Below are 57671 nucleotides of genomic sequence, written 5' to 3'. Positions count from 1 at the left end.
TCATCCCGATCCGTTCTCCGCCATGGATTATCACCGAGCCGGGTTCGCTACCCGTGAACAGTTCATCCAGGCGCTTCATCAGCTCGCCCCGGCCGAAAAAGCGCTCGCTGCTGGTCTGCGGAGCGTTTGGATTGAACGGGTTGGGGGTTACGGGGCGGAAATGGCGGTGACGGATTGCGCGGATCCACCAGCGGATTCGTCTGCGCTGCCAGGTTCCCGCCCCGCCGAACAGGATCAACACAGCAGCGGCCCACACCCGCCAGTCACTGAGCAGAGTCGGGATATCCACGTAGAAATAATAGGCCGCCGGAGTGGAATCGCTGCGCAGATTGGGACCTCGTGCGCGGACATACAGCACGTGCTCCCCGCGGGTGAGATCGAATACGGAAATATTTCCGCCTGTCGAGTGCTTGCTCCAAACTCCGCCGTCGAGCTGCCACTGGAAGCTGAAATCGGATTGCGGAGTATTCCACCAGGGCGACCTGCCGGATACTCCGATAGTCACCCTGCCGGAGCGGACAGTGTCGACCGGGAGGACCGATTCAGCCAGGCTGTACCAGGCGTTGCCGTAGCGGGTTCGGCCATTGTTGACCGAATCGGCAGGCGAGAGCGAAACCGGCCGGCCATCGCTGCCGGTGGCGCTGAGCATTCCGCCGGGCGTGTGAATATACGTTTCGGGATGAGCGAGGCGGTCCAGATCCAGTTTAAGCGCACCGTTCCCGTCACCGGCCAGCCACAGGGCATTATCCGCATCGACAAACACGGTTTTGACCGCGCCTGGATTAAGGCCGTCGTAGCCGGTCAGGTTACGCCAGCGGGAACCGTCGAATATGCTAAGTCCCAGCTTCGTGCCGAACAGCATCCGTCCGTCGGGGTGCCCCGCCACCGCAAAGACCTCGCTGGAACCCAGGCCGTCCTCGGCGCCCAGTCTGTCCCAACCGCCGTCGGGACTCCTGCGCCAGAGCCCGTCACCGGCGCTGGCGGCCCAGACAACTCCCGCGTCATCCAGGAACAGCGCCGTGAAATGCGCGGCAGGCGGAATCAACCCGGGAGAGTCCTCAGCCGGGATCACGGCAACGGCAGAGTTCCCGGCGATCATCCCCAGGCCCCGTTTGGTCGCGACCCAGACTGTATCTCCATTCGCGGGCAGGGCGGCCTGGACCTGGTTTGCCGGCAGACCGTCGTCGGTTGTGAACGTACGCAGAGAATCGCCGCCGGCGCGTACCAGCCCGCCGCCCTCGGTGCTGACCCACAGGTTTCCGCTGTTATCGAGCGCGAGGTGGTTTATCGTATTGCTGAGCAGGCCGTGCTCCCGGTCGAGATACTGCCAGCCGCCGCCGGCGAGTATTCCGGCACCGCGATGGGTGGCGAAGGAGAGCGAGTCGCCGGGGCCGATCAGAGAATAGGTAACCAGGTTGTCCGGCAGTCCGGCGCGCATGTCCAGCCGGCTCCACCGCCGGCCGTCGAATACGCCCACACCCGCGAAGGTGGAAAACCACATGCGCCCGTCAGCCGACTGGGTGATATGGTAAACCAACTCCGACGGCAGCCCGGAGCTCCGGTCGAGCCGGACGACCAGTCCCAGGTCGTGGAAATAAACCCCCGAACCGCTGGGAGCCAGCCACAGGCGCCCCTCGTGCTCACGGGCGGCCACTATCGGCGCGAGTGCTATTTCCTCTGGCAGGGGCAGTTTGTCCCAGCGGTTTTCCCGACGGAGATAAAACCAGGCCCCGTCGGTGGTGCCCAGAAACATGTCTCCGCCATCGAGCTCGGCGATACTGATCACTCCCGAACCGTCCTGGATTGGCACGGGAGCTTTCTGCCAGCCGAACCCGTCCCAGAACCCCGCTCCGGCGGCCACGGTGCCGATCCAGACCAGCGCGTCGGAATCCGTGGTCACGGTGTAGACCTCGCGGCTGCCCTCGCCCAGGGGGGCCGGGAAGCGCTCAATCCCTGCATCGGTAACCCGCCAGACACCCTCGCCGGCTGTGGCCGCCCAGACTCCACCCGATGGCGCGGAGGCGAGGGCGTTGATATCGCCGGGGCCTAAAGCTGTATCGGTTGACGTATACGAGTTCCAGCCGCCGCTCCCGAGTTTCCATAACCCGGCTCCCTGGGTACCGACCCAGAGCACTGAATCACCATCGGACAGCAGGCAGCTGATCGTTCCCCCGGCCAGAGCGGACGGAACGCCGTCCACCGGGCCGAATTCCCCGCTGCTATCGGTGGAAACCAGCCCCGAGGCGGTCCCGGCCCATAATCCGCCCTCATGACAGGCAACTGATGTGACAAAATCGTCCGGGAGAAGGGAATTGCGAGTGTCGTACACCTCGAACCGGGTCCCGTCAAACAGGACCAGACCCTGGTTGTCGGTTGCGAACGCGAGCCGGTTGTCGCCGGCGGACGCGATCTGCATCACGGTGCCGGTGCGCAGCAGCAGGCCCTCAGGAAACCGTCCCCAGCGGAACGATTCGCGGCGGGCCTGGAGGTGTTCCAGCTGTTTGCGCAACAGGCGGTTTTCACCGGCAAGGGAATCGGCCGCTCCGGGGCTGGTTTGCGCCGCCATCGGCAGTAAATCCACTGATGCCAGTAACATGGAGGTAAAAAGAAACAGGCGGGTCGGAAATCTCACAATTAATCTCCCAAGGGAGCTATTTTTCGGTGCGTGAACCTGAGTATCAGGCGAGTACAAGTGTACATCAACTCATAGTTGCGAGTCAAGCTCAAATAATAAGCCGGATACCGCGCAACGCGGATTTGCGCCGCTTAAAACTTGACATCACTGGCTTTGAAGGCTTAATATTATACAACCCCGCCACAAACGCTCAATTTCAACTCACCGGGAATTCACGCATGGACCCGCAAACTTTTCTGATCCTGTTCGCTATTTTTCTGCTGATAGTGTATCTCCTGCTGCGCAGCAGGCGCAGAAAACCGCCTCCCCAGGTCCGGAGAGTGATCCGTCAGCCGCACAGGCCCACGCAGGCGGCTGCGGTGGGAACAACTGAACGACCGCCTGTAAAAGGACAGGGACCGTCCGCGAAGGACCAGCCGGCTGCCGCGGAGACAGACAACGTCGGGACGCTTATTCCCCCTCCGGTGGAGGGCTGGAAACCGCTGGAGCGTGGTGAACTCGAGATTGAGACTCTCTGGCGGCTGGAGCATACGATCAGGGACATGGAGGAAATCGGCAAAAACCAGATGATGCGGGTCGATTTCAACATGGAGCCGAAAGAGCTGGCCACGGTGCTGGCGTCCAACCCGTTCTATGCGGCCCGGATCCTGAAAACGGTCAATTCCGCGGCCGTCGGCCTGCGCACGCGGATCGATTCGCTCCAGCGGGCGATCACCTTCCTGGGCTACAACCAGGTCAAGAATATCGTCTTCCAGCACATGCTGGACAAAGGCATGGCCGAGCAGCAGTCGCAGCTCAGCGGCAAGTTCGAGCTGCTCAAATTCTGGATGCACTCACACGCGGTCAGTATCTGCGCAGATTACCTGCTGCGCGATGTGATCAAGCAGCCGCAGCACATCGGGGTTGTTACCACCGCCGCGCTGCTGCACGATGTCGGCTGGGTGGTGTTCGACCGGTATGACAACCGTCTGGCCGAAAAGCTCTACGAGCAGCTGGGCAGCGATGAAGTGGTCGATGAGCCGATGCAGATCGAGGAGGAACTGTTCGGGTTCAACCACATGGTGACCGGTATGATGCTCGCCGAGCAGTGGGAAATCCCCCGCTCAGTCTGCGAGATGATCGGACAGCACCACTGCGGAGCGTTCGGGCTGGATGGCTCGCTGGGCAGGGACCAGGCCCTGGGCGCATGCGTAATCGCCAAGGCGGAGCAGTTGAGCGACCGCCTGGGCTATGGCAACCCGCAGTCCGAGCCCTCCGGAGTGATGGCCGACCTGTCGCCGCTGCTGGGAGCGAATGCCGCCGGGATGGACAACGCGCCGGTGAAACTCAGGGAGGACGTGGAGCGGACGATGAACTTTATCCAGGAGTTCAACCGAGCTTAGGAGGGATTTTTGCTGCCGCTTGCCCGCCGCAGACGGCTGATGCCTGGAAGAGAGTGCGTGTTGCCGACGGCACCGTCCGCACATTCCGGGCGGGCTTTTTTCTTTTGCCTCAGCGCGAGTGCCTGACCCCCAGCCGCGGACAGAGATGTCCGACCGGGCAGCGTGAGCAGAATGGAGATACCGGCTTACAGAGGTTCTGGCCGAAAGTCACCAGCAGGTCATTGTAAATGATCCAGTACTGCCGGGGAAGTTTGTCGCGAAGAGCGAACTCGGTCTTGTCCGGAGTTTTGGTGTCCACGTAGCCCAGGCGGTTGGAAATCCGGTGCACGTGGGTGTCCACGCAGATGCCGGGTTTGCCGTAGCCGAGAGTTACGACGAGGTTGGCGGTTTTCCGTCCGACCCCGGGAAGTTCCAGCAGCAGGTCGAGATCGTCGGGCACCGCGCCGTCGTGCCTGTCCAACAGGATCCGGCAGATCTTGAGGATGCTTTCGGCTTTGGTGCGGTAAAAACCGACAGGGTAAATCAGTTCGGCGATCCGCCGGCTGCTTAGTTTCAGCATCTCCCGCGGGGCCTCGGCTACGCCGTAGAGGCGGTCGCTGGCCTCGCTGGTGGTCTCGTCCTTGGTGCGGAGGCTGAGCACGGTGGTGATCAGCACCTTGAACGGGTTACGCGTACGGCGGGTCATCTCGGTGACTATCGGCACGTTCCACTCGTGCGCGGCGATCGTGAGCTTTTCGATAACTTCGTGGATTTGAGAGTCTTTCATCGGCCGGTTTATCCATCGTAATTTGAATGGTTCGGGCGCCAGTTGAAAACCAAACTAAAAGCGGGCGCTGGAACTGGCAAGTATTTGAGTCAGGAGAAAGCGGGTACTTATCCGGCTTGATGTGGTATATATTATAGAGCAAGCGAACAAATCTCGAAATTAAAAGGACAGCAGCCAAAGATGGTGGATTTTGAACGAAAACTGGTGCTGGCCCCGCTGGCCGGGGTTACAGATTCGATCTACCGGCTGATCTGCAGGCGGCATGGCGCGGATATCACCTGGAGCGAGATGGTCAGCGCCGAGGGGCTTGTGTACAGCTGGGAGAAGAACAGGTTCCTGCTGGATTTCAACGAGGAAGAGCGCCCGCTGGGCATCCAGCTCTTCGGCTCGGACCCGGGCGTGATGGCCCGGGCGGCCGCATCGGTTGCCCGACTGCGCCCCGACTTTATCGATCTCAATTTCGCCTGCCCGGTCAAGAAAGTGGTCCGCAAAAACGGCGGCGCCTCGTTGATGCGCGACCCGGCGCTGATCGGCAGAATAACCTCGGCTGCGGTGGCCGCCGCGGCTGATATACCGGTTACGGCCAAGATCCGCAGCGGCTGGAACGAGGTCGGGATCAACTACCTTGAAGTGGGCCGGATTCTGGTGGAATCGGGCGCGGCCGCGGTGTGTATTCATCCACGCACCAGAGTGCAGGGCTTTTCCGGCCACAGCAACTGGGACCACCTGGCCAGGCTGGTGGCCGACCTGCCGGTGCCCGTGATCGGCAGCGGAGATGTTTTCGAGCCGGAAGACGCCGGGAGGATGTTCGCGCAAACCGGCTGCACGGCGGTGATGATCGGCAGGGGAGTGCTGGGCAATCCGTGGCTTTTCAGCCGGACACGCGCGGTGCTCGACGGCCGTCCCGATCCCGGCGGACCCCATCCGCGGGAAAAGCTGGAGCTGGCCCTGGAACATGCGAGGATGACAGTGGCTCAGCGTGGTGAGCCGCACGGAGTGGTGGTGATGCGCAAACATTTCGCCAGTTACACGCGTGGGCTGCAGGGGGGAGCGGAGTTGCGCCGCAGATTGTTCGCGGCGGTTTCATTGCATGAGGTCGAACAGTTGTTCGAGAGTTATCTTGAGGAACTGGGCTGCGTGCGGTGTTGATCTTTGGAAGTGCTGGAACGGATAAAAAGCGGCAACCTGCCGCTGGAAGACGCCGTGGGGCGTCCGGAAACCGTGCGCAGGCGACAGAGACAGGTGTAAGAAATAACGTAGATGCCAGCCCGTGGAAAGGCAGGGCTGGGCTAGGTATAAATCAGCAATAAACCTTGTTACGGGTGAATCGACCAGGCAGCCGGACAGTATGGACAAGCCGACATTTACAAAAGCCAAAATACGCGACCTGATTAAAATCGCCCGCTATAACCGTCTGCTGGAGCAGGGCGAGCAGGTTACATATTTCTCCAGGATAATCGAGGCAATAAAAGCAAGCAACTACAGCAGCCTGCTCACTATCTCCTACGAATTCGGACTCAGCCTGGCCGCGGTCAACAAGGCCCTGGACCGCATGGCCCGGAAAGTCTACCGGTTCGACAGCATGCCGCTGGCCTGCGAGCTCGAAACTCTGCATATCCTGGTGGGTCCCAATGCGAAGGAACTTGAACTGGTCGAGCTGGGAGGTAAAAAGGAACCGAATGACAAGCAACGGAGGAAGTTGTACTTCATGATCACCGGTTCCTCGAACCCCGGCGAAACCATGAAGTTTATCCGCTCTCTGCGACTGGACATGATGTATGGAAAGGTCTGGGAGTGGGGACTGCGCAAATATCTCGACACGCGTTACCTGGTGCTCAAGGGTCCGCTGGATGAAGAAAAAAGCCGTCTGGATATTATCCGCGAACTGGGACTGCCGGCTTTATTCGACGAGGCCATGCTGATCCAGCGCTTCACAATTCAGGCCGGGAAACCGGAAAGCGGGGGCAAGGATCTCCGCGACCAGCTGGCCAGCGAAAACACGCTCAAGGCCGAGGCGCTCTCCAAGCTTAACGAGGTTTACAATCTGCTCCAGGAGAGTGAACTGAATTTCGGGAAGCTTGAGCGGGCGATGGCAGACGCCGGGATGGACCTCGAAATCAGCAATATCGAAAAAGCGGGAATCGATGAGGTTCGCAACTACATCCGCAAATATTCGGTTACCGGCGCGCGCGAAGTGGCCAACCGTTATGAACTGGTCTGTCCCAGCGTTTCCAATTTGGATCTGATTGAGGCCGGACGAGCTATCGCCAGGAGCTATTTCAGTCAGGCGCAGGGCACGAAAAAGGGCCGGCTTTTCATTCGCTCGGAGGTGTTGAACAACCTGAAGCCATTTGTGTCCTCCGGGGACTGCCACCGTCTTCCGGGCGGATACATGCTGGCGCTGATCCGCACGATTGACGGAGAGGAGCACTACCTGATCTGCAGGCTGACCGCAAAGGCCGAACAGGACGCATTCAACATGCGGATGCTGGCATATTTCTTTTACTACGAGGCGCCGCAAAAGGCAGTCTTTCGTCTGATCAAATACTATCTGGACACTCAGGCCGGCGGTATCAGGACCATGCGGGCCATCCGCAAGATGCTGATCGCTGCTCCGATCGTGGTAAGCCTGGCTGTGCTGGTGTCGGCACTGTATTACATCGTGCTCGGTGTCGGCGGGGAATCCTTCCTCGTTGGTGCGGGTATTACGTTTATCGGTATGCTTATCGCCGCCAAAAACGGATACGAAGAGAAGATAAAACCGGCGGACCACCAGAAAATTCCATCCTACCTATCGCGCAAGGACGGGAAAGTTACCGCAACAACTTCTTCACTGAATTTCAGCGACATGTCTTCCGAAAACGGCGACTTTCCAGCTGACGATGCCGACGGATCCCACCGGCCTGATCCATCCGAAAGCGATTCTGCCAAACAGTCCTGACTGAGAATCCAGCTGGGAGAAAGTGTTATTATGCGTGTAGATCTGACTGGACGGGAGAGTATCCGGATACTGCCGGCCGGGCGGTGTGGCGCGAACCCTGAAGAGCTTAAGCGGTTATTTTCACCAGCCGCAGTATTCCATCTTTATCCTCCACTTTCATCGCAAATGCGAACAGATCACGCTGCAGGCACCAGGTCACGTCGTCCACCGGAAAATGGTCCTTGTCGCCCCGCAGGAACTTGCGCGCGCTCTCGTGCCGCATGATCTCCTGCAGCGCCGCCGCATGGTCGTAGCCTGCTGATTGATCCAGCAGCGAGTACAGGCATGCCGCGCAGTGTTCGTCCTCCGGACTCCTGCCGCGACCGCTCCAGCCCATCGCCACAATTGTCACCTCGGCCGGACTGGACTTTGTCAGGGCCTTTGCCAGTGCGGAGACCGTGGTGTAAGATCCCGCCCAGATACCTGTTGCCTGTTCTCGTGCGGCGAACACGCCTCGTACTCCGGCCGACGTGCGCAGGACCACGCGCCGGTCTGCGAAAGACTCCTTTCCCGCCCCGGCGATCCGGCTCGGCGAGTTGCCCATGTCGAACCCCTGCACCGTAACGCCCTCGAGCTCTCCGACGGCCAGGAAACCGTCGTCCCGTTTGAGTCTGAGGCAGGTCTCCGGGTCCTCTTCCAGCCGCAGTTCCGCCGGAACGAACGACAGGATAATGCTGGCGCAGGTACAGGCCCGGAACACATCGACAATCACTACGCAGCCCCTGGCCCCGACCGCGCCGGAGAGCAGGCTTGTCCGCTGGATAAGCATGCCGGGCAAGCTACTGCATAACCTCGCCCGGTGTCAAGAACGGCGGGGTTTGCAGGGTATTTATTTTTGACTTGAAATAACAATCAGATTATATTCTGAATTCTCCATTTTTCAGCCAGCAATTTGCTGGTTTCTGCAAGTTCAAGTCCGTATCCTGCCGGGTTTGTCAGTACGGAAGTACGGTGATTAAAGAGGGAGTTATTATCGATGAGTTTTTACAACGTCAAGATCGACAATATCGGTAAAATTGACATTTTGTATTCTGACGAGCACAACGCGAGCGTGATGATCAACCGTCACGGCTGCGAGGTTATCGGCTACCGTATCACCGACAGTCGCGGCAAAAAGGAACGCGAGCTGGGCCTGATGTACCGCGACTCCGAGACCGCCCCCCCGGAGAGCGGCTGGAAAAACCGCGCCACGATCCTGTTCCCGAACGTGGGCGGGCTTAAAAATAACGAGAGCAAACTCGGCGAAGTGATAATCAAATCACCGGGCAACCACGGCGTGGCCCGCCACAGCGATTTCGAGCTTGTAGAGACCAGCCACGACGGCAGCGCCCGGATCAAGTACCGTCTCGCAGCCAACAGCTATACCCGTGAGTATTATCCGTTCGATTTCCAGCTTGACATTACCTACGAACTGGTCGGCAGCACGTTGTCGGTCCTGTTCGAGGTCTCGAATCCAGGGCGGGAGACCCTGCACGCCTGCTGGGGATGGCATCCGGGTTTCCGCACGCCGCTGATCCCGGGCGTGGGCAGCAAGCAGGACTGCAAGCTGCTGTTCCCGGCCGGGAAAATCACCAGATACCACAATAACGAGCATTGCCGTCTGACCGGAGAAACGAGCGAGCTGGAGATCGACGGGCCGCTGGAGCGCACCGAGGAAGAATTGGAAGCCACGCTGATGTTCGGGGTGGATGACCCCGGGATGCGCCGGATTTCGCTCGAAGACCCCATCGCCGAGGTCGCGATCAGGGTCGATTTCCCCGACATGCCGTATCTCGGGCTCTGGTCCGAGCCGGGGTTTGAGTTCATTTGTATCGAGCCCTGGCAGGGGATGGACGACCACGAAGAACAGGAGACGTTCGACAACAAACCGGGAGTGGTGGCAATTGCGCCCGGCGAGAGAAAAACCAGCAAGATTACGGTCACGCCGGAGTTGCTGTAATTTTCACCGGCGGATTTTAATGTGTTGATACGATTCAAACAGTCGCGACATCGGATTTAAAGTGGAGGTTTTCGCTAACATGGCGGCATCAGGTATCGAGCTTTCAGCCCCGGCGGAGCAGATGGCGGACAAGTTGTCGCTGGACAGGGACAAACTGAAACAATTGATTGCGGATATCCTGGCGGCGGGCGAGCAGCACGGCCGCGACCTGGCCGGCCAGATCGTCTGCGGGCTGGATGTCAACGGGCCGATAGTCGATTGCGACGACAGCGAACTCACGCCTTACCCCGGCGCGGCCGAGGCGATCACATACCTGATCGGCCAGCCGGATATCGAGGTCACTCTCTGCACCGGCTGGGACCTGAACTCGATGGAGTTTTTCAAGGAGCACAGGCTCGGGGTGGACAGACTGGGTACGGTGGGAGAATACGGGATGGTTTTCGAGCGCGGCGGCAAGTTCAACTACCTCTATCCCTATAGTGAGGACGAGGCGTTCACGTTCGTGCGCGATGTGCTGGCCGCGGCGGCCGAAACCGGCGTCAAAGTGGCCCTGCAGGGTAATTTCAGCACCGGTGCGGGGGCGACCTATATCGAGGGCGACCACAACGGAAACGTGCTTGAACACCCGCTGGTCAAGGGACGGCGCCCGAGCATGGAGCAGCTCTGCAAATCGATTACCGCCAACGGCAGCGAGGCGGAGCTTGCCGGCGGCAGGATAACTTTCGCAAGCAGTGTACCGAACATGAAGGGTGTTTACCAGGCGCTGGTCAAGGAGCACCCGCTGATCAGCGTGCGGGTGGAAAACGCCGGCGGCAGGTTTGCAATCTGGATCGATGACCGCGATGCGCCGGGTTTCGATTTCGAAAAACTCAAAGCGGTGGTGCCTGTATTCGAGAAACGCTCCGGGCGCAAGGCGCTGGTCTACGAGGATTTCGGCGTGGACCTGATCGCCCCCGCCGTGGAGGAGGGCAACTACAGCAAGGACGCCGGCCTTCGCGCCTTCGGCCTCGACGCGTTCGGCAACGACGATTTCTTGTCGATCATTATCGGCGACAAGCGCAGCGATATCCCCAAAACGCTGGACAAAACCCTGATGGCCGCCCAGAAAGACACCCAGGCCGAGCAGATCGCCAACGACGAGGGGATACCGTCGTTCAACCCGATCGACGTGCGCGATTTCGCGGTCGCCCTGGCCGAGGCGCACCGGATTGCCCGCGGTAATTGACGAGGTTGTGAGCAATAATACATTCGTTCTGAAATCAGTTTTTTACCTGGCCTGAACACAATGGAGGAAGTCAACATGTCGGATGCGCTGCTTGAGTTGATCCAAGCCTCCGATGAGGAGAAGAAGCGGAAAGGTACCGAATACACCCCGGCCGAGATTTACCAGCAGCCGGAAATGTGGCGGCAGACCCTCGAAATCCTGGAATCGCAAAAAGCTGAAATTGCAAAATTCCTGGGCGGAGAAACCGACCGCAAATTCCTGCTGACCGGCGCCGGCACCAGCGCGTTTATCGGCCTGTGCCTGGAGAACCTGTTCAACAAGAACAGCGGCTACGAGGCCCGCGCGGTCGGCACCACCGAGATTATCACCGACCCGGACGCGGTCTTCCTGGCGGGCAGGAAGTACTTCCTGGTCCATTTCGCCCGCTCGGGCAACAGCCCGGAGAGTGTGGGCACGTTCGTGGTGGGTGAGCAGAGCAGGGCCGATGTGAAGCATATCGTCATCACCTGCAACAAGGACGGCAAGCTGGCGGTGATGGGCCGCGAGCAACAGGACCGCAGCCTGATTATCCTGCTGCCCGAGAAGACCAACGACCAGTCGCTGGCGATGACCAGCTCGTTCAGCAGCATGGTGGTGGCCGGCCAGTATCTGGCCTCGCTGAAAGACACCGTGAACTTCGCCGGTATCGTCGACCGGATGGCGAAGGCCGGCGAGGTCATCATGAGCGAGTACTCCGGTGCGCTGGCCGAGGTCTGCCAGGCCGATTTCGGCCGGGCGGTGTTCCTGGGCAGCAACACGCTCTTTGGCTGCGCAAAGGAGTGCCACCTCAAGCTCCAGGAAGAGACCGACGGTAAGGTGGTGGGCAAGTTCGACACTTTCCTGGGCCTGCGTCACGGTCCCGAGGCGGTTGTCCGCGACGAGACGCTGGTGGTCTACCTGATGAGCGAGGACCCGCTGGTCCATCGCTACGAGCTGGACCTGATCAACGGCGTCAAGAAAAAAGGCATCGGCCTGACGAAAGTGGCTCTCTGCGGGCAGGCCGATCAGGCGACCAAGGCCGCCGCCGATCTGGTGATCGAACACGGCTGCGACATCCCCGACGACTACCAGAGCCCGGCCTACGTGATCCTGGGCCAGACCCTGGGCGTGTTCAAGTCGATGTACTACGGCCTCAAGCCCGACAGTCCCTCCGCGGCCGGCGTGATCACCCGCGTGGTCCAGGGCGTGCAGATCTACGACCACCCGGCGTTCCGCGCCGACGGCACCCTTAATGTGATCGCCGGCTGACGGTCGAAGAATTAAGCAGCATGTAGGGGCGACGCATGCGTCGCCCGCTGATTCGAATTATTCGACAGTACCACATAGATTCATACGGAGTTCAACGATGCAAAAAGGAAACGCAGTAGTCGGACAATCCGGCGGACCGACCTCGGTGATCAACGCCAGCCTGGCCGGTGTGATCGAGGGTGCGATCCGCACCGGGGCGATCTCCGGCGTGTACGGTATGCGCTGGGGGATCGAGGGATTCATGCAGGGGATGCTGGTGGACCTCAAGGCCGAGCATCCCCGGCAGATCCAGCTGCTTAAAAATACACCCTCGAGCGCTCTTGGCTCCAGCCGTCACAAGCTGCGGGACGAGGATTTCCCCCTGATTCTCCAAGTGCTCAGGAAGTACGATATCCGCTACTTCTTCATGATCGGCGGCAACGATTCGATGGATACGATCAACCGCGTGGCGGCCTACTGCCGTAAGGAAGGCTACGAGCTGAACGGGATCGGCGTGCCCAAGACTGTCGACAACGACCTGTTCGGCACCGATCACACGCCGGGTTATCCCAGCGCGGCCCGCTACGTGGCGCTCTCGGTCCAGCAGGGCGGCCGTCTGGCCCGCGACATGCAGAAGGTCGACCAGTACTCGGTCTACCAGGCCGTGGGCCGCGACGCCGGCTGGCTGGCCGCCTCGGCGGTGGCCGCCAAACGCGACGAGGCCGATCCGCCGCACATCCTGCTGATCCCCGAGCGGGTGTTCGATAAGGAAAAGTTCCTGGACAAAGTCGGCGAGGTCAAGGAGAAGTACGGTTTCTGCTCGATCTCAGTCGGCGAGGGAGTGAGCTACGCCGACGGCACCCCGATCTCGGCCAGCCAGACCGAGGACAAGTTCGGCAACGTCGAGTTCGGCGCGATGGGGGGAACGAGCGCGGCGATGATGGTCCACAAGATGATTTCCGAGCGTTTCGAGGGCTGGCGGGGCGAGTTCCAGGTGGTGGAGAGCCTGCAGATGTGCGCCTCCGACCGCGTCAGCGGCCTCGATATTGCCGAGGCCCACGCCTGCGGTCTCAGGGCCGTGGAACTGGCCGCCGAGGGCAAGGACGGCCTGATGGTCTCTATCGTCCGCGGCAGCGACGAGCACGGCCACTACCGCACCGAGTTGGGAACCGCCAGGCTGGAGGACGTGGCCGAGCGGGCCAAGCCCATGCCCGCTGAGTATATCGACAGCAGCGGGATGTGGGTTACTGAAGAGTTTATTAATTATCTCCGCCCGCTGGTGGGCAAACTGCCGGAGTTCGCCGAGCTTGAGTTCAAGCCGGTGAAGTAGTTTTGCCGATAAAACCGAGAATAAAAAGGGCCGCTCCTGGGTGGGGCGGCCCCTTTTTTTACCGATTTCCGCAGCAAATGTTTACCCGTGCGGTAAAAAATCCTCGCGCACGGGCGTGAATACGTCCAATATGGCCCCGGCTTGGAGGCATTTCACTCCGTGCACCACGTTGGGAGCCACGTAGTAGCTGTCGCCGGGCAAGGCGGTTTTTTTATCTTGCCCGATTGTTACTTCAAATTTTCCCCGTAAAAAGACGCCCACCTGTTCGTGGGGGTGGCTATGGGGTTTGCCCTCGGCTCCCGCCTCGAAACTGAACTCCACGGCCATCAGCCCTCCGCCGTGAATCAGCAGGCGGCGGGTGACTCCATCGCCGAGAGCGGTAAGATCGGTTTGGTCTTTCGGGTTCAGCACGATGACAACTCTTCGCACGGTTTTGTTAATAAAAAAAACGGTCCGCTAGAACCGCCCTGAGATCAATCTTGATAACAGGAAATCTCCGATCAGAATTCCTCGCTCAACCACTTTTCTACGTCCTTGTAGTTGGTCGGATCGTGGTGGTTGGCCATCAACCGGTTGATATCCCAGATCATGCCCTCGCGGGTGTAGGAGCAGATATCCAGCCGGCCGCTGTCCATCCGGATCGCGTCCTCGGGGCAGGCCTCCACGCAGAACCCGCAGTAGACACACTTGCCCATGTCGATCGTGAACTTGACCGCCTGTTTTTCGATATTGGGGTCGGGGTGCTCGGTGGGGACGATATAGATACACTTGGCCGGGCAGATCGTCTCGCACATCATGCAGCCCACGCAGCGCGGGCCGCCATCGTTTTCACGATGGGTCAGGTAGTGGGCCGTGCGCAGGCGGTGGTGGTAGCCGCGGTGCACCTCGGGGTACTGGATCGTTACCGCGCCCGGCTTGGTTTTGATTCCGAACAGGTTGAGGATATGGCGGGTGATATTGACCACGAAGTGGCGGTTGGTGATCCACAGGCCCTTAAGGATTTCCCACAGGTAGGTGCGCTCCAGGAAGTTCATCCTGGGTGTGGTATCGATCTTTTTAACCGTAATTGCCACTTGATGGCCCCGCTGAAGATTGACTTAATTCGCTACAGATTTAACACCATAAGTACCGCCGCTGTTACGATGATATTCAGAAACGCCAGCGGCAGCAGGAACTTCCAGCCGAAATTCATCAACTGATCGTAGCGGAAACGCGGCAGGGTCCAGCGCACCAGCATCAGCACGTAGATCAGGATACAGACTTTCAGACCGAACGAGGCCGCGCGCAGCAGCCAGACCGCCACCGGTCCCAGGCCCAGAGCCAGTTCGCCGCCCATGCGGAAACCGTCATCGGCCAGCCAGGGTACCTGCCAGCCGCCGAGAAAGATGGAGGTGGTCAGGCAGGCGACCAGGATCTTCTCGATAAAGTCCGTGAACATGAACGCGCCGAAACGCATGCTGCTGTACTCGAGGTTGAAACCGATAATCTCGCTCTCGCCCTCGGGAAGGTCGAACGGGATGCGCTTGGTTTCGGCGGCCCCGGCGATCAGGAACAGCAGGAAAGCCAGCGGCTGGACCACGATACCCCACAGCGGCAGCCAGCCGTTCCAGAGCCGGCCCTGCCAGATTACAATATCCTGCATGTTCAGCGTACCGTAAATCAGCAGCGGGCCGACCGCGGATGCGGCCAGGGCCACCTCGTAGCTGATCAACTGCGCAGTCGCCCTCATCGAGCCGAGCAGGGCGTAATTATTGTTGGAGGCCCAACCGCCCAGCACCACGCCGTAGATCGCCATCCCCATCATCGCGAACGCAACCAGCACCCCGATCTCGGGGTTGGCCACCTGGATCGTGATCGAGTAGCCGCCGATAGTCAGTTCCGGGGTGAACGGGATGATCGCGAAGGCGAGCAGGGAGAAAAACCAGGCCAGGAACGGGGAGAGGATGAATATCACCCGGTGCTCGGTCCGGGGGATAAACTCCTCCTTGGTGAACATCTTGATCCCGTCGGTCATGATATGGAACAGGCCCAGCAGGCGGAAACCCAGGATCGAGGCGCGGTTGGCGCCGATCCGATCCTGCATTAACGCGCTCTGCTTGCGCTCGACCCAGGTCAGCAGCCCGCCGAACGACAGCACTCCGATAAGCACTGCGCCGGCAATCAGCAATTTTGTCAGTAACTCAATCCACATTGCTCTTTCCGCCTCCAGCGGTAAGCAATAGACAACCCCCGCCTGCCTGCGGCAGGCACCCCCCTTTGCTAAGGGGGAATAAAGGGGGGTTGTAAGCTGTACGGCAAGACAACTGAACCTATTACCCTACAATTTTCACGCCTGCATCGTCGATCTTTTCGTAACTGAGACCTGCGAATTTATCCTCGTTGGCGGCCAGCTCGTCGAAAACCTCTTCGGCCGAACCGTAGTTGTATTCGCCGCCCAGCGCATTGCCAAGTTTGAATATCGCCTGCCAGTCGGGAAGCGACTCGGCGAGCGGCTCGAATGCGCGGTGCTGAAGCTGGACGCGCCCGGCGAAATTGGTAACCGTGGCCTCGCGCTCGGCGAATACCGCCAGGGGCAGGACCACGTCGGCTTGATCGCTGGTCGCGCAGGAATTGGTCCCCAGGTAAACCTTGAACGGCACCTTGTCCAGCGCCGCGCCCCATCCCCGGCCGTAGACCGGCTGGAGCCCGGCCGGGTCGTGGGATACGACGACCAGGGCGGTGAGGTTGCCGCCGGCTGCCGTTTCCAGCAAAGCTCCGATATCTTTCACCTCCGGATTAGCGCTGGTCAGGCCCAAAAACTCCGCGCCGGTTGTATTCGGGTTTTTATCCGCCTTGCGCAGGATATCGTCTTCGGTGGATTCGTGCTCGTTGAGATTGCTGAACGAGATCATCGTGCCTGGCAGCTGCTCGGCCAGGACCTTTTTCAGGAGGTAGAGCGCTTCGTTGGACAGCCCGGGACTGACCAGCACGGCGACCTCGCCCGGCTCGCTGGCGGCCTGTCTGAGCCTGAGAGCGGCGGTTTCCAGCGCCGTATCCCAGTCGGATTCCGTCCTGGCGCCGTCTTTGACCACCACCGGCAGGTCGATCCTGTTTTCCGCATCGACAAAATCGGACCCGAACCGTCCTTCGTCGCACATCCACCAGTCGTTGACATCGCAGTTGTAGCGGGGGCGTAGACGGCTCAGGCGGCGGCCCTCGTTCTTCCAGGGCAGCTTGAGGTTGTAGTCGATAAAAATGTTGCAGCCCCGCGAGCAGCGCGTGCAGACCGAATTGACTGTTTCCAGGTACCAGACCCGGGTCTTGAAGAGAAAATCCTTGCTCAACAGCGCGCCAACCGGGCAGATGTCGATTACGTTGGCCGAGTAGGGGTTATTGAGCTCACGGTCCGGGAAAATATCGATGATCTCGCGGTCTCCGCGGTTGAACATGCCGAGTTCGCTGGTCTTGGGGATTTCGTTGCAGAAGCGGACACAGCGGCTGCACAGGATACAGCGCTCCTGGTCCAGCATTACGTGCGGGCCGATCTGCACGGCCTTTTTGCTTTTCTTGACCTTGTTCTCGCGTACGCGGGAGATATACAGCCCGTGCTGCATGTAATAGATCTGCAGTCCGCACTCTCCGGCCTGGTCGCAGACCGGGCAGTCGAGCGGGTGGTTGACCAGGTGGAATTCGAGCATGGCCTTGCGCGCCCGCTTGACCCGCTCGTTGTCCGTGAAGACGACCATGTCCTCACCGACAGTCATGTAGCAGGCGATCTGCAGCTTGGGCATTTTTTCTATTTCCACCAGGCACATCCGGCACGCTCCGGCGAGCGACAGGCCGGGGTGGTAGCAGTAGTGGGGGATCTCGATCCCGACACCCCCGGCCGCTTCCAGGATAGTCGTTCCGGCGGCGAACTCGTACCGGTTCCCGTCGATAGTGGCCTTCACCATGTTCGTCCCGTCGCTCAACTATCCTCCGCTTCGGCTTCTGTAACCACGGCTCCGGCATGGACCCTGCGCGGTTTCACCTGCGCCTCGAAATCAGCGCGGAACTTGGTCAGGAAACTTACCACCGGCAGAGCCGCGGCATCGCCCAGCGGGCAGATCGTATGGCCCATGATCATGTTCGCCACGTCCAGCAGGTCGTCGATATCCTGGCTCGTGCCCTCGCCGCCGGCTATCCGCTCCATGATCCGGGTCATCCAGCCGGTACCCTCGCGGCAGGGCGTGCACTGGCCGCAGGATTCGAACGAGTAGAAGCGGCAGATACGCCACAGGATCTGCACCAGGTCGGTGGTCTCGTCCATCACGATCAGCCCGCCGCTGCCGAGCATGCTGCCGATCCCGGCCAGGCTGTCGAAATCGAGGTTGACACTCCCGGCTTCCTCGGGCGTGAGCACCGGGCAACTGCTGCCTCCGGGGATCACGGCCTTGAGCTTGCGGTCCTTGCGGATACCGCCGCAGTGCTCGTAGATCAACTCTTTCATCGGGGTACCCAGCGGGAGCTCGTAGATACCGGTCCGTTTGACATGGCCGCTGACACCGAAGAGACGCGTGCCGCCGTTGCGCTCGATACCGAGTCCGGCGAAATACTCCGCGCCCCTGTCGAGAATAATCGGGACATAGGACAGGGTTTCCACGTTGTTGACGATGGTGGGTTTGCCGAACAGGCCCTTGAGTGCGGGGAACGGCGGTTTGAGCTTGGGCCAGCCCTTGTCGCCCTCGAGGCTGGAGAGCAGGGCGGTTTCCTCGCCGCAGATATAGGCGCCGGCTCCGCGGTGAAGGTGGACGTGGATATCCCGTCCCGAACCTAAAATATTCTCGCCGATATAGCCCGCCTCGGCCGCTTCCTCGATCGCCTCTTCCATGATCCGCGCCTGCTCGAAATATTCGCCGCGGATATAGATATAGATGTCCCTGGCCTCGATACTGAGCGCGGCGATCAGGGCTCCCTCGATCAGCAGGTGGGGTGCGCCGGTCATGATATGACGGTCCTTGAACGTGCCCGGCTCACTCTCGTCGGCGTTGACCACCAGGTACTTGGGCCCCTCGTAGTCCTTGGGCACGAATCCCCATTTCATGCCGGTGGGGAACCCGGCGCCGCCGAGGCCGCGAAGGTTGCTGGCCTTGAGAACGCCCATCACCTTCTCGGCGTCCCAGCTCCCGTCCAGCACTTTCTTCAGCGAGACATAACCGCCGTTGGCCTCGTAAACCTCGCGCCTGTGGCAGTTCTCGATATCGATAAAGCTTTTTATCAGCTTGACTTCCGGCATCAGCTGGTCACTCCACCGCGTCGATTGCTTCGTCAAGTTTCTCAGGGGTCATCCGGCCGAACAGTTTCTCGCCGATCAGCAAGCAGGGGGCAAGTTCACAGGCGCCGAGGCATTCGACAGTCCAGAAGGTGAACTTGTTGTCTTCGGTTGTCTCGCCGGGAGCGATCCCCAGTTTGTTCCGGACATGCTCCACCAGTCCGGCGGCTCCGCAGAGCGTGCAGCTCACGTTGTCGCAGAGCATGATCAGGTTTTCGCCGACCGGCTGCTGGAGATACATGTTGTAGAAGGTGACGACCTGATGGACATAAGTCACCGGCAGGTCGAGCATGCCGGCCACATAGAATTCCACCTCGGGTCCCAGGTGACCGAAATGCTGCTGGGCGATATAGAGGACATCGCCGATCGCGGCTCGCTTCTCGGGATAATGGCCGATTAGCTCGGCGACTCTCTTTTCTTCTTTCTCCGGAAGGGAGACAGACATGGTTATTCTCTCGGATTAACGGTCCAGCTCGCCGGCGATCATATTGATCGAACCGAAAGAGGGGACGATATCGGCGATCATGTCCCCGATCAGCATCTCGTGAAGCGCGGCCATCGGGAAGAAACACGCGCCGCGGCAGCGGGCCCGCATCGGACGGCCCTCGCCGTTGGACACCAGGTAGAATCCCAGCTCGCCGTTGGCGCCCTCGACCGCCTGGTAGGCCTCGCCCACCGGCGGTTTGACACCCCAGTTATCCATAATTTGCATGAAATGAGCCATCAGGCCCTCGATATTGCCGTAGGTCTCTTCCTTGGAGGGCAGCCGCAGCGTGCGGTTGTCGGCAAGGTTGACATTGCCGGCCGTGGCCGCGTCGGTGCCGTCCAGGGTCAGGTCCACCCCGGCCTTGGCGTTGATATAATCCTTGACCTTGCCGCGTTTGGCCAGCTCCACCATCTCCGCGCCGCTGAGCTCGTTGCCGTAGCGGTCGACAGCGATTGCGCCGGGCGGGATCTGGTCGAGGGCCTGCTCGATAATCCGCACGCTCTGGCGCATTTCCTCCATGCGCACCAGGTAGCGGGCGTAGGCGTCGCAGGTATCGGCGATGGGGACCTCGAAATCGAACCGGTCGTAGACCAGGTAGGGCATGTCCTTGCGCACGTCGTAAGGCTCGCCGGCGGCCCGCAGCAGTGGGCCGGTGATCCCGTAGGAGATCGAACGCTCGCGGCTCAGGGTGCCGATACCGCTGGTCCGGTCGATAAAGATCCGGTTACGGGTCAGCAGCTTGTCGACCTCGGCGATAATCTTGTTGATTTCCTTGAGCGTCCCGCGCAGTTTCCTGTCGAAGCCTTTCGGCAGGTCGGCTTTCACTCCGCCGACACGCACGTAGCTGATCGTGATCCTGCTGCCGGTGAGATACTCGATAATATCGTAGAGGTACTCGCGGCCTTTCATGAAGTAGAGGAACACGGTCAACGCGCCGATTTCCATCGCCGCCGCGCCGATAGAGGTCAGGTGATCCACAATCCTGCTCATCTCCGAGACAATCACCCGGATATACTGGCAGCGCTCCGGCACCTCGGCCCCGAACAGTTTCTCGACAGCCATCGCCCAGCCGACATTGTTGAGCAGCGGGCTGACGTAGTTCAGGCGGTCGGTGTAGGGGAACGCCTGGTTGTAGCCGAGCTGCTCGCAGTCCTTCTCGAAACAGCGGTGCAGGTAGCCGATCTCGATTTCGGCCCCGAGCACTTTTTCGCCTTCGAGTTCGGTGATTATCCGGACGACGCCGTGCATGGCCGGATGCGACGGGCCTATGTTGAGGAAGGAGCCCTCGGTGCGGCTGCTGCTCTGCTGTCTGGTTGTCTGGCTCATCTGGCTTTACCGTTTTCCCCTTCGTAGCTAAGCTGGTCAGTTCCGGGGCCCTATCAGCGGCTGGCGCTTGTTGATCGGATAGTCGCGCCGCAGGGGATGGCCCTCGAACGGCTCGTACATCAGCAGCCGCTTGAGATCGGGATGGCCGCTGAAGACGATCCCGAACATGTCCCACGTCTCCCGTTCCAGCCAGTCGGCCACGGGGTAAAGGTCGGTGATCGTGGCCACTTCCGGGCTTTTCCCCTCGAGCTGCACTCGCAGCCTGATCCGCTCGTTACGGGTCATGGCGTGAAGCTGGTAGACCACCTCGAACCGCGGACGGCGCGGGAGGTAATCAACGCCGCACAGATCAACCAGCATGGCGAACGAGTGCTCCTCGCGCAGCCAGGCGATAACATCGTGGATCGCCCCGGGGTCGATAACCGCGACGGCGTCGCCCCGGTCCACTCCGTGCTCGATAACCGAATCGCCGAACTTGGCGGCCAGGGCCTGAAGAGTCTTGTGGTCGTTTGCGGGTTCCATTCTCACAACATCCAAACAAAGGGATTCATCGAATTCAACAGCTAAGCTTGCCGAAGAGGATCACCATTCCTGCTTGCCGTTGGCAATTTTATCCTGGAGCATCATTACGCCCTGGATCACTGTTTCCGGCCGCGGAGGGCAGCCGGGGATATAAACGTCCACGGGAATGATCGTGTCGATACCCTGGACCGTGGCGTAGTTGTCGTAGAACCCGCCTGTGCAGGTGCAGACTCCGAAAGCGATCACCCATTTCGGCTCGGTCATCTGGTCGTAGACCCGCTTGAGCAGAGGAGCGATCTTGTGGCTGATCGTGCCGACCACGAACAGCATGTCCGCCTGACGGGGAGTGAAGCGGGGGAACGCGGCGCCGAAACGGTCGAGGTCGTAATGGCTGCTGGCCAGCGACATGTACTCCATGCCGCAGCAGGCGGTGACAAACGGGTAGGGGAAGATCGAGAACTTGCGCGCCCAGCCGATTACCTTGTCCAGGCGGGTGGTGACGAAATTATCTCCGCCGAGAACGGGCCTCAATGCCATTCCAGACCTCCCCGCAGCCACTCGTAAACCAGGCCGAACGAGAGCACCAGCACGAAAGTCATCGCACCGATAAAGCCGTAGAGCCCGACCTCATCGAACGAGGCGATCCAGGGGTAGAGGAAGATCACCTCGATATCGAACACGATAAACAGAATCGCCACCACGTAGTAATGGACCGGAAACCGCCGGCCCGGCTCCTCGAACGGCACCAGGCCGCACTCGAACGGGCGTTCTTTTTCCTTGGTCATCTTGGGATTGGGACCGACCAGGGCGCTGATCAGCAAGGCTCCGCCGGCCAGCAGGGCGGCCACAACGAAAGTCAGGAATATCGCAACATAATCAAGCATGGGGAATGTGATTATCCTTATGGCGAAGGGTGTTTCGGGCGAGAATTAGCACAAATATTACAAGCACTCCGCTGCTTTGTCCAGAAAAAATTCAGTTTGCGAATATTTTATCGCTGCAATCACTGGTATATCAAATTAGCTATGCAGCTCAGATATGCAGGGCGCGTCCCAGCGAATCCAGCGCCGCCTCGGCCAGGGCCTCGCTCATCGTGGGGTGCGGATGGACCGCTCCGGCCAGCTCGGCGGTATCCAGCTTCAGCCAGGCCGCCAGCGAAGCCTCGGGGATCATCTCCGTGGCCTCATCACCCAGAATATGCACCCCCAAGACCTTGCCGCTGCCGCTGTCGGTCAGCACCTTGACGAACCCGTCCTGCGCTCCGCTGGACACCGCCTTGCCCAGGGGGCGGAACGGGAAGCGGCCGACCGAATAGTTAAGTCCGCGTTTCTCGGCTTCCTGCTCGGTAATCCCCACGCTTGCGACCTGGGGGCGGCAGTACACGCAACTTGGTATCTGCTCGGGCGCCGTATGCGGCGGCTCGTTGCCGGCGATCAGCTCGACAGCGGCCAGTCCCTCGCGGCTGGCCGCGTGGGCCAGCAGGACTCCGCCCGTGCAGTCGCCGATCGCCCGGACCCGTTCGGCGGAGGTGCGGAACGAGCTGTCGGTCGTGATAAATCCCCGCTCGCACTCGACTCCGGCCTCGTCCAGTCCGGCGCCCTCGAGATTGCCGGTCACGCCCACCGAGAGCAGCACTTTGTCCGCGGCGAAAGTTTCAAGCTCGACGGAACCGTCCCGGCCGACAGTCACCCGGACGCCCTCCCCTCCGGTCTCCACCGCTTCGACCCTGGCGCCGGTGATGATCCGGATGCCGCGTTTTTTGTACAGTTTTTCAAGTTCTTCGGCTAGCTCGCGGTCCTCGTGGGGCAGGATCTGATCCAGCAGTTCCACCACGGTGACCACGGTGCCGAACACGGAGAGCAGATAGGCGAATTCTATCCCTATCGCACCGCCTCCAACTATAACGATAGAGTCCGGTCTTTGTTGCAGGACCAGCGCCTCGCGGCTGGTTATAATTTTATCGCCGTCGGGCTGTACGCCGGGTATCTGCCGGGCACGGGCGCCCAGGGCCAGCAGGATGTTTTCCGCCTCCAGCAGACTCCGGTCCTCTCCCTCCACCAGGACCAATCCCCCGCCCCTCAGGACGCCGTTGCCCTCGAACACCTCGATCCCGTTTTTTTTCATCAGGAATTTGACCCCGCGCATGGTGCGGTCCGAGGACTGCCGGCTGTGCCTGACCACTTTCTCCCAGTCGAACCCAGCCTCGGCCACGGTGATTCCGTAGCGCTGTGCAGTGGAGATCTGCTCGTAGAGACTTGCGCTGTGCAGCAACGCCTTGCTGGGGATACAGCCCCAGTTGAGGCAGACCCCGCCCAGCCGCTCCTTTTCCACGATCGCGGTTTTCATTCCCAACTGGCTGGCGCGGATCGCGGCCACATAACCTCCGGGTCCGCTGCCGACAACTATCAGGTCGAATTTGCTGACGTCACTCATTGCATTCTCCGACTCAAACGTTGGCAATCTCTATTTACGCTCCACTGTCATCTCCGCCGCAGTCTGTTACCCGGAAGTATAGTTTGGCAAGGCGGCGAAAGAAGTCAATAGGTTTAGATGGCCTTAAGCCGTTTATGGGGCGTGAAACAGCCTAATGACTTGTATCAGACCGGCAAAAAAACTATCTTCTCCCACACGTCCCGGCAACTGCGTTGTTCAGTTAAAACGACGGGATCACAGCGTATCGATTTGTAATATCTGGAGCAGGAGAAAGAAGTTGTATTCACTGTTGGCCGGATCGTTTCTGGCGTCGCTGGCCGCGTTGAGCAAGATCGCAATCGTCATTGTCGTCAGCGCGCTGCTCGTGCGACGGGGCGTATTCACGGACAGCCATATCCGGGCGCTGACCGCCGTGGTGGTCAACCTGGCGCTGCCCTGCCTGATATTCGGCAGCATCATCCAGGATTTCGATGTCGCCACTTATCCGGACTGGTGGAAATATCCGCTGGTGGGCGCGGCGTTGACTTTCGGGGGACTGGGCCTGGCCCGGCTGGTGTTCTGGCGGGATACGGAGCATGGGATGACACTCAGCGCGCTGGCCAGTTTCCAGAACGCCGGCTACCTGATCCTGCCGATCGGCGAGGCGCTGTTTCCCGAGCAGTTCACCCAGTTCAGCGTCATTCTGTTCCTGATGCTCTTGAGCTACATGCCGCTGCTGTGGAGCGTGGCCAAACTGATGATCTCCCATACCAGGGGCAGCAGGCTCAGCCCGGGTCAGATGTTTACCACACCGTTCTACTCAGCGGCGCTGGCGCTGGCGCTGGTGTTCACCGGACTCGACAGGTATTTGCCCGGGATTGCGCTGGGTTCGGTGCAACTGGTTGGCGAAAGCTGTGTCCCGCTGGCAACAGTGGTGCTGGGGATGACCATGGGGGCGCTGAAAGTCAGCCGCCTGCCCGCCGCCTGGGACACGATCAGGGTGATCGCGCTGAAGCTGGTGCTGATTCCGGCTCTGATGTTTCTGGCGCTCAAGTATACCGGCTTCAGCACCAGCCCGCTGGAGAGCGCGTTCTGGATCCTCGAGGCCTCCTCGCCTCCAGCTACGGCGCTGGCGCTCCAGGCAATCCACTACGGGGGCGATGAGCAGCTCGTGTGCGGCGTGCTGCTGATCACCTACCTGGCCGCGCTGGTGGCGATACCGGTTTTTTTCAGTTTGGTGGAGGTGCTGCTCTGAGGAGCGAGATGATGGGCGCGAGGACTTACAACAGGAGGGAATTCCTGCTTGCCCTGGGAGGGGCGGGAGCGGCAATCGGGCTGAGCGTGAGTGGCGGGTGCGGCGGCAGGGACGCGCCGCGGATATCGCTGGGACCCGGCGGGCTGGAGATTGCCGGCAAAACCGTTCCCCTTTACAGCGGCGGCCTGGATTACTGGAGTTACGACCGGGAAAACTGGGAGCCGCTGCTCGACCGCCTCTCGAGGCTGGGAATCAACACGGTCGGAGTATCGGTGCCGTGGTCCGAGCACGAGCTTGCGTCCGGCGAGCTTGAGTTCGGCCGGAGAGACCCCCGCAGGGACGTGGCCGGCTTTATCGAACTGGCCGGCCGCAAGCAGTTCAACGTCATTCTGCGGCTGGGACCTTTTCACCGGCTGGCTTCGGGGCGCGGTATTCCGGACCGCATCCTCTACGACCAGCGGGTGGCCGCCAGAACCGGACGGGATACTTGCGAACTCTGCCGCACACCCACGAGCCAGTTCCCGGTTCCCAGTATTTTCAGCCGCACATTCCAGCACGAACTCGGCTTGTGGTTCGACGAGCTCGCCCTCCGGATTTCTCCTGCGCTTAATCGCTCCGGCGGTCCGGTAGTGGCCCTGATGCTGGAGAGCGCGCTAAGCTTTTTCGGAACGATCGAGCGCCCGTATTCTGTCGATTACCACCCCGACCTGATCGGGATGTACAGATCCGCACTGACGGCTAACTATGTAACGATCGACCAGCTTAACCGGGTCTACGGCACAGCCTACCTGGGCTTCGAAATGGTGGAGCCGCCGCGCGAGTTCCTTGCCCAGAGGCTGGACAACCTGCCCGCTTATCTCGAGTGGGTCGAATTCAGGCGCACCGCGGATATCATGGCCCTGGACACGCTGGAGCGGATGCTGGCGGCCAGGGGGATCGACGGAGTTCCTGTTATCCGCAAAGCGCCGGTCCAGCCTGTGGAGATTACAGGGCAGGCGAAACCTGAGGAAGCGGAGGCAGTGGAAGCCCCGCCGACACCGGTTGTAATTCCCGGCGAAACCCGCCAGGTGAGAAGCATGTCGAGAATGAGCGCCGGCAGCAGCACATACCCGTTCAGCGACAGCCTGGCCGGCGGAGTGCAATTCCCGGCAATGGGTGGAATACCATCCGCCGCGGAATGCGAGTTTAACCTGATGGTATCGCTGATGTACGGGATCAAAGGCTGGGACAGCCGGAGCCTGGTGGATAAAAACGCATGGCTGGCCTCGCCGGTCAGCGGCGACGGCCGGATGAGAGGGGAGTATTTCAATTCCTGGCGCAGGGTTTGCCGGGTGCTGCGCGAGTCGCATTTCCATCAATACAGGCGCCTGGCCGGGGTCGTGCTGCTCAAGAGCAGGTCGCTCGACACGCTGCTGACTGCCGCCAACGAGGCCCGGTTGGATGACGACCTGCTGGAACTCGACGCTCCGTTCGGCAGGCTGGCCGACATGGGTTTCGAGACACCGGTGCAGGCGTGCCGGTTGTGGGCCGGGCAGGTGGAAAGCCTGATGGGCGATGTGGGCTTCGACTGGGATTACGCCACGGCCGGTTTCGCCGGCGGGAAATTGAGCGAATACAGGGTAGCGATTCTCCCGGCGACGGATTTTATCCATCGGGAGGAGGCGCTGGCGCTCGAGGAGTATGTCCACTCGGGGGGTACTCTGATTTACGGCCCCGGCAAACCGTTTCTGGATGAGCGCATGCGGCCTAATTCCCGGGCTGACAGGCTGTTCGGCGGCTTGTCCCCGGCAGGTGGAGAAAGCCGTGACTCTGTCCCGTCCGAAGATGCCGCCCCTGCCCGCGCGATCCGTCTCGAATCCCCGCTGGAGATCGGCGACCTGCTGAAGGGCCTTGACGTCCCGCTGCCGTTTACGCGCACCAATCCGCGGGTGGAATTGAGCGTGCACACACATCCGGCCGGCCGGATGATCCTGTTCGCCGCCAACGGCACGGACCGTCCTCAGCGCACGGACATCTTTTTCCAGGGACGGTACGGTTTCAGGGACCTGCAGGAACACTCCACTTTCAGTGGTGAAGGCAAGATCAGGGTTGAACTTCAGCCCCGGCGGGTCCAGGCCTGGGAGGTGAGCGCATGATCGCACCCTCAATGGACATAATCGATCTGGAGCCGGCTGGCCACAATAATTTCGTCCACCTGCTCTCCGGGATTGACCGGTCGAGGCCCCGTGCGGTGCTGTGGCACGATCAGGGGATCGCCGAGCGGCTGGTTGTGGACGGTGAACGCACGGAAGCTGGTGCGGGTGTCGTGCGCGACGCCCGCGACAGCGCCCGTCAACTGCACGCCAGGCTGGCCGGCAGAGCCAGACAGGTAGTGGTGACCGACCGGGACGGGTACCTGCGGATGTACGAAACGATGAACCTTACACCCAGGGACGGTGAGTTGAAGTACGAGTTCCAGATCCGGCTCAACCGGGCGATACTTGATCAGCAGGATCGATCGTTCGCTGTCTATCCGGAACCGTCGGTTGACCGCGGACCGTTGTCCTACCGGCAGGTAAGCTCGTTTTTCACGGCCAACACGCCCGAGCCGGCCAACGTGGTGCTGGGGGTGTTCGACCGCGAAAGCCTGTATTTCAGCTTCGTGGTCAGGCTCAGGCAGGGTCTCGCCGAACAGGTGACAAGTTTCTACCACTGGCCCGGGATGATTCAGACTGTTCAATTCAGCGGTGAGAGTCTGGATGCGGTTATACAGCAGGTGGAGCAGAGCGCCGGCCGGGTGGCCTGCGCTCTGTACATCGCGCGCGGTGATCTGGAGCGGCTGTTCGACGGCCGCCGTCACGATTCGCTGCCCGGCTCACTGATTGTCAGCGCGCGAGCTTTCGGTATCTCCAATCTGCCGGGAGTGGCGGAAAACGCGTTTCTGAATACTGCCGCGCTGTTCGCCTACGTTCCCGTGCTCGTACCCTGACGTACCCTGGCAACTTGCGTCCGACCCCGCTCCGCTGAGCACTGACTCCCGTTACTGCCGAAAAAATTACTCTTCCAGCAGCAGATCTTTCATCCTGGCCTCGTAGGGCTGGATCGGACCCCAGTCCGGCGAGGGCAGGGTCTGATACCAGTAAGCTGTCGCGCAGACGTCCTGGGGCGCCTCGAAATTCTGCCAGCCGGTATGGGTCTGCGGGTCGAACCGCTGGTGGTCCGTTACCAGCTCCGGGTAGTTCCCGGGCTTGATTTTTTTCTTGATCTCCTCGGCGCCCGCCCCGGACATCTGCTGCAGGCTCACCCGGATATCGCTGTGGAAATAGACCGGGTCAGGGATGTGATAGCGGTAGAATCCCCAGACGCCGTGCCTGTTCTGATCGAGAAGGCAGCCCTGGTAGAGATGGTCGAACCGCCCCAGGCCCCAGGCGCTGCCCACCAGGTCCTCGGTGCCGGTGCCCACCAGGGTGGGCAGTTCACGGTCACCGTCCACGAAAATCTTCATCTCTCCCTCGCCGAACCAGGCCATCCGGTAGTCGCCAAGGGCGCGCAGGCCCACATTGCAGCCCAGGAAACGCCCCCGCCCGGTTACCCGCGGCAGGATTTCGAAGTCCTGTTTCGGGGTGGTCGGGTTGTCGCGGTGCCAGTATGCGTGGAAATAGCTGAGGTCGTCGGGCAGCCTGTCGCCGATCGTGTAGTTGATATCGAAGAACAGGTTGCCGCAATCTTTGGGCGACTGGTTTTCGACCTCGACAACAGCCTTGCCGCGAAACGGCATGGGGATGAAACAGTTGAACGAGCGTCCCTCGGGGTTTGAGAACAGCGCCGACTCGAACGGGACCTGGCGGGCGAACGGGATGCCGAAGAAGTCCTGCAGGGGCACCTCGACAGATGGGTAGTCCTGGCCGTCCCAGTAAAACCTGATCACCATCCCGCGCAGGAATTCCGGTTCGCCGCGGACAGTCAGCCAGATGCGCCGGATCACGCCCGGGCCCTCGATCCGGGCCAGCCTTACCCGCTCGCCGGCCTTGATCGGGCGGGCGGGCGCTCCCTTGCGGCCCTCGTTGGCGCGGCCGCCCTGGCCCTTGGCCCCGTCGGGATTCTCGAACGAGATCCAGCGGCTGTGGACCCCGGCGGGCAGGTCGAACAGCTCTCCGGCGCTCAGCCCGGACAGGAGAGGGCAAATCAGCAGGGCTGCGAGAATGGTGAAAATACCGGTTAACTTTTTCATCTTCAACTCCCGCTGATAAATGCAAAGTTCGGTAAAATTCACTCCTGATCGTATCCTTCGCGGCTAATAATAATCATCCGCACAACCCGGGGCAATCAAATCCGGGATTCTTGTGCGGCCTCAATCTGTTTGATATACTGATCGCATGCTGATTTGATTTATAGAAAAAATGAACCGCAGACCCGGCTCCGCTGTCCTACAGGGCGAGAACCGAAACGGTGGAGGAGACGGCCTGCCCGCGATGATTTACTGGACCAAAATGGACAACCTTGCAGACAGTCAGGCGGATATTGACGAAAGCGAGTTGATCGAAGGGCTGAAGCGGGGTGATTCGTCGTCCGCCGAAGTGCTGTTCGAGCGCTACAACAGGCCGCTGCATGCATTTATCATGAGGATGGTGGGGGAGAGGGCAACGGCGGAGGATGTGTTCCAGGACACCTGGATCAGGGTGGTGCGCAATATCGAGAGCTTTCGCGGAGACTGCAAATTTTCGAGCTGGATGTTTCAGATCGCGCTGAACCTCTGCCGCAACCTGGCAAGGGCAAGCTCGCGAAGGGAATTCGTCGAACTCGACAAGGTCGGCGGGCTGGCCCAGGACCCTGAGGTGGACGCTGACCGGATCCTGAGGGCCCAACGGGTAAAAAAGATGGTGGACACTCTGCCGGTTAAAATGCGCGAGTTGATCGTACTGAGGTTCTATCACCGGAAGACGGACTTTGAAATCGCCGAGATTACCGGCTTGCCTGCCGGAACAGTCAAAAGCAGGATTTTCCGCGGAATGAAATTACTGAAAGAAAAGATAGAGTCTACCGGCATGGTCGGTATGTCAGAGGAGGTGGGATAATGGACAGAATAAGCGACGATCGGCTCAGGAGGTTGCTCGAGGGATACGATGTGGCTCCTCCGGGCAAGGATTTGCTGGAACGCACGCGCATGATGATGCACCGGCATCTGGCCGCGCGCCGCGAGGAACTGTCGATCGTACTGCCCGCGGCCCGGAGGCCAGAGCACTCGATGGGACTGGTGGCCAGCGTGCTGGTGCTGGGCCTGCTGGTCTGCTGCAGCCTGTTTTACGCTGCTACGGTCGGTACCGTGCTCAAAATAGTGCTGCCCAGCTCGGCCGACATCTACCTTGCCCACAGCTTGATCGGGATATCGGCGGCCGGGGCGGCGATGGTGATCGGGATGGCGCTGACCACGTTTTTCAAGGTCTACGTACCTCAGCGGAGAAATGTGACGGTGCCCGCGGTTAATTGATTCCCGCGGGATTGGCGATACCGGTAATTCTGGATAGTTCAACCATAGATGATAAGGAGTGAGTTCCGATGAGTACCGATGAGATGAAAAAATGTCCGTACTGCGCCGAGACAATCAGGGCGGAGGCGGTCAAATGCCGTTATTGCGGCAGCATGCTGACCACAAGCGGCGGCGGCAGCCTGGGTACGCCGCACGGTTACTGGAACCGGGTCAGCGAGGGCAAGAAAATCGCCGGTGTCTGCACGGGCATAGCCCAACAGCTGGATTCGCCCGTACTGATCATGCCCCTGCGGGTGTTTTTCGTGATCAGCACCATCTTCTACTTTTTCGGACCGATTGTTTACGTGCTGCTGTGGCTGCTGATGCCTGCTCCAACCGACGACCGGGCGGCTTACGCTCCGGGGGCGGCTTCATCCCCGCAGCCGGACTCCCGGCACTCGCCGGATATCGCGCCGCCGGTAGTGAACCATTATCCCGGGAAAGTGTCTGCGCCGCCCCCGCCGCCCGCGGCTGAGCGGCAGGATGCGGGCCAGGAAGTTGTCGGGGACGAGGTGGGCAGTGAGGCCAACTCGGCGGACGGGACTATCGGGCTGGACGGTGAAAGCGACGGGAAGTAGATATCCGCAATCAGTTCCCGCCGTTTTCACCGCTCCACAATCCGGAATTGAGCGGCCGCTTCAGGATTGCAAGCGCACCACCGTATTTTTCTCGGCCGACTCGAGAATCGCCAGGATCACCTCGACGTCATGGGCCGCGGATTCGGTGGATATCGACGGCGGGCTGTTTTCGCTTACTGCCCGGTGGAATTCCATGAGTTGCAGATAGTAGCCATCCTCCTGCTGGAACGGCATTTTCTCGACCTCTCCGCTTTCGTTTGCGGTCAACAGGATTTCCTTCTCACTGACAGTCAGGCTGGCTTCCTTGCCGAAAACCTGGAGCGGCATCGGCTGTGGCACTCGCGTGCGCCAGCCCATATTCAGGCTGCTCAGCACGCCGCTTTCATGGCTCAGCAGCGAGAATGCGGTGTCCACCCTGCCCAGCCGGGGATCGATATCCCGGCTTTCGGCCCTGACGGATGCTATCGGCCCGGCGATCATCTGCAGCACGTGCACGAAATGCACGCCCCCGTCGAGGACGTAACCGCCCGGATAGACATGCTCTGTGCGCCACTTCGTTTTGGCGTACTTGTTGCTCAGGGACATGTAATTGAAAACATTCCAGCTGATCAGGGTCGGCTTGCCCACGGCGCCCTGGCGCACGAGCTCCGCGGCGCGGGAAAACTGGGGGACGAAGTGACAGTCCTCGGCGACCATGAAAGTTATTCCGTGATCAGCCGCGAGAGTTACCGCCTGGCGGGCCTCCTCCACGCTCTGGCCGACCGGTTTTTCACAGAGAACGTGCTTGCCCGCCCTGGCCGCGGCCAGGCTGACCGGGTAGTTCATCTCGATCGGCAGGGCCAGCAGGAGCGCATCCACCGGCGCCTCGGCCAGGAATTTCTCCCAGTCCTGCCAGATCCCGCCATCAGCGACTCCGAGCTTCCCGGCCAGCTCCTCGGCCTTGGGGCGTGTCCGGTTGCAGAGCGCGGTTACCTCGAAACGATCGGTCAGACGCAGGAGTGCGGGAAGGTGGGCTTCGTTGACAATGATCCCGGTGCCGATAATGCCAAGTCTCAGTTTGTTCATTTCATCCTCGGTGGGGCGAAGTGCAATCGTTCGATTGAAGTGCTGTCCTGCCGGCGGATAGTAATATGGGGTTGGAGCCGAATGATTTCAAGCCACTAGTGTGGTATCCCGGAAGTATCTGTAATAATTCGACGGGCTGGTAATGGTTCGATCAACTCAAGCTGAAATCCCCCCTGGCCCCCCTTTGGCAAAGGGGGGAAGCGGCCTCCCCCTTTCGTAAAGGGGGATCGAGGGGGATTTATAATTCACTTTTTTTGTACATTATTTGCAGAACACAACACTTAGGTCATTTTTCACGGCCGGGATTCAATCTTGACTGGCTGCGGGCGTTGTAATATTTTAGGCCTTCAAAACAGGTAAAAAAATTACGCCACCATAGCTCAGCTGGTAGAGCAGCTCATTCGTAATGAGCAGGTCCGCGGTTCGAGTCCGCGTGGTGGCTCCAGCTCAAGCGCCGTGTTTCCTTGATTTGACAAGGATGTGCGGCGTTTTCTATTTTAGGGCAAGTTGCCGGAAATTGCCACAAATATACCGGAAATTGCCACAACAATAGGGATATAGTAGGGATGAGAAACCGAAAGGGTGCCGCCGTTTTTCCACGATATGGCACCCTAATGGTACCTTGGGGTATAACACTAATATTCCATAACTAAGGATTTCTAAAGTTGAGCCGCCAAACGGCGATAATGATGGCATAAGTATTGCGTTTTATTTCACAAGTGATTAGAGTTAAATAAAGTTAAGGGTTGGGCTTATCTTTTTGCTGGCTCAACTCAGGAGATTAAGATGATAGATACAAGATTTGAACCGCAGAAAGCCACTCAGGTAGCACATAGATTCCTGGCTTTGAGCGGGGGAGAAATGAGCTACATGAGGCTGATAAAGCTGATGTATATGGCGGATAGAAAAGCCTATGCCGAATTAGAACGCCCAATAACTGGCGACAAATATTTTTCAATGGATAATGGCCCTGTTTTAAGTACGGTGTTAAACATAATCAAAGATGATTCTTACATTCCACCAAGTGAGAAATCTTACTGGAATAAACACATTTATAAGAATGCTCAATATAGTGTAAAAATAAAGAGCGAATGCGATTACGATGAACTAAGTGATAGCGAAATCGCAATAATAGATTCGATACATGAAGAGTTTAAGGGTAAGGATAGATGGGAAGTAAGAAATTACTGTCACGAAAAGCTCCCTGAGTGGAAAGGCCCGAAGGGTACGAGTATAAGGATATCTCCCGAAGAGATATTATCTAATGTGGGCAAATCAAGCGAAGAAATAGAGGAAATTAGAGAAGAGTTAGAGTCTGTAAACTACCTGAAAGAAATTCTGGGCGCATAGAAATGATATCTGTCAAAGATACCTTTCTAAGCCGCCGCCCGCCCAATACTACCAAACACCTATATATTGTCATCTCAGAAATAGACGACAAGGTTCTTATAGTGGGGGTTACATCCCATAAGCCAGGCAAAGATGGTTCGTGTGTGTTAGTTTCTGGGGACCACCCGTTTATTAAGCATGATTCAGTTATAAGTTATAAGGATGCATTCGAGACGGAAAAGAATCATCTTGCCACTGCATTAAGCAGTGGTGCAATAAATCAACGAGCCGCAATAGCGGATGAAGTATTGGAAAAAATTCTTGCTGGGGCGAAAATCTCACCGCGTCTTGGTAGGAGCCTGAGGGCTAAGTATATCTCTGAGGAATGAAGTCTTAATCGAAAAGAATTCCTCGCGGTTTGCCGCGGGGATAGTCAATTTCCAGGGATTTCTTTATTGAAGAAAAACAGTAAAAGAAGAGAGCCGGGGCCACTATCCCCGGCTTTTTGTTTTCCGCCAACCATATTATTCTCGCCACACTTAGCCGCCTCCGGGCGGCTTTTTTGTTCCCAACCGCAATCCGCAACCAGCGTGACCTGCGTTGATTATCAAGCGCTCCAGGGTTGAACCGAAATACAGGCTTGTTGCACTGGCCGCACAAAACGGATAAGATTGCTAGCGGCTGGAACTGATTTGAATCCTGATCACACAAATGGAAATCGTAAAAGGGAGACAAATATGTTCAACGGAGTTGTCAGAGGACCGGGTCTGTTCGCAATTCTGCTGGCTCTGGCTGTTGCGGTTCCGGCCAGTGTGCGGGCTGAAACAATCCTGCGCGAGGATTTCGAGGACCTCTCGCTGGAGGGCAAGTGGGAAAAGCTGTCCGGGGACACCACTGAGGCCAATTTCGAGACCCGTCCCGAGCATGTGCGCTCGGGGAAAGCATCCTACCGGATCACCGCCCTGGAGCCGGAGCGGGAGGCTTACCAGATCCACGGCTACCAGTACCGTGAGGCGGACAGTTGGATCCGTACCTGGTTCCTGCCCGGCTACGACCAGGTTTACGTGCGCTGGTATGCCAAGTTCGCCGATGATTTCCGTCAGGGTCGCCAGATGCACTGGAGCGGCCTGCGCGGCTGCCGCACGGACAATCCTAACTCGGGATTCGGCAGGGCCGGCGAGCGTCCCACCGGCACGGACCGGTTTACCACCAGCGTGGAGCCGGCATTCACCGAGGGCCACGAGCCGCCGGGGCAGATGTGTTTCTACTCCTACTGGCCGGAGATGAAGCAGTCGGGCGACGGCAAGTATTGGGGCAACCGGTTCAGGGCCGACCCGCCGTTCTTCCTCGAGCGCGGCCGCTGGTACTGCTTCGAGATGATGGTCAAGTTGAACGAGCCGGGCCAACGCGACGGGGAACAGGCGCTGTGGGTGGATGGACGGAAAATAATTCACGAGAAAAACTTCCGCTGGCGCGACTCGGAAATCCTCAAGCTGAACCTCTGGAAATTCGGCCTCTATATCCACTACTCGGAGCAGGACTGCACCTACTGGGTGGATGACCTGGTGATCAGCACCGACTACGTGGGGCCGGAGGACTGAAATGCGGCGGGAGCAGGCGGTAACGGGCCGAATGGAGAGCGCCGGTGAATCCTTGCCGGGAAGGCTCCTCTACAGCGGATCCGCGATCAGCAGGACAGTGCGCAAACTGGCAGGGGAGATAAGCGCCAGGCTCATTGACACAACGCCGACTTTCCTGATTCTGCTCAAGGGTGCGGCCCGGTTCGCCGAGGATTTCCGGCAGCGCCGCCAGAAGACCGTTCCCGTCTGTTTTGCCATCACCGGGCGACTTAGAATAATAGTTCACGGCTTACAATAAAAATTGTCATTGTCAGAAAATATACAAATATGTCCACTTTTGTCAATACAAAAGTGGACATATTTGTCTACAATTAGTCGATATAAGAACTTGTGACGCCTTATTTCTCTGAGCCTGGAGGCATGCAATTTTAATCCCTCCGAGGAGGTGCCTCTGGCAATAAGCCTGCCGGGATTGCTATCCATCCCTTTGGCAACAATGCGGCCACCCAACCTGAGCGCCTGAATAAGGCGAAAGGAGACTCCATATGAGACACTTGGCAGCTTTGCTCACATTTGTGGCTGTTATTGCAGCGTTCCCCCCCCACGCAACAGCCGGCGACGTGGAGGATATCAAGGCCCAGATGCAGGACGTTCTGGTGGCATGGAGCAATGGCGATGTGGAAGCGATAGCCAGCACGGTCGATCCACACCGCACCGAGTTCGGAATTAAAGGTGTCCTCAGTGAGAAATACAACAAGCAAGCTATTCAGGCGTGGTTCGATAACGGCTTGAAAGTCAATCTTACCTGGCGGCATCTGGATGTGAAGGTCTACGGAAAAACCGCAGTTTTGACCGGCTATCTGAGTGGAATAATAGTGCATGCTCAGCCGGTGGGCGGAGTGGATGACACGACCTTGCGCTACAGCAGTGTCCATGTCAAGAAAAATGGCCAGTGGAAAACAGTACACGTGCATATTTCTCCGCTGTAAGGCTAAAAGCATGGATTGCTGTGCTGCAGGTAGAGTCAGGCAGAGACGCAGCATCAGCATGAATGAAGTCGCCTGGCGGGACGTTGGTAAAGGCAGCGCGCCGGGGGGTTACCTCCAGCGTACTGCCTTTGTCTGCTAGTTCAATCAATCGCTGACTGCTGACTTGATACAGCGGCTTGGGTAAATACCGGACGGTTCTGTTAGAAGCTGCCCGGTTTCAGCACAGATCTCCATCGAGAACCATTGAAATGGTTCGATCAACTCAAACCGAAATCCTCTTTTCTTACATTATTGCAGGACATATCACCTTGTTGCGGGCGGACCCATGTGTCCGCCCGAAAGGATGCCCCGATAGGATACGTTGGAAAAAAAGCCCGCGAACCGTCCGGTCCGCGGGTTTTGGTCTTTCTGTGTCTGCTGCTTTGGCTCAGCCTTCCTTGATCGCCGCGTTCAGCTCGACAATCATCTTCTTGCCGTCGCCGAAATACATCAGCGTGTTGTCGGCGGCGAACAGCGGGTTGGGGATTCCGGCGAAACCGGGGCTCAGCGAGCGCTTGATCACCACCACCGTTTTCGACTTGTCCACGTCGATAATCGGCATGCCGGCGATCGGGCTGCCCGGGTCGGTTCTGGCCACCGGGTTGACCACGTCGTTGGCCCCCAGCACGATACTCACGTCCACGTCGCCCAGCTCCGAGTTGGCCTGCTCCAGATCGAGCAGTCTCTCGTAGGGGATATTCGCCTCGGCCAGCAGGACGTTCATGTGTCCCGGCATGCGTCCGGCCACCGGATGGACCGCGAACTCGACCTTGACACCCCGCTCCTCGAGCAGGTTGTACAGGTCGTGGACAGGATGCTGGGCCTGGGCCACAGCCATTCCGTAACCCGGCACGATCATTACCCGCTGGGCGCTCTCCAGCACCATCGCCAACTCCTCGGCGCTGGTGGACTTGATCTTGCCCGCGTAGACATCGTCAGCCGCCGGGCCGGTGGTGACTTCCGCGCCCACACCGGCGAACATCACGTTGGCCAGCGAGCGGTTCATCGCCTTGCACATGATCTTGGTCAGGATCAGGCCGCTGGCTCCCACCAGCGAACCGGCGATAATCAGGCCGTTGTTGTTCAGCACGAAACCGGTGGCCGTGGCGGCCAGACCGGAATAGCTGTTGAGCAGGGCCACGACCACAGGCATATCGGCCCCGCCGATCGGGATCACCAGCAGTATGCCCAGTACGCTGGCGACTGCCACCAGGTACCAGTAGGCGGATATCGCAGAGGGATCGATAACGATCCAGGCTCCCAGTGCGAGCGCCGCCAGCAGGACAATCACGTTAATCACGTGCTGAGCTGGGAACAGGACCGGCTTGCTGCTGACCACGAATTCCTGCAGCTTGCCGAAAGCGATCAGGCTGCCCCAGAAAGTGACCGCGCCGATAATACCGCTGGCCGCGGTGGCCACAGTCATCTGGGTGCCGGTTGGAGCGCCGGTGATATTCGCTTCCATCAGCGCCGCTCCGGCGACAAACAGGCTGGCGCCGCCGCCGAAACCGTTGAATATCGCGACCATCTGCGGCATGCCGGTCATCGGCACTTTCACCGCCATAACCGCGCCGATCGCCGAGCCGACCACGACACCGGCGATAATCATCTCGTAACTGATAATATTCTGGTCGATCAGGGTGACCAGGATCGCAATCAGCATTCCCACCGCGCCGGTCAGGTTGCCCCTGACAGCGGTACGGGGGTGGGCCAGGCCCTTGAGGCCGAGGATAAACAGGATCGATGCGACCAGATACGCTATGTTTATGAAGGATTCTCTCATGACCTGCCCTATTTCTTTTGGAACATCTTCAACATGCGGTGGGTGACCAGAAAGCCGCCCACAACGTTGATGGTGGCGAATATGACGGCGCACAGACCCAACACGGTGGTGAGGGTGCTGTGCTGAGCTCCGGCCGAAATCAGCGCACCGATAAGAGTGATTCCGCTGATCGCGTTGGAGCCGGACATCAACGGCGTGTGCAGCGTGGGCGGGACCTTGGCGATCACCTCGAAACCCACGAAAATGCTCAGCGCGAAGATGGTTAGCGATATAACGAATGTTTCCATGGCTACTCTTCCTTCTCCTGTTCTGCCGACGTCTCCTGCTGGGCAGCTTTGGCAAGCGGCTGCATTCCCAGCAGTTCGCGTACCCGGCCGTTGACAACCTCGCCATCGGTGGTGAGCAGGGTCTCGGTTGTGATCTCGTCCGAGCGGTCTATCTGCAACTGGCCGTCGCTGACCAGGTGATTGAGAAAAGTAATAATGTTGCGGGAGTACATCTGGCTCGCGTGGAAGGGGACTGAGGCCGGCAGGTTGACCGTACCGATAATGGTCACGCCGTGCTCGACAACCGTTTCGTTGCTGCTGGTCAGTTCGCAGTTGCCGCCGCGCTCGGCGGCCAGATCGACAATCACCGACCCGGGCTGCATGCCCTTGACCATCTCGGCGGTGATCAGCACGGGGGCTTTCTTGCCGGGGACCGCCGCGGTGGTGATCACCACCTGGTTCTCGGCAACCACGCGGGTCATCATCTCACGCTGTCTGCGATAGAAATCCTCGTCCATCGCCTTGGCGTAGCCGCCCTTGTCCTCGGCTGTCTCGGTTTCAAGCTCCATTTCCACGAACTTGCCGCCCAGGCTTTCCACCTGCTCCTTGACCGCCGGTCGCACGTCGTATGCGCTCACGATCGCGCCGAGGCGTTTGGCGGTGGCGATAGCCTGCAGCCCGGCCACTCCCGCGCCGATAACGAACACCCGGGCGGCGCTGACCGTACCCGCGGCGGTCATCATCATCGGGAACATCCGCGGCAAGGTGTCGGCGGCCAGGATTACCGCTTTGTAGCCCGCCACCGAAGCCATCGAGCTGAGCGCATCCATGCTCTGCGCCCTGGTGATCCGGGGCATCAGCTCCATCGAGAATGCGTTGACCCTGCGCCCGGCGAGCTGTTTGACAGATTCGGCGGAGGACAGCGGATCGAAGAAAGCGATCACGCTCTGGCCCTCGCGGACCAGTTCCAGGTCATCCATCCCTTTTTCGGGATTGGCGCCGAACGCCTGGACCTGGACAATGATGTCGGCCTTGCCGAACACCTCGGCGCGGGACTGGAGCAGTTCCGCCCCTTTCTCCTGGTAGGCCTTGTCGAGGTAACCCGCCCGCTCGCCGGCTCCGGACTCGACTACTACGTCCAGTCCGGCTTTCTTGAGCATTGTCACCCCGTCCGGGATCACCGCAACCTGGCGCTGTCCCGGATAAGTCTCCTTGGGAATCCCAACAATCATTTAGCTAACCTGCTCCTTCAACAGTGGACACATGACAACCAATAAAAAAACGGAAAAGCCGCGGGGGTCGAACATACTTTCTGCAAACGATACAGCATGTGACATCCGCACATTTCCGTTCAGAGTTAGCAAATATAGACATGCGCCGGGATGGTCGCAAGTATTTTATTAGCAGTCGTAATATTCTAAGCTTTTAAAAAACAGTGACTTCCCGTGCAGTGTCCCGAAGATGTCAATTTTTCAAATCAGGGGGCAAGCCTTTCCAGTTGCCACTCCGCACCGTCGCGGGTGTAACGGAAGCGGTCATGCAGACGGTGCGGGCCCTGCTGCCAGAACTCGATTGCCGACGGCTTTATCCGGTAGCCTCCCCAGAACCCGGGAAGGGGAACATCGGTGCTGTCCCGGAACTTTTCCCGGTACTCCTCGAATTTCTCCATCAGCTCTTCACGCTCGGCCAGCGGGGAACTCTGATTGCTGGCCCACGCTCCGAGCCTGCTCTCCAGCGGCCGGTTGTCGAAATACCCTTTGCTCTCACGGCGGCTGGTCCTGGCTGCCTCGCCCTCGATCCGCACCTGACGGCCCATGGCGGGCCAGTGGAAAGTGAGCGCGCAGTGCGGATTGGCTTCCAGCTCGGCTGCCTTGCGGCTGTTGTAATTGGTGAAGACCACGAACCCGCGCTTGTCGAACCCTTTCAGCAGCACCATCCGCGCCGATGGTTTCCCGTCGGGCGTGGCGGTGGACAGGCAGCAGGTTTCGGGAAACTGCTGACCGGCCTGCGGGGCGTGATCGAACCAGCGCCCGAACTGCTCCACCGGGTCGGCGGACAGCCCGCCGATATCGAGGTAATTCCGTTCGCCACCGCTCACGACAGCCCCGCCGCCTCGGTCAGCTTGTGATAGCCCATTTCCCAGAACATGATCTCGAACTCGACACTGCGCTCGAAAATCTCAGACCAGCGCTTTTTCCCGGCCTCTGTAGCCTCCGCCCCGAAAGAATCGGTCAGCCCGCGCAGGTAAGCGACCAGCTCGGCCATCTCGGCGGACGAGTATGTTTCGATCCACTCACGGTAGCACTGCTCCTCGGGCAGGCCACGCTCGGCCAGCCGCCTGCCGACCTCGTAATAGCCCCAGGCGCAGGGGAGAAGCGCCACAACGCCGTCGGCAAACTCACCAGCTCCTGCGGTATTGAGCAGGTAGCTGGTATAGGCCAGGCAGAACGGGGCCGGTTTTACTTTTTCAAGCTGCTGCCTGTCTACCCCGAACTCCGCGCAGGTGCGCACGTGGAGATCCATCTCGTACTCCAGGGTGAGTGCCAGCAGGTCCTTGAACTTGCCCATCGTCTCAAGGTCCGGCGCCTTGGACGCCAGCAGGCCCAGCAGGCGGCAGAACTCGATCAGGTAGATATAGTCCTGTTCGAGGTAGAAGCGGTATTTATCCTTGGGCAGCGTGCCCAGGCCGATTTCTTTTACGAACGGATGCGTGTGCATCCGCTCCCATTTTTCTCCGCACGAGACGGCCAGTTGTTCAGAGAAACTCATGCCGTCACCCTCCTCTCCCCTCCACGGTGAGTCGGAATCAATGTCAACAGACGGGTTGGAATATATTTCAGGCGGAGGAAAAGGTCAATGCGGGGTCAGGCGATACTTGCCCGCAGAGCTGGTTCCAACTCCGGATACCGGAACTCGAACCCGTGGTCCAGCAGGCGCGTGGGCACGGCGCGGCAGCTCGCCAGCAGGAGTTCTTCAGCCATCCGGCCCAGCAGCAGCCGCAGGAGCGGAGCGGGGAGGGGGAAACCCGCCGGACGGCGGAGCACTGAGGCCAGCGTGCGGGTAAATTCGCGGTTCTCGACAGGGTTGGGCGCAACAGCGTTGACCGGACCGCTGATTTCGTCGGTTGTCAGGCAGAACTCGATTGCCCGCGCTACATCACTTAACTCGATCCAGCCAAGCCACTGGCAGCCAGTTCCAAGCCGTCCGCCGACACCCAGCCGGAAAGCGGGGAGCATGGTTTTCAGCGCGCCGCCCTGGCCGGAGAGCACCATCCCGATTCGCAGGTTTACAACCCTGACGCCGATCTCCCGCAGCGGCGCGCAGGCGCCTTCCCAGCCCCGGCAGACTGTCGCCAGGAAATTGTCCCCGGCCGGCGAGTTTTCGTCGAGAATTTCCTCGCCGCGGTCGCCGTAGAACCCGGTGGCGCCGGCGCAAACAAACACGCGGGGCGGCGAGTCTAGTTTGCAGAGCTTGCGGGTCAGAAAGGCAGTGCCCTCCACCCGGCTTTCCTCGATCTGCCGCATTTTCTTTCGGTTCCAGCGCAGGGTGGCGATACTGTCGCCGGCCAGATGGACGACCGCATCCGCGGTTTCCAGTTTCTCCACTTCCAACTCGCCCTGCCTGTAGTCCCAGAAGGCTGCATCGCTACCGGCCTGCCTTCGATCGCGTACCAGAGGCAGCACTATGCATCCGCTTTGAGCGGCAAGGTCGCGGAAAGCCCTGCCCAACAGGCCGGAGGCACCAGTTACTGCTATTTTCATGCCTTCCAGCGACATGATGTTTCTCCCGGGGTAGACGGCTTTTCCAACCATCATAACAGGCCGGTGACATGTGGGCAAGAGATGATATTGCTGGCTTGATTTCACTACCGGTGGTATAATCTCCCTAGTATTTCTTTGTTTGTTCCTCACGATGTTTCCTGCCGTATCCGGCTGCGGTTCAGGAGCCGGAAAGGGAGTTACTCCTTGAACGCCAGCGGTTCTCACAGGGAGGGCCGGCCGATAAGGGTGGCGGTGGCCGGGGGTGGACCGGCCGGGACGTTTTTCGCCTACTGTCTGCTCAAGGAGGCTGCCAGGCGCGGCAGGGCGGTAGAGGTAACCATATTTGAACCCAAAACTTTCGAGCGTCGGGGCGCTTCCCACTGCAATTACTGCCAGGGCGTGATCAGCGACGGGCTGCTGGGGGAAATGAAGAAGCTGGGACTGTGGATTCCCGAGCAGGTGATCCGGGCCAGGATCAAGAGCTACAGCCTGGTTACCCTGGGCGGCGAGGTCAGGCTCCCCGTACCCGATGGCCAGCATGTCTTCACAGTATTCCGCGGCCACGGACCGGTCGAGGAGAGCGAGGGAGCGATCAGTTTCGACCAGTTCCTGCTGGACAAGGCTGTCCAGTGCGGAGTAGTCAAAAAAGCGCTGCGGATCGACAGGGTGACGATTGTCCCCGGCAGCGACAACCCGGTCACGATTATCGACTATCACGGCGGAATCCACCAGGCCGATATGATTATCGGCGCCTATGGCGTCAATTCCGACCTGGGCGAGCAGTTCGAGGAACTGGGTTTCGGTTACAGACGGCCGGCCACGGACAGCGCCCTGCAGGCCGAGTTCCGTTACGGTTCGGATGTTGACGGGAAACCGGGACAGGAGATCAGGATATTCGCCCTGGGCCTGCCGCAGATCAGGTTTGCCGTGGTCACGCCCAAGCGCAGCCACGCCACTGTTTCGTTGATCGGGGAGCACCTGGGCTCCCGGCACATGGAGCGTTTCCTGGCCCACAGCCAGGTGGCCGGCAGGCTGTCGTCGCGGGCGGGCGGCAAGTGCTCGATGCGCTGCAGTTGCGCCCCGCTGATGCCGATCGGCGACGGCGGCACCCTGGCGGCGGCCCATTGCCTGATTATCGGTGATGCGGCCGTGTCGCGCTACTATAAAAACGGGATCGAAAGCGCCCTTCGCTCCGCGGAGATTGCCGCCGGCGTGCTGGTTGAGCACGGCCCCTCCAATGGCGCGGCGCTGGAGCGGCATTACTCGCGGCGGGTGAAACGGATTTTCGGCACCGACAATTTTCTGGGCCGCGTGCTGTTCGACCTGCACGACAGAATATACCGGATCAGATCGGTAGCGGCTGGGTATCTGGCTATCGCCCGGGGTGATTTCGGGATCACCGGCCACAGCCGCCGCAAGCTGCGCTGGATACTGTGGAACATGTTCACCGGCGACGCCACTTACAGCAGGATTTTCCTCAATTGCCTGGACCCGATCCTGCTGGCTAGGATCGTGGTTGTCTCACTTAAAATGCGTTTGTTCACGGGCACGATGGAACGGGACAGGGACGCGGACGAAAATGACCGGTAAAGCCGACAGATTAAAGGTGCTGATCGCCGGCGGCGGCCCTGGCGGTTGTTCGTGCGCCCTGTCGCTGGCGAGATTGGGCGCACAGCTGGGGCGGGAACTGGACGTGGTCCTGTTCGAGCACAAGCATTTCGGTATACATTACAACCAGTGCATGGGTGTGCTCAGTCCGCCGATCGAGACGATCATGAGAGACTGTCTCGGGATCAGTCTGCCCGGCGAGCTTATCCAACGCCAGATCGAGGGTTACTGGCTGCACTCGGAAAACAGCAGCATCCGTCTGACAGACAACTCATCGCCAAAGCCCGGGCATTCGGTGGCCACCCGGCGGGTGCTCCTGGACCGTTTCCTGTTCACGCAGGTCCGCGAGGCCGGAGTCGAGGTCTACGGCAACAGGGTGAGCGATATTGAATTCAGCGACGGGGGAGTGCGGGTCTACACCGAGGGAGGCAGTTTCAAGGGCGATATTCTGGTCGGAGCGTTCGGGCTGGACCGTCAACTGGCCGATATCCTGCAGCGTCGCACCGGCTACCGCGCACCCGATTTCCTGGAAACGGTGATCACCAAGATCCACCCGGGTCAGCGGCATGTCGATAATTTCGGCAATGATATCCACGCCTTCCTGCTCTCCGATCCGGCTATCGAATTCGCGGCGCTGACGCCCAAGGGCAACCATATTACCGCACTGGTCGCGGGCCGTCATGTGACCAGCGACACGCTCCGCGCTTTCCTGGCGTCTGATGTATGCAGCTCGCTGGTGGATTTCCCGTACAACATCGAAGATATCTTCAAAGGCAGCTTCCCGATCTGCCCGGCCCGGAAATTCTACGGCGACAATTATATCACGGTCGGCGACAGCGCCGGCCTGGTACGGCCGTTCAAGGGCAAGGGGATCAACACGGCCCTGCTCAGCGGGTGGTATGCGGCCAGGAGCATTCTGGAGCGTGGTGTGAGCCGTCAGGCCCTGAGCCAGGTGGAACTCGATTTCGCTGAGCAGATCGGCGATCTATGGTACGGCCGGGCGGCCAGGCTGATGACCGGGGTGATGACCCGCTTTTCCCTGCTGGATCCGGTTATCGAAGTCGCCCGCACGAGCCCGGCTCTGAGCCAGGCCCTGTTCGACAGTGTCTCCGCCCAGGACACCTACCGCAACATTATCGGGCGGATCACCGGTTCGCCAGCCACGGTGGCCGCGCTGGGACTGGAAACTGTACGCTGGTTCCTCAACAGCCGCTCGCGCAAAAAAACTTGACCACCGAATAATACGATCTGAAACAATTGGAGAACGCTTTAAACATGGCGGAACCTCGCTGTCAATTTTTCGGCCAATGCGGCGGCTGCAGCTTTCAGCACGTGGATTATGCTGACCAGGTGGAAAACAAGCGCCGCCAACTGGTCAACGCAATCGGGCATGAAGATATCAGGCTATTTACCGGCAGCGAATACAACTACCGAAACCGAATGGACCTGGTGTTCCACTCCGGCGGAATCGGCCTCCGGCGCAAGGGCTCCTGGCACCAGATTGTCGATATTCCCCGCTGCGAGATCGCAACCGGGAAAATAAATACCCTGGTGGAGGAGGTCCGGAGTTTCTTTACCGGAGTCGATTACTTCAATCTCAGGAAAAACAGCGGAACTTACAGGTACGCGGTTGTCCGGACTCCCGGCGGGGACTCCTCTGTCTCGATCGTGCTCAACGCCGACTCCACGAAGCTGCTGCAGGCCCGTGAGAAAATCTCCGAGTTCGCCGAACGGACCTCGGCCCGTAACGTGCTGATTACCTACGTGCCGCACAAGACGGACATGAGTATCTCCGCGGATTACTACGTGGTCAAGGGAAGCGATGAGCTTCAATCGGTAATCCAGGGCAGGGAATTCACGTTCAACGCCCAGGGTTTTTTCCAGAACAACGATGAGATGATCGAGGCGATGCAGGCCTACGTGCGCGAAATCTTCCGGCGCTGCGACACGGCCGGCACCCACCTGGTGGACCTCTACGGCGGAGTGGGCACGTTTGGAATAATCAACGCCGATCTGTTCGAGCGGGTGAGTGTGGTCGAGAGTTTCCCCCAGGCGGTGGTCTCGGCCCGCAGGAATATCGAGGCCAATGGAGCCGGCAACGTGCATGCTCTGGAACTCGACGCCAAGCGGTTGAAAAACGCCGAGCTGCCCGGCAGGCTGACCTTTATCACCGATCCGCCGCGCAGCGGGATGAACCCCAGGACTATCACCGCGCTGACCCGGCTGGCGCCGGAGCTGATTGTTTACGTGAGCTGCAATGTCAAGCAGTTGGGCAGGGACCTGAAAAAATTCAGCGACTACCGGATCGCCTCGGCGGCCCTGTTCGACTTTTTCCCCCACACGCCTCACAGCGAGGCGGTGGTGGAACTGGTGCGCGAGGGTGAAACGGGCGGGGATGAAGCTGATTGACCGGTGGTTAAATCGGAGATATTTTGATTCTCTAAACAAGCACGGTAAAATAAGCCGGGGTGGTGGAACTGGCAGACACAAGGGACTTAAAATCCCTTGCCACTAAGTGGCGTGCGGGTTCGAGCCCCGCCCCCGGCACCAAGTAAAGGCGCACTATTCCTGTATTTGAGCAGGGTAGTGCGCTGTCTTGCTTAAAGAGCATGTTATCGGAAATTATCAGAAATATACCGCTCATCCCCACATCGGCGGGAATACAGCGGGGATGAGATTGAGAAAAAAAGATGTCTGTAGTCGGGAACAATTCGGATGGAATTCTGTTGAAAAATCATTTTAGCGCGAGTTCAAGTCTCCTCTGCCCTGGCAACTATTTAAAGGTTCAATTGAATAGGGAGTGGATTTGGCTCGACTGTAATCTCAAATGTTTTATATCACACACACGTAGTACAGTTTCTGGAATGAAGGTAACAATATAGAGAATAAAGGGCACTCAACGACCAATTTAGTCTAAAGCAGATTCGGGTCAAAATTCTTAGGTACTATCTGGGAAGCGAGATATAGTAATGCCCTGTCATCGGAGGATAGATGCTCCACAACTTGAGTCCAAACATTCATCTTAATCTTTCCTGAAGGTACTATTACTCGTGCTTTTTCCCATATTTTTAAAAGAACTTTGCCACAGTTAGTATCTGTCGTCAAGTGAGGTGCTTTATTTAGGACCATCATTCGGAAATGATCTGTTAGATTACTAGCCCACCACTGTGCTACTAATTTCTTTGTAATTCTATTGGCAGGTAAAGCTTCCTCACTTAAATCGGGTAAGTTGGATCGATATTTGTAGCCCTGAAGATCGCCTGACGTAACCGAAACCACTTTGTGACGATGTCCACTACCCATCATCATTGCAAACCAGATCGTAACCGTCTGATGTTCATCGACAACACTAAAGTGACAATTATCATGGCTTTCCATCATTTTTAAATATTCGTTCAATTGATCGGCAACGTTTATCGCTCGGGCCAAACAGCTAGGTTTGCCAGATTCATCTTTATAACCATTTGGATTTCTCAAATAAAATAAGATACCACCATGGCATAAAACCGCACCATGTATATGTCCACAGTTTGGCATATTACAATGTTCACCTCTGGAGCATGAATTTCTGTCATTGCATTTTAAACAATGGAAATCAGTACAGCCGTCAATTGCTCCGGCTTGATACATTTTCATGTGACTCATTTGCCCATGAATGGCTGGTGTGCAGAGGGGAAGCATCAAAAAGAGAAGTACAACCTTGATTATTGATCTCATGTTTCTCATTTCAATTACCTTCCTAACGCCATAGAGTTCAAATCCATAAGGAATTTTGAAATCATTTTTGGGCATATCCTTAAAACTTAGCTACCATTATCAAACATGCTTTTTTTCCACTTGGGAATCTTTATAAGATCATTCATTGTATGTCCTGAATTATCCATAGAATCGACCATTCGGATACCAGACGGATTAATATTCATCATATGCATCGTTCCACCAATGACCATGCAGTTAGATTCAAAAATTTGACTGCCCACAGTTGCTTTGGCAATTAAAATACGTTTTCCTTGGAGTATACCTGTAAACGACCAACCGTCACCAGGCTGGATGTGCATATTTTCCATATAATCCATACCTTTGTGGTGCTGTACTTGAACTTCAAAACTTTTTTTTGTCATGTTGTGCACCATAATTTGACCGTGCATTGCTTCCGAGTTCGGACAAACGGAATAAGGAAGCCCGCGAGGACAAACTATTGGTGGCTTTGTTTCCCCCTCAACAATTACTATCGGTTGATTTGTAATGGCAAACCAGATAACTGCGCCTATTAAGGCTAAAAGCAGGACTGAAATTACTCCAAACTGTAATTTGTTCATCCTAATCTCCCTGTAGAGTAAATTATAATAGGGCTACACACTTGACTCCTGAATCCAAGTTCTTATAAAATAAGTGCAAAATCTGGATGCACTCTATACCCGATTAAAAGCGTTTACTCCAAAAAATCATGCATTTTCTCCTATTCTGATTGTATTCATGTAACCCTATTAATGTCAAGAAAAGAATTTTTTACTATGTTTTTTGAGAAGTTTCATCCCGCATTTACAATATAAATCGGTATTCATCATATCAAAATTGATATTAGATTGATCTGCTTCAAAAACGGTGTCGATAAATATATAATGCTCGGGAATATTGGCGGTGTTTGGTTTGAATTAAAAATGCTGAATAATATTATAAATTGCATAAATAAGCCGGGGTGGTGGAACTGGCAGACACAAGGGACTTAAAATCCCTTGCCACTAAGTGGCGTGCGGGTTCGAGCCCCGCCCCCGGCACCAGCTTAAATGCCGTATCACCCTGTACTTAAAAGGTGGTACGGCATTTTTGGTTGGTAACCAAATGCTCGGAAATGCCCACTCTTACGCGGATATCCGCACTGCTGGAAGTGAAAATTCTTGTGGACCGGATGGGCCGGATGCAACTGTGGACATTGAATACGTTGGAACTTAAATTCACACGGTTCCTGTAAAATGAAATAAATGTAAACGGATTGAGCTATGGCAGCCGCGGCTACAAATATTTCGTTCAAACCGGAAGATATAATCATCCGGGAAAACACGCCGGGAGGCAGCGCCTATATTATCCTCAAGGGCAGGGTGGAGGTCAGCAAGGTGATCGACGGCCAGCGGGTTGTGCTGGATTCTCTGGGCCCGGGCAGTATCTTCGGCGAAATGTCGCTGATCGACGGCCGACCGCGATCGGCCACCGTAACCGCGCTGGAAAGCACTCAGCTCAGCATCGTGGACAAAGCCCGTTTCCAGGCTATCCTCAACGCAATTCCCCGCGAGGTCCGGCCGCTGTTTTCCTCGCTCAGCGAGCGACTGCGCCACACCAACAAACTTGTCAGCGCCCTCTACCAGCGGAATCGATTGATCTACAGCGCCTATTCAATGCTCAGTTTCATGCTGGGATCGATCGGTGAGCGCAAAGCCGGGGTCATATCGGTGGAGCTGGAGGAAGTCGTTTACGAGGCCTGCCGGGTGCTGGCGGTGGACAGGGAGCGGCTCGAGGAAGTCTATCTGGCTCTGGGCGGAACTCCCCTCGCGACTGTTGACAACTCCAGCGATGAAACGAAACTCGTTGTCGGCGACCCGGAAATGCTGGCCGCGTTTGTCGATTACCTCGCGGAGAAACTGAGCTACATTCCGGGTTTCCCGCCACCGTCCAGGAAATTCACCACCCTTTCCGATAATGCGCAGCAGGTGCTTTTCTACCTTCGCAATGTCGCCGGCAACCTTCCGGAGGACAAACACGGCTACTGCCACTACGATTTCGACAAGTACGTCAAGGACACAACCAGCAAGCAGAGCATGGGTGTCAAGGACGTTATCATTACCCTGCAAAACCTTTCGGCAGCAGGACATGTCCGGCTGGAGAAATTCAGCGTGGAGGTCCAGAACAAGGCAATAGTCTTCCGCGCCCGCGATCTCTCGAGCGCGCAGATGGTGATGCTGCAGGCCGAGGAATTCGACAGGATTTACGAATCGCTCTAGAACGGGATCGCAGCTTTTTTTCTCAACGCCTTGAATATGAGAATCAGGCGTATTATCATTACCCTGCGTCTGAATTGTCGGTTAATTCCGGGAAACTTAATTCGGGAGGCGGGATGGTCACCTTGACGTCGAACAAGACAGCGCTCGACACCGGTTCGGATAAGTTCGGTGAACTGCGGGAGTCAATCGACATTGCCGGTGACCCCTCGGCCCTCAGGGCGCGGATCGAGGAGGACGGTTACCTGCTGATTCGCGGCGGACTTGACCGCGACCAGGTGATGGCCGCCCGCCGTGAAATACTGCAAAAGCTGGATAGAGTGGGCGAGATAGATCGGGAGTATCCGCTGATGGACGCTGTCTGCTCCGGTTTATCGCGACGGGGCGAAGGCGACCAGGACGAGTTTCTCAAATCGCTTCGCACCGGCGATGAGGTCCGCAAGCTGGTCCGCCAGGGACGGCTGAACAAGTTCTACCAGCAGTTTTTCGGCCGCGAGATCAGGCCGCTCGATTATATCTGGGTGCGCACGGTGCCGGTGGGCGGATTCACGGGAATCCACTACGACTGGGTTTACATGAGCCGCGGCAGCAGGAGGCTGCATACAACCTGGATCCCGGTGGGCGACGTACCCAGGGACAACGGCGCGCTGCTGATCCTCGAAAACAGCCATCGCCAGGAAGAGCTCAAGCAGACCTACGGGCAGCTCGATGTCGACCGGGACCGGGACAATAACCCGTATGGCGGTGCCGTGGGCGGGTGGTACAGCGAAGATGCTGCTACGGTCCGGAACGAACTTGGAGGCCGCTGGCTGACCACGGATTTCAGGGCGGGAGATATGCTGGTATTCGGGATGTGGACCCTGCACTGCTCGCTGGATAACAACTCGCCGGAGAACAGGCTGCGGATCACGGTCGATGCCCGCTACCAGCCGGCCGATGAACCCGCCGATGAGCGCTGGGTGGGCGCCGATCCGGTAGGACACGCGGCGCATTGACCGGCTAGCGGATACCGAAACAAGACAATAGCGACGGCGGGGGATTTTTCCTCCGCCGTTTTGCTTCTTAACCGCTTGACATGCGATAGTGACTGCCGGCTTGCTCTCATTGACAGCCGGTGCCGCCGGGTACTATCCTGTTCAATTGTTGGAATCAGCGGCAGGTTGCCGGCAGGCATTTTCCCGGAGGCGCTAGAATTGAAGTATTATCAGTTTGCCAGACTGATCGGGGAGATCATCCCGCGGCTGGAGGGTGCGCGGGCGCAGAAAGTATTCCAGCCGGGGGATTTTTGCGTTCAGGTGGAACTCTATACCGGCGAGCGGACCGAGTACCTGACTGTCCGTACCCGTCCGGGGCAGGTCGCATTGTACCTGGCGGCCGCACGCAGCGGGGCCAGGGGGGAGGCTGCCAGCGACCTGGCGATGAAACTGCGCTCCCGGCTTAGCGGCGCGGTCTGCGTTAAGGCGGCCCAGGCCCCCGGCGACAGGGTGCTGCGGCTGGATTTCCACTCGGCGGCCGGGGAGAGCGTCGTGGTGATCGAGCTGTTCGGGATCGGCGGGAACCTGTACCTGCTCGATGAGCAGGGCAAAGTTGCGGCGGTGCTGGACCATAAAGCGGCCTCATCGCGCAACCTGCTCCCCGGCGCCGGATATGGGTTTCCCGAGCCGCCGCCGGAAACCTCTTCCGCGCCGACCGGTAAGCTCGATCCGATTGCGCAGTTGTGCGAAAAAGAAGGTCTTGAATCCTACAACCGGGCCGCCGAGCTGTATTACGAGCAGATAGCTTCCGGAGACAGTCTCGAGCGGGACAGGGCCGGAGTCAGGCGAGTGCTTTCCAGGCGGCGCAAGCGGCTGCAGAAACTGCTCGATGATTTCCGCATGGCGCTGGATCAGGCGGATAAGGCCGATTGGTACCGCGAGTGCGGCGAAATCCTGGCGGCTAATTTCAAAAACGTGTCCAGGGGACAGTCGCACGTGCGTCTGCCGGATTTCTACGCCGCTAAACAGGATCAACTGCGCGATATCCCGCTCGTTGAAAAACTCCCCCCCCAGCACAACATGGAGCGTTATTTCAGGAAGAGCAGGAAACTCAAATGCGCTGCCGCTTATGCGCTGGAGCACATGGATCGGGCGGAACGTGATCTGAACCGGGTTGTCGAGCTGGAGGCTTCGCTGGAAAAGGCGGAGAGCCGGGAAGAGCTGGAGCAGGTTGCCCGCGATGCCGGACTGGACAGCGTGGAAAGTTCCGGTCGGAGCAGGGGCAGGAAAACGCAGGAGCGCAGGCAGCCCTATCGCAAATTTACGGCGGCCGACGGCAGCGTGATCATGGTTGGAAGAGGAGACAGGGATAATAATGAATTGACTTTTAAAATCGCCAACGGCCGCGATCTGTGGCTCCATGCAGCCGACTCTGCCGGTTCGCATGTCGTGCTGGTCTGCGGCCGCGAGGGGAACTGGAGCCACGAGGCGCTGCTCGACGCCGCCCAGCTGGCGGCCCATTACAGCTCGCTCAAGGGCGAGCCGGCTGTCGATGTGAGCTACACCCGGCGCAAGCATCTCAGCCGGCCGCCGAACGCCGCCCCGGGCCTGGTGACCATGGCTGACCGCAAGACCATTCGGGTCAGAATCGACCGGAAGCGGCTCGCGCGTCTTCACGAAAAAGACTAGCTTCAAGCCAACGGTGCATGCCGCTGTAAAGCCGGCTGAGAGGACTGAGCTTCATCCGCTCCGGCGTATTTGATTGGAACAATCTTTAGGCTGTGGGATATTCCCCTGTGATACAGGCCCGGGTGAGATGAGTTATTACCGGCGGATTTTATGCTGAGGAGTGTGGGAGACCAGATGAGGGCGATTTCCGGCTGTCCGGCTGCTGCGCTGCTTACGGCGGCCGTTATCTTTTCCAGCGGCTGGCTGGCGGCTCAGGACGGCGAGACGGACTGGGGCGCGAAAGTGGGTCAGGGATTGAGAACCGCCTGGAACGTGTCCCGTCAACCGGGCGGCGCCCTGCTGAGTTCGGTGAAAACCAAGGGCAATATCGCCAGGGTGCTGGTGGTGTTCGACGGCCCGCCGCAGCCGCTGCCCGGCTTCAGGATGATGGGGTCCGGAGGAAATGTCGCAGCCGGTCTGCTCGACCTGGACTACCTCCCGCAACTGGCCTCGGCCTCGAACGTGCGCTATATCCGCTCCGAACGGATTTACTACCCCAACGACGATCCGGGCGTACTTTCGGTGCGCGCCCCGCGGACCCGTACCCGCCTGGGGATCACCGGCCGGAATGTCCTGCTGGGCGTGGTGGACACGGGAATCGACTGGGACCACCCCGACTTTTTAGACAGCGGGGGCAATTCGCGGATCGAGGCTGTTCTGGACCTCAGCGAGCCGCCGGACAGCCTGGCTGACGGCGACCTGGGCGAAGCCGGTCCGTACGGCGGTATCGTGGTTTACCGCCAGATGATCGATGCGGCGCTGGCCGGGCAGGGAACGATCCGCGAGAAAGATTTTGTCGGCCACGGGACCCATGTGGCCGGCACCGCCGCGGCAAGCGCCTCGCCCGATACGATCAACTCCCTGGGCGGAGTGGCCCCCGGCGCGATGCTGGTGGGGATCAAGGCCACCAGCACGCCGCGTGACTCCTCGTTCAGTGATTTCAACATCCTCAACGGCATCGCGTTTCTCGATTCCCTCGCATTTTTCCGCGGCTTGCCCTGGGTCGCCAACCTGAGCCTCGGCAGCGTTCTGGGTTCTCATGACGGGACCGATCCGCTGGAGATTTTCCTTGCCAGGTTCGTTAGAAATCCGCAACGCGGGAAAGCGATAGTTGTCAGTTCAGGCAACTCGCGCAACAAGGCCCTTCACTCCAGCGGCAATTTCGCCACGGCCGGTACTGACAGCATGGTGCTTGAGTTGAACCTTACCGGCGGACAAGCGGGTGACGACTACGTGGCGATGGAGATCTGGCTGTATCCCGGCGTGAAATTCGACATCTACGCACCAGACAGCACCCTGCTGGGCTCGCTGGCCGACGGTGATACACTGGTCGAAGTCACCGACCACGGAGTACTGTTTGTCGAGAACGCCCGCGGCGGAGCGCACCCGCTGGCCGGCGGCAGGCTGATCTCCTGTACGATCACCGATCTGGGTGCCACGAACCAGGACACCGCCGACGGCAACATCCATCTTTCAACCGGCACATGGCGGTTCGTCCTGCACTCCGATACCGGGTCGTGGGACGCCTATGTCACCTCGAATTACGGCCTCGGCTCGCGGTTTAGCTCCCACGTTGTTGAAACGGGTACGGTCAACGTACCGGGGACCAGTCCGGACCTGATTACAGTGGGAGCCTATAACGCGCGTACCGGCTGGTGGTCGCTCAGCGGAGGCGCGGGGTCGCTGGGTGCAAACCTGGGCACGTACGCACCCGGCACGCTGACCTATTTTTCCAGCCTCGGGCCTACCCGCGACGGCCGGATGAAACCGGAGATCACTGCTCCGGGACGCTGGGTGCTCGGCTCTTTAAGCCGCGATTCATGGCCGCTGGACGAGCCCCTGTCCATTTTCGCCAGTCCCTATTCGGTATATCCGCAGCTGTTGATTGCCACCGACAGTGTCCACGCCGCCAGCCAGGGGACGAGCTTTTCGGCACCCCACGTGGCCGGAGTGGTGGCTCTGTTGCTGGAGGTGGACCCGACCCTGACCAACGCCCGGATAAGGTATATCCTGACTTCCACTGCGGCCACGGACAGCCAGACTGTGGATGCGCCGGATAATTTCTGGGGGTACGGCAGGGTTAACGCGGCGGGTGCGGTGGCCGAGGCGCTCGGGATCGAGACCGACACGGTCCGGTTGACCGCGAGGGCCGACCCGCCGGACACGGTGCGGACCGACACCCTGCGCTACACGGTAACCGCCGATTTCAGCGGATCGCTCCAGGCGGTCGAACACTTCCGGATCAGGGTTTCGTGGCCTCCGCAGTCGCTGCGGGTCCGCGAGCCGCTCGACACGCTGATCGCGGGCGGCTCGGTCGTTCTCAGCCCGGACACGGATTCCCTCTCCGAAGGCGTGCTTACCTTCAAGGGCCGGGTCTCGGGCGTCCCCCCGGATTCGGTTGTGCTGGTGACGGCTGAATTCGGCGCGGTCAGCCTGGCCGAGGCCGACAACGTGCTGATCCGCTGCGATGTGCTGGAAATGAGCGGCGACCTGGCCGGCGGTAGTATCCTGTCCAGTCTCGCCGTGTCTCAGGCCGGGTCCGTCAGCCTTCGGGTGAAGGATATCTGCCTGCTGGCCGGGGACCTCGACAGCAACGGGGTTGTGAACGTGTTCGACCTGCTGGAACTGCTCAAGGTCATTACCGGCAAGCGCGAGCAATCGCTCTGCTCCGACCTGGACGCCAACGGCGGGACCGACATTTTCGATCTGCTGGAATTGCTGAGGAAAATGAAAAATGACTGACTGGCGCTCAGGCCAGCAGTGTGTGCTCCAGCAGGATTTTCGCGCCGATCCCGATCAGGATCAGCCCGCCGGCTATTTCCAGATAGCGCGAATTTGTTACCCGGAGCCGGTTGCCGAAATACATCCCGAACAGGGTGAAGCCGGCTGCGACAATCCCGATCACGACACTCGGCAGCAGGATCGGCACGGCCATCACGGACAGGCTCAGTCCCACCGCCAGGGCGTCGATACTGGTCGCAACCGAAAGAAGCACCAGCCAGCGTCCGCGTGTGGGGTCGCCCCCTCCGAACGGCTGCTCGTCCCCGCTGCCGCCCTTCAGCATCCTGGCACCGATTACCGCCAGCAGCCCGAACGCTACCCAGTGGTCGAAGTCGCGGATATAGCTCTCGACTGTCGTGCCGGCGGCCCATCCCAGGATCGGCATCATGAACTGGAACAGACCGAAATGGAACGAAAGGCGGAAGAACTGCCTGAGAGAATTCCATTGGAATCTCAGGCTGAGGCCCACGGACACTGCCAGCGCATCCATCGCCAGGGCCACGGCCAGCAGGATGATCGATGAAGGACTCAAGGATGATTCTCCGGGTCTCGAAACTTATCTCTCGGATTCACTCGCCATAAAAAAAGCCACCCGGACCAAGACGGGCCGGGTGGCTTTGGCCTGCCCTTACTCTTCCAGGTCCATCTTAACAGCCTTGCGTAATCCCCTAGTGATAATCACGTAATAAGTACACCCGACCAGCATCCAGTAGGATACGTATTTAAGCACGTCGGTGTTCAGGCTGAGGAAAATCAAGCCGATCACGAGCATTCCCAGCGCGGGCATCAGGAAATACCGCCACACTTCAAACACACCGAAATTCTCCGGGCGCTTACGGATCAGATACTCGAACAGCACGCTCAGGTTAACCGCGAAGAATCCCAGGAACGCGCCGTAGTTGAGCACTTCGGCCGCACGCTCGAAATTGAGCAGGAACGCCAGCACAAAGCTGACCACGGCGATCAGCAGCAGGTTGTAGGCGGGGATTTTTTTCCTGGGGCTCAAGTAGCTGAAAAACTTGCGTGGCAGCACACCGTCGCGGCCCATGCCGTACATCAGCCGCGCGGCCGCGGTCTGGCTGGCCAGGGCGCAACTGAGCCCGGCCACGATCATGATCGCGAACACGAAGTAGTAGAAGAACGTGCCACCGATCCGCTGGCTGATCAGCAGCACGGCGCTCACGTCACGCGGCAGTTCGCTGAAGTTGGGCCACACCATCTGGGACAGGTAGGCCACTATCACGAAAATAAACGCGCAGAGAACCGCCACCAGGATAGTGGCCCGGCCGATGTTGACCCGCGGGTTTTCCACTTCCTCGGCCAGTGTAGAGACCCCGTCGAAGCCCACGAAGCTGAACACCGCTATCGAGGCCCCGGACATGATCAGCGTAAAGCTGAAAGTGTCGGGGTTGAAAAACGGCTTGGTGGAGAGCAGCGTGGCCTCGCCTTCACCGTTGAGCAGAGCTATCACCGCGAAAACGACAAAAAGAATCGCCGCCAGAATCATCGCCGCGGTCATGATCGTGTTGGCGCTGGCGGTAACCTTAATGCCGAAGAAGTTGATGCCGGTCATGAACACCACAAAACTGAAAATCCAGACCCAGGATGGAATCTCGGGCAGCCAGGACACCGACTGGGTGATCTGTACGCACAGATCGCGCACAGCGATAACGCTCAGCAGCGGCACCAGCATGTAGGTCATAAACAGCGCCCAGCCGACCACGAACCCGATATGAGGGTGGATCGCCCGGTAACTGTAGGAGTATGCCGAGCCGGAAAGCGGATGGCGGTAGGCCATCTTGGCGTAGCTGGTAGCGGTGAAAAACAGGGCGATAAACGCGACCACGTAGGTGCTGGCCAGGTGGCCGGCGGTAACGATCGCCACGATACCCAGCATAGGAAACGGCGCGGTGGGCGTGACATAGGCCAGACCATAGGTCACCAGGTGCCTGAGTTTCAGCACGCGCTTGAATTCCTGCTTGTAACCGTAAGAACTTAACGTGTCATCCTGCGGTTGCCCTGCGATGTTTTCTGCCAATGCTGCCTCCTTATGTGGCTTGACTGCCGATACAGCCGGTCCGGGTAACTCGCGGAATATTAACCCGGCGGCCGGGGCGAATCAAGTAAAAGCTTTCCGGGCGTTGGCAAAGGATGTTTACAATCCGCCGGAGGTATTGTACAATTGTGAATCGGTACCACAGCCCGCGCACGCCGGACAGGGATTGTCCTGCGCGCCTATTCACCAGCGCCGATGAGGGGCGAGAGCTTGATCCGCTATGAGGATGTTGCCGCCGCCGCAGGGCGGATAAGGGACGCAGCCAACCGCACTCCCGTTTTTACCTCCCGCACCCTCGACAATATCAGCGGTGCACGGGTCTATCTCAAATGCGAAAATTTGCAGCGTGCCGGCGCATTCAAATTCCGCGGCGCATTCAACGCCTTGAGCATGCTTTCTGCTGTGGAGAAATCCGCGGGCGTGGTTACTCACAGCAGCGGTAATCACGCCCAGGCCCTGGCGCTTGCGGCCCGTGAGGCGGGAGTGCGGGCGGTGATCGTAATGCCCGGCGGCAGCCGCAGAGTTAAGGTGGATGCGGTCCGCGGCTACGGCGCCGAAGTCGTGCTCTGTGAAAATACGCTCGACTCGCGCGAAAGTACCGCCGAGGGACTGATCGAGCGCGAGGGACTCTCGCTGGTGCACCCCTATAACGATGAGCGGGTGATGGCCGGGGCTGGAACCGCCGCCAGGGAGCTGATCGAGGAGGTGGGGGAGCTGGACCTGGTGCTGGCCCCGGTGGGCGGAGGCGGGCTGCTCTCGGGCACGTCGGTGAGCGTCAAGCACCTCTGTCCGGACGCCGCGGTTTGGGGCGTGGAACCCT

51 protein-coding genes, 3 tRNA genes and 1 pseudogene (1 of these 55 running past the window's edge) are annotated in these 57671 nt (G+C 59.0%); 29 read left to right on the top strand and 26 right to left on the bottom strand.

Annotated features, from left to right (window positions below; translation table 11 throughout):
* A pseudogene (locus FVQ81_01265) lies at positions 1-2632 on the bottom strand (hypothetical protein) (it extends 1175 nt beyond the left edge of the window).
* 221 nt (positions 2633-2853) lie between these two features.
* Here FVQ81_01265 and FVQ81_01260 point away from each other — a divergent pair.
* Positions 2854-4017, top strand: a complete 1164-nt coding sequence (locus FVQ81_01260; GenBank protein ID MBW7995201.1) for an HDOD domain-containing protein — start codon at positions 2854-2856, stop codon at positions 4015-4017.
* A 109-nt stretch (positions 4018-4126) separates the two neighbouring features.
* Here the strand turns inward: FVQ81_01260 and FVQ81_01255 are convergent, their stop codons facing one another.
* Positions 4127-4783, bottom strand: coding sequence for an endonuclease III (locus FVQ81_01255; GenBank protein ID MBW7995200.1), 657 nt, complete (start codon positions 4781-4783; stop codon positions 4127-4129).
* 180 nt (positions 4784-4963) lie between these two features.
* Between FVQ81_01255 and dusB the strand changes: the two genes are divergently transcribed.
* Entirely contained in the window at positions 4964-5932 is a 969-nt protein-coding gene (dusB, locus tag FVQ81_01250; protein MBW7995199.1) for a tRNA dihydrouridine synthase DusB, read from the top strand.
* A gap of 199 nt (positions 5933-6131) precedes the next feature.
* Positions 6132-7724, top strand: coding sequence for a hypothetical protein (locus FVQ81_01245; protein MBW7995198.1), 1593 nt, complete (start codon positions 6132-6134; stop codon positions 7722-7724).
* Positions 7725-7830: 106 nt separating this feature from the next.
* Here the strand turns inward: FVQ81_01245 and FVQ81_01240 are convergent, their stop codons facing one another.
* Entirely contained in the window at positions 7831-8541 is a 711-nt protein-coding gene (locus tag FVQ81_01240; protein ID MBW7995197.1) for a 2-phosphosulfolactate phosphatase, read from the bottom strand.
* A 198-nt stretch (positions 8542-8739) separates the two neighbouring features.
* Between FVQ81_01240 and FVQ81_01235 the strand changes: the two genes are divergently transcribed.
* The 4 genes from FVQ81_01235 (at position 8740) to FVQ81_01220 (ending at position 13523) form a co-directional block, all read left to right on the top strand.
* Positions 8740-9702, top strand: a complete 963-nt coding sequence (locus tag FVQ81_01235) for a hypothetical protein (protein MBW7995196.1) — start codon at positions 8740-8742, stop codon at positions 9700-9702.
* A gap of 79 nt (positions 9703-9781) precedes the next feature.
* A complete protein-coding gene (locus tag FVQ81_01230) occupies positions 9782-10927 on the top strand; it encodes a hypothetical protein (GenBank protein MBW7995195.1) in 1146 nt (381 codons plus the stop codon).
* Between the two features lie 60 nt (positions 10928-10987).
* The gene (locus FVQ81_01225; GenBank protein ID MBW7995194.1) at positions 10988-12214 is read left to right on the top strand and encodes an SIS domain-containing protein; all 1227 of its coding nucleotides are present in this window, start codon (positions 10988-10990) and stop codon (positions 12212-12214) included.
* A gap of 97 nt (positions 12215-12311) precedes the next feature.
* The gene (locus tag FVQ81_01220) at positions 12312-13523 is read left to right on the top strand and encodes a diphosphate--fructose-6-phosphate 1-phosphotransferase (GenBank protein ID MBW7995193.1); all 1212 of its coding nucleotides are present in this window, start codon (positions 12312-12314) and stop codon (positions 13521-13523) included.
* 81 nt (positions 13524-13604) lie between these two features.
* Here the strand turns inward: FVQ81_01220 and FVQ81_01215 are convergent, their stop codons facing one another.
* From FVQ81_01215 to lpdA, 11 genes are all read right to left on the bottom strand, one after another.
* Complete coding sequence (locus FVQ81_01215; protein MBW7995192.1) at positions 13605-13850, bottom strand: cupin domain-containing protein; 246 nt, start codon at positions 13848-13850, stop codon at positions 13605-13607.
* 173 nt (positions 13851-14023) lie between these two features.
* On the bottom strand, positions 14024-14596 hold the full coding sequence (locus FVQ81_01210; GenBank protein MBW7995191.1) for an NADH-quinone oxidoreductase subunit I: 573 nt from the start codon (positions 14594-14596) through the stop codon (positions 14024-14026).
* A gap of 32 nt (positions 14597-14628) precedes the next feature.
* Positions 14629-15714, bottom strand: a complete 1086-nt coding sequence (locus tag FVQ81_01205; protein MBW7995190.1) for an NADH-quinone oxidoreductase subunit H — start codon at positions 15712-15714, stop codon at positions 14629-14631.
* Between the two features lie 121 nt (positions 15715-15835).
* Positions 15836-17473 carry a molybdopterin-dependent oxidoreductase gene (locus FVQ81_01200; GenBank protein ID MBW7995189.1) on the bottom strand — a complete coding sequence of 546 codons (1638 nt, stop codon included), beginning with the start codon at positions 17471-17473 and terminating at the stop codon, positions 15836-15838.
* Entirely contained in the window at positions 17470-18777 is a 1308-nt protein-coding gene (gene nuoF / locus FVQ81_01195; GenBank protein ID MBW7995188.1) for an NADH-quinone oxidoreductase subunit NuoF, read from the bottom strand. Before nuoF ends, FVQ81_01200 begins: the two co-directional genes overlap by 4 nt.
* 7 nt (positions 18778-18784) lie before the next feature.
* Positions 18785-19258 carry an NAD(P)H-dependent oxidoreductase subunit E gene (locus FVQ81_01190; GenBank protein ID MBW7995187.1) on the bottom strand — a complete coding sequence of 158 codons (474 nt, stop codon included), beginning with the start codon at positions 19256-19258 and terminating at the stop codon, positions 18785-18787.
* A gap of 15 nt (positions 19259-19273) precedes the next feature.
* On the bottom strand, positions 19274-20626 hold the full coding sequence (locus FVQ81_01185) for an NADH-quinone oxidoreductase subunit D (protein ID MBW7995186.1): 1353 nt from the start codon (positions 20624-20626) through the stop codon (positions 19274-19276).
* Between the two features lie 36 nt (positions 20627-20662).
* Entirely contained in the window at positions 20663-21148 is a 486-nt protein-coding gene (locus FVQ81_01180) for an NADH-quinone oxidoreductase subunit C (protein MBW7995185.1), read from the bottom strand.
* 60 nt (positions 21149-21208) lie between these two features.
* Complete coding sequence (locus FVQ81_01175; protein ID MBW7995184.1) at positions 21209-21685, bottom strand: NADH-quinone oxidoreductase subunit B; 477 nt, start codon at positions 21683-21685, stop codon at positions 21209-21211.
* Complete coding sequence (locus FVQ81_01170) at positions 21676-22032, bottom strand: NADH-quinone oxidoreductase subunit A (protein MBW7995183.1); 357 nt, start codon at positions 22030-22032, stop codon at positions 21676-21678. Before FVQ81_01170 ends, FVQ81_01175 begins: the two co-directional genes overlap by 10 nt.
* A gap of 148 nt (positions 22033-22180) precedes the next feature.
* A complete protein-coding gene (lpdA, locus tag FVQ81_01165) occupies positions 22181-23581 on the bottom strand; it encodes a dihydrolipoyl dehydrogenase (GenBank protein MBW7995182.1) in 1401 nt (466 codons plus the stop codon).
* 154 nt (positions 23582-23735) lie between these two features.
* Here lpdA and FVQ81_01160 point away from each other — a divergent pair, with 154 nt between their 5' ends.
* The 3 genes from FVQ81_01160 to FVQ81_01150 are packed head-to-tail and all read left to right on the top strand — an operon-like array spanning position 23736 to position 27783.
* On the top strand, positions 23736-24815 hold the full coding sequence (locus tag FVQ81_01160) for a hypothetical protein (protein MBW7995181.1): 1080 nt from the start codon (positions 23736-23738) through the stop codon (positions 24813-24815).
* Between the two features lie 8 nt (positions 24816-24823).
* On the top strand, positions 24824-26950 hold the full coding sequence (locus tag FVQ81_01155) for a hypothetical protein (protein ID MBW7995180.1): 2127 nt from the start codon (positions 24824-24826) through the stop codon (positions 26948-26950).
* Complete coding sequence (locus tag FVQ81_01150) at positions 26947-27783, top strand: hypothetical protein (protein ID MBW7995179.1); 837 nt, start codon at positions 26947-26949, stop codon at positions 27781-27783. The genes FVQ81_01155 and FVQ81_01150 overlap by 4 nt, the downstream gene beginning before the upstream one ends.
* Before the next feature lie 66 nt (positions 27784-27849).
* Here FVQ81_01150 and FVQ81_01145 read toward each other — a convergent pair whose 3' ends face one another.
* Positions 27850-29025, bottom strand: coding sequence for a DUF2961 domain-containing protein (locus FVQ81_01145; GenBank protein ID MBW7995178.1), 1176 nt, complete (start codon positions 29023-29025; stop codon positions 27850-27852).
* 169 nt (positions 29026-29194) lie between these two features.
* Here FVQ81_01145 and FVQ81_01140 point away from each other — a divergent pair, with 169 nt between their 5' ends.
* The 3 genes from FVQ81_01140 to FVQ81_01130 all read left to right on the top strand — a co-directional run bounded on the left by FVQ81_01140 (position 29195) and on the right by FVQ81_01130 (position 30899).
* Positions 29195-29869 (top strand): sigma-70 family RNA polymerase sigma factor, encoded by a 675-nt coding sequence (locus tag FVQ81_01140; GenBank protein MBW7995177.1) that lies wholly within the window; start codon positions 29195-29197, stop codon positions 29867-29869.
* Complete coding sequence (locus tag FVQ81_01135) at positions 29869-30282, top strand: hypothetical protein (protein MBW7995176.1); 414 nt, start codon at positions 29869-29871, stop codon at positions 30280-30282. Before FVQ81_01140 ends, FVQ81_01135 begins: the two co-directional genes overlap by 1 nt.
* A 68-nt stretch (positions 30283-30350) precedes the next feature.
* Positions 30351-30899, top strand: coding sequence for a PspC domain-containing protein (locus FVQ81_01130; GenBank protein MBW7995175.1), 549 nt, complete (start codon positions 30351-30353; stop codon positions 30897-30899).
* A gap of 60 nt (positions 30900-30959) precedes the next feature.
* Here FVQ81_01130 and FVQ81_01125 read toward each other — a convergent pair whose 3' ends face one another.
* On the bottom strand, positions 30960-31964 hold the full coding sequence (locus tag FVQ81_01125) for a Gfo/Idh/MocA family oxidoreductase (GenBank protein MBW7995174.1): 1005 nt from the start codon (positions 31962-31964) through the stop codon (positions 30960-30962).
* A 369-nt stretch (positions 31965-32333) separates the two neighbouring features.
* On the opposite strand from FVQ81_01125, the gene FVQ81_01120 reads away from it, so the two are divergent.
* From FVQ81_01120 to FVQ81_01095, 6 genes are all read left to right on the top strand, one after another.
* Positions 32334-32409, top strand: a tRNA-Thr gene (locus FVQ81_01120).
* A gap of 341 nt (positions 32410-32750) precedes the next feature.
* Positions 32751-33314: a DUF4065 domain-containing protein gene (locus FVQ81_01115; protein ID MBW7995173.1), complete on the top strand. Its 564-nt coding sequence runs from the start codon at positions 32751-32753 to the stop codon at positions 33312-33314.
* A 2-nt stretch (positions 33315-33316) separates the two neighbouring features.
* Complete coding sequence (locus FVQ81_01110) at positions 33317-33682, top strand: hypothetical protein (GenBank protein ID MBW7995172.1); 366 nt, start codon at positions 33317-33319, stop codon at positions 33680-33682.
* 348 nt (positions 33683-34030) lie between these two features.
* A complete protein-coding gene (locus tag FVQ81_01105) occupies positions 34031-34894 on the top strand; it encodes a hypothetical protein (GenBank protein ID MBW7995171.1) in 864 nt (287 codons plus the stop codon).
* Between the two features lie 31 nt (positions 34895-34925).
* Complete coding sequence (locus tag FVQ81_01100; protein MBW7995170.1) at positions 34926-35171, top strand: hypothetical protein; 246 nt, start codon at positions 34926-34928, stop codon at positions 35169-35171.
* 247 nt (positions 35172-35418) lie between these two features.
* Complete coding sequence (locus FVQ81_01095) at positions 35419-35862, top strand: nuclear transport factor 2 family protein (protein MBW7995169.1); 444 nt, start codon at positions 35419-35421, stop codon at positions 35860-35862.
* Positions 35863-36289: 427 nt separating this feature from the next.
* Here FVQ81_01095 and FVQ81_01090 read toward each other — a convergent pair whose 3' ends face one another.
* From FVQ81_01090 to FVQ81_01065, 6 genes are all read right to left on the bottom strand, one after another.
* A complete protein-coding gene (locus FVQ81_01090) occupies positions 36290-37684 on the bottom strand; it encodes an NAD(P)(+) transhydrogenase (Re/Si-specific) subunit beta (GenBank protein MBW7995168.1) in 1395 nt (464 codons plus the stop codon).
* A gap of 8 nt (positions 37685-37692) precedes the next feature.
* The gene (locus FVQ81_01085; protein ID MBW7995167.1) at positions 37693-37971 is read right to left on the bottom strand and encodes an NAD(P) transhydrogenase subunit alpha; all 279 of its coding nucleotides are present in this window, start codon (positions 37969-37971) and stop codon (positions 37693-37695) included.
* 2 nt (positions 37972-37973) lie between these two features.
* Positions 37974-39182 (bottom strand): Re/Si-specific NAD(P)(+) transhydrogenase subunit alpha, encoded by a 1209-nt coding sequence (locus FVQ81_01080; GenBank protein ID MBW7995166.1) that lies wholly within the window; start codon positions 39180-39182, stop codon positions 37974-37976.
* Positions 39183-39427: 245 nt separating this feature from the next.
* A complete protein-coding gene (gene pdxH, locus FVQ81_01075; GenBank protein MBW7995165.1) occupies positions 39428-40048 on the bottom strand; it encodes a pyridoxamine 5'-phosphate oxidase in 621 nt (206 codons plus the stop codon).
* The gene (tenA, locus tag FVQ81_01070) at positions 40045-40719 is read right to left on the bottom strand and encodes a thiaminase II (GenBank protein ID MBW7995164.1); all 675 of its coding nucleotides are present in this window, start codon (positions 40717-40719) and stop codon (positions 40045-40047) included. Before tenA ends, pdxH begins: the two co-directional genes overlap by 4 nt.
* Before the next feature lie 95 nt (positions 40720-40814).
* Entirely contained in the window at positions 40815-41711 is an 897-nt protein-coding gene (locus tag FVQ81_01065) for a TIGR01777 family protein (GenBank protein ID MBW7995163.1), read from the bottom strand.
* Positions 41712-41915: 204 nt separating this feature from the next.
* On the opposite strand from FVQ81_01065, the gene FVQ81_01060 reads away from it, so the two are divergent.
* The 4 genes from FVQ81_01060 (at position 41916) to FVQ81_01045 (ending at position 45869) form a co-directional block, all read left to right on the top strand.
* Positions 41916-43301, top strand: a complete 1386-nt coding sequence (locus tag FVQ81_01060; GenBank protein ID MBW7995162.1) for a hypothetical protein — start codon at positions 41916-41918, stop codon at positions 43299-43301.
* On the top strand, positions 43291-44550 hold the full coding sequence (locus tag FVQ81_01055; GenBank protein MBW7995161.1) for an NAD(P)/FAD-dependent oxidoreductase: 1260 nt from the start codon (positions 43291-43293) through the stop codon (positions 44548-44550). Before FVQ81_01060 ends, FVQ81_01055 begins: the two co-directional genes overlap by 11 nt.
* A 44-nt stretch (positions 44551-44594) precedes the next feature.
* Complete coding sequence (gene rlmD, locus FVQ81_01050; protein ID MBW7995160.1) at positions 44595-45728, top strand: 23S rRNA (uracil(1939)-C(5))-methyltransferase RlmD; 1134 nt, start codon at positions 44595-44597, stop codon at positions 45726-45728.
* Between the two features lie 53 nt (positions 45729-45781).
* A tRNA-Leu gene (locus tag FVQ81_01045) sits at positions 45782-45869 on the top strand.
* A gap of 363 nt (positions 45870-46232) precedes the next feature.
* Here the strand turns inward: FVQ81_01045 and FVQ81_01040 are convergent.
* Positions 46233-47111, bottom strand: coding sequence for a hypothetical protein (locus tag FVQ81_01040; GenBank protein ID MBW7995159.1), 879 nt, complete (start codon positions 47109-47111; stop codon positions 46233-46235).
* 11 nt (positions 47112-47122) lie between these two features.
* On the bottom strand, positions 47123-47638 hold the full coding sequence (locus tag FVQ81_01035; GenBank protein MBW7995158.1) for a hypothetical protein: 516 nt from the start codon (positions 47636-47638) through the stop codon (positions 47123-47125).
* A 374-nt stretch (positions 47639-48012) separates the two neighbouring features.
* Here FVQ81_01035 and FVQ81_01030 point away from each other — a divergent pair.
* The 5 genes from FVQ81_01030 (at position 48013) to FVQ81_01010 (ending at position 54756) form a co-directional block, all read left to right on the top strand.
* Positions 48013-48100, top strand: a tRNA-Leu gene (locus tag FVQ81_01030).
* Positions 48101-48319: 219 nt separating this feature from the next.
* Entirely contained in the window at positions 48320-49315 is a 996-nt protein-coding gene (locus FVQ81_01025) for a cyclic nucleotide-binding domain-containing protein (GenBank protein MBW7995157.1), read from the top strand.
* A gap of 113 nt (positions 49316-49428) precedes the next feature.
* Positions 49429-50307: a phytanoyl-CoA dioxygenase family protein gene (locus tag FVQ81_01020; GenBank protein ID MBW7995156.1), complete on the top strand. Its 879-nt coding sequence runs from the start codon at positions 49429-49431 to the stop codon at positions 50305-50307.
* A gap of 198 nt (positions 50308-50505) precedes the next feature.
* Positions 50506-51975: a DUF814 domain-containing protein gene (locus FVQ81_01015; GenBank protein MBW7995155.1), complete on the top strand. Its 1470-nt coding sequence runs from the start codon at positions 50506-50508 to the stop codon at positions 51973-51975.
* Between the two features lie 150 nt (positions 51976-52125).
* Entirely contained in the window at positions 52126-54756 is a 2631-nt protein-coding gene (locus FVQ81_01010; protein MBW7995154.1) for a S8 family serine peptidase, read from the top strand.
* A 7-nt stretch (positions 54757-54763) separates the two neighbouring features.
* On the opposite strand, the gene FVQ81_01005 is transcribed toward FVQ81_01010, so the two are convergent.
* Entirely contained in the window at positions 54764-55327 is a 564-nt protein-coding gene (locus tag FVQ81_01005) for a manganese efflux pump (protein ID MBW7995153.1), read from the bottom strand.
* A 96-nt stretch (positions 55328-55423) separates the two neighbouring features.
* On the bottom strand, positions 55424-56833 hold the full coding sequence (locus tag FVQ81_01000; protein ID MBW7995152.1) for an APC family permease: 1410 nt from the start codon (positions 56831-56833) through the stop codon (positions 55424-55426).
* Positions 56834-57046: 213 nt separating this feature from the next.
* Here FVQ81_01000 and FVQ81_00995 point away from each other — a divergent pair.
* Positions 57047-57671 (top strand): pyridoxal-phosphate dependent enzyme (locus FVQ81_00995; GenBank protein MBW7995151.1); only part of this gene is annotated, 625 nt, incomplete at its 3' end.

Source organism: Candidatus Glassbacteria bacterium, assembly GCA_019456185.1.
GTDB lineage: Bacteria > Gemmatimonadota > Glassbacteria > GWA2-58-10 > GWA2-58-10 > JAJRTS01.
The sequence above is the reverse complement of the archived record's forward strand: the minus strand, read 5'-3'. Positions and strand labels throughout refer to the sequence as shown.

What these genes read in the sequence shown, in the direction of transcription:
- FVQ81_01185 (MBW7995186.1), bottom strand. Translation starts at nt 20,626, where the DNA reads ATGAGCCAGACAACCAGACAGCAGAGCAGCAGCCGCACCGAGGGCTCC.
- FVQ81_01205 (MBW7995190.1), bottom strand. Translation starts at nt 15,714, where the DNA reads ATGTGGATTGAGTTACTGACAAAATTGCTGATTGCCGGCGCAGTGCTT.
- FVQ81_01020 (MBW7995156.1), top strand. Translation starts at nt 49,429, where the DNA reads ATGGTCACCTTGACGTCGAACAAGACAGCGCTCGACACCGGTTCGGAT.
- FVQ81_01190 (MBW7995187.1), bottom strand. Translation starts at nt 19,258, where the DNA reads ATGTCTGTCTCCCTTCCGGAGAAAGAAGAAAAGAGAGTCGCCGAGCTA.
- FVQ81_01090 (MBW7995168.1), bottom strand. Translation starts at nt 37,684, where the DNA reads ATGAGAGAATCCTTCATAAACATAGCGTATCTGGTCGCATCGATCCTG.
- FVQ81_01115 (MBW7995173.1), top strand. Translation starts at nt 32,751, where the DNA reads ATGATAGATACAAGATTTGAACCGCAGAAAGCCACTCAGGTAGCACAT.
- FVQ81_01010 (MBW7995154.1), top strand. Translation starts at nt 52,126, where the DNA reads ATGCTGAGGAGTGTGGGAGACCAGATGAGGGCGATTTCCGGCTGTCCG.
- FVQ81_01065 (MBW7995163.1), bottom strand. Translation starts at nt 41,711, where the DNA reads ATGAAAATAGCAGTAACTGGTGCCTCCGGCCTGTTGGGCAGGGCTTTC.
- FVQ81_01040 (MBW7995159.1), bottom strand. Translation starts at nt 47,111, where the DNA reads ATGCCCAAAAATGATTTCAAAATTCCTTATGGATTTGAACTCTATGGC.
- FVQ81_01085 (MBW7995167.1), bottom strand. Translation starts at nt 37,971, where the DNA reads ATGGAAACATTCGTTATATCGCTAACCATCTTCGCGCTGAGCATTTTC.
- FVQ81_01155 (MBW7995180.1), top strand. Translation starts at nt 24,824, where the DNA reads ATGATGGGCGCGAGGACTTACAACAGGAGGGAATTCCTGCTTGCCCTG.
- FVQ81_01025 (MBW7995157.1), top strand. Translation starts at nt 48,320, where the DNA reads ATGGCAGCCGCGGCTACAAATATTTCGTTCAAACCGGAAGATATAATC.
- lpdA (MBW7995182.1), bottom strand. Translation starts at nt 23,581, where the DNA reads ATGAGTGACGTCAGCAAATTCGACCTGATAGTTGTCGGCAGCGGACCC.
- FVQ81_01080 (MBW7995166.1), bottom strand. Translation starts at nt 39,182, where the DNA reads ATGATTGTTGGGATTCCCAAGGAGACTTATCCGGGACAGCGCCAGGTT.
- FVQ81_01145 (MBW7995178.1), bottom strand. Translation starts at nt 29,025, where the DNA reads ATGAAAAAGTTAACCGGTATTTTCACCATTCTCGCAGCCCTGCTGATT.
- FVQ81_01220 (MBW7995193.1), top strand. Translation starts at nt 12,312, where the DNA reads ATGCAAAAAGGAAACGCAGTAGTCGGACAATCCGGCGGACCGACCTCG.
- FVQ81_01130 (MBW7995175.1), top strand. Translation starts at nt 30,351, where the DNA reads ATGAGTACCGATGAGATGAAAAAATGTCCGTACTGCGCCGAGACAATC.
- nuoF (MBW7995188.1), bottom strand. Translation starts at nt 18,777, where the DNA reads ATGCCGGAAGTCAAGCTGATAAAAAGCTTTATCGATATCGAGAACTGC.
- dusB (MBW7995199.1), top strand. Translation starts at nt 4,964, where the DNA reads ATGGTGGATTTTGAACGAAAACTGGTGCTGGCCCCGCTGGCCGGGGTT.
- FVQ81_01125 (MBW7995174.1), bottom strand. Translation starts at nt 31,964, where the DNA reads ATGAACAAACTGAGACTTGGCATTATCGGCACCGGGATCATTGTCAAC.
- rlmD (MBW7995160.1), top strand. Translation starts at nt 44,595, where the DNA reads ATGGCGGAACCTCGCTGTCAATTTTTCGGCCAATGCGGCGGCTGCAGC.
- FVQ81_01215 (MBW7995192.1), bottom strand. Translation starts at nt 13,850, where the DNA reads ATGGCCGTGGAGTTCAGTTTCGAGGCGGGAGCCGAGGGCAAACCCCAT.
- FVQ81_01255 (MBW7995200.1), bottom strand. Translation starts at nt 4,783, where the DNA reads ATGAAAGACTCTCAAATCCACGAAGTTATCGAAAAGCTCACGATCGCC.
- FVQ81_01180 (MBW7995185.1), bottom strand. Translation starts at nt 21,148, where the DNA reads ATGGAACCCGCAAACGACCACAAGACTCTTCAGGCCCTGGCCGCCAAG.
- FVQ81_01110 (MBW7995172.1), top strand. Translation starts at nt 33,317, where the DNA reads ATGATATCTGTCAAAGATACCTTTCTAAGCCGCCGCCCGCCCAATACT.
- FVQ81_01175 (MBW7995184.1), bottom strand. Translation starts at nt 21,685, where the DNA reads ATGGCATTGAGGCCCGTTCTCGGCGGAGATAATTTCGTCACCACCCGC.
- FVQ81_01035 (MBW7995158.1), bottom strand. Translation starts at nt 47,638, where the DNA reads ATGAACAAATTACAGTTTGGAGTAATTTCAGTCCTGCTTTTAGCCTTA.
- FVQ81_01055 (MBW7995161.1), top strand. Translation starts at nt 43,291, where the DNA reads ATGACCGGTAAAGCCGACAGATTAAAGGTGCTGATCGCCGGCGGCGGC.
- FVQ81_01140 (MBW7995177.1), top strand. Translation starts at nt 29,195, where the DNA reads ATGAACCGCAGACCCGGCTCCGCTGTCCTACAGGGCGAGAACCGAAAC.
- FVQ81_01170 (MBW7995183.1), bottom strand. Translation starts at nt 22,032, where the DNA reads ATGCTTGATTATGTTGCGATATTCCTGACTTTCGTTGTGGCCGCCCTG.
- FVQ81_01150 (MBW7995179.1), top strand. Translation starts at nt 26,947, where the DNA reads ATGATCGCACCCTCAATGGACATAATCGATCTGGAGCCGGCTGGCCAC.
- FVQ81_01260 (MBW7995201.1), top strand. Translation starts at nt 2,854, where the DNA reads ATGGACCCGCAAACTTTTCTGATCCTGTTCGCTATTTTTCTGCTGATA.
- tenA (MBW7995164.1), bottom strand. Translation starts at nt 40,719, where the DNA reads ATGAGTTTCTCTGAACAACTGGCCGTCTCGTGCGGAGAAAAATGGGAG.
- FVQ81_01095 (MBW7995169.1), top strand. Translation starts at nt 35,419, where the DNA reads ATGAGACACTTGGCAGCTTTGCTCACATTTGTGGCTGTTATTGCAGCG.
- FVQ81_01230 (MBW7995195.1), top strand. Translation starts at nt 9,782, where the DNA reads ATGGCGGCATCAGGTATCGAGCTTTCAGCCCCGGCGGAGCAGATGGCG.
- FVQ81_01135 (MBW7995176.1), top strand. Translation starts at nt 29,869, where the DNA reads ATGGACAGAATAAGCGACGATCGGCTCAGGAGGTTGCTCGAGGGATAC.
- FVQ81_01235 (MBW7995196.1), top strand. Translation starts at nt 8,740, where the DNA reads ATGAGTTTTTACAACGTCAAGATCGACAATATCGGTAAAATTGACATT.
- FVQ81_01225 (MBW7995194.1), top strand. Translation starts at nt 10,988, where the DNA reads ATGGAGGAAGTCAACATGTCGGATGCGCTGCTTGAGTTGATCCAAGCC.
- FVQ81_01160 (MBW7995181.1), top strand. Translation starts at nt 23,736, where the DNA reads ATGACTTGTATCAGACCGGCAAAAAAACTATCTTCTCCCACACGTCCC.
- FVQ81_01100 (MBW7995170.1), top strand. Translation starts at nt 34,926, where the DNA reads ATGGAGAGCGCCGGTGAATCCTTGCCGGGAAGGCTCCTCTACAGCGGA.
- FVQ81_01245 (MBW7995198.1), top strand. Translation starts at nt 6,132, where the DNA reads ATGGACAAGCCGACATTTACAAAAGCCAAAATACGCGACCTGATTAAA.
- FVQ81_01105 (MBW7995171.1), top strand. Translation starts at nt 34,031, where the DNA reads ATGTTCAACGGAGTTGTCAGAGGACCGGGTCTGTTCGCAATTCTGCTG.